Source organism: Kitasatospora sp. NPDC028961 (assembly GCF_055564815.1).
In genome coordinates, this window is record NZ_JBVHVO010000006.1 from 115,344 (window position 1) to 172,077 (window position 56,734).

At 71.1% G+C, this 56,734-nt stretch carries 49 protein-coding genes and 3 pseudogenes (1 of these 52 running past the window's edge); 37 read left to right on the plus strand and 15 right to left on the minus strand.

The window, feature by feature from the left end:
• Window positions 1-294 precede the first annotated feature (294 nt).
• Complete coding sequence (locus tag ACZ4UX_RS14325) at window positions 295-1,269, plus strand: NAD(P)H-dependent flavin oxidoreductase (protein WP_465706817.1); 975 nt, start codon at window positions 295-297, stop codon at window positions 1,267-1,269.
• 60 nt (window positions 1,270-1,329) lie between these two features.
• Window positions 1,330-2,211: a crotonase/enoyl-CoA hydratase family protein gene (locus ACZ4UX_RS14330; RefSeq protein ID WP_465706818.1), complete on the plus strand. Its 882-nt coding sequence runs from the start codon at window positions 1,330-1,332 to the stop codon at window positions 2,209-2,211.
• Between the two features lie 350 nt (window positions 2,212-2,561).
• On the opposite strand, the gene ACZ4UX_RS14335 is transcribed toward ACZ4UX_RS14330, so the two are convergent.
• Window positions 2,562-3,914: an NAD(P)/FAD-dependent oxidoreductase gene (locus ACZ4UX_RS14335; protein WP_465706819.1), complete on the minus strand. Its 1,353-nt coding sequence runs from the start codon at window positions 3,912-3,914 to the stop codon at window positions 2,562-2,564.
• Window positions 3,915-3,982: 68 nt separating this feature from the next.
• Between ACZ4UX_RS14335 and ACZ4UX_RS14340 the strand changes: the two genes are divergently transcribed.
• Window positions 3,983-5,218, plus strand: a complete 1,236-nt coding sequence (locus ACZ4UX_RS14340) for a PucR family transcriptional regulator (RefSeq protein ID WP_465706820.1) — start codon at window positions 3,983-3,985, stop codon at window positions 5,216-5,218.
• On the opposite strand, the gene ACZ4UX_RS14345 is transcribed toward ACZ4UX_RS14340, so the two are convergent.
• The 4 genes from ACZ4UX_RS14345 to ACZ4UX_RS14360 form a co-directional block, all read right to left on the minus strand.
• On the minus strand, window positions 5,190-5,882 hold the full coding sequence (locus ACZ4UX_RS14345; protein WP_465706821.1) for a transporter: 693 nt from the start codon (window positions 5,880-5,882) through the stop codon (window positions 5,190-5,192). The genes ACZ4UX_RS14340 and ACZ4UX_RS14345 overlap by 29 nt on opposite strands.
• A 421-nt stretch (window positions 5,883-6,303) precedes the next feature.
• Window positions 6,304-7,212 (minus strand): alpha/beta fold hydrolase, encoded by a 909-nt coding sequence (locus ACZ4UX_RS14350; RefSeq protein WP_465706822.1) that lies wholly within the window; start codon window positions 7,210-7,212, stop codon window positions 6,304-6,306.
• 4 nt (window positions 7,213-7,216) lie between these two features.
• The gene (locus ACZ4UX_RS14355) at window positions 7,217-8,761 is read right to left on the minus strand and encodes a flavin-containing monooxygenase (protein WP_465706823.1); all 1,545 of its coding nucleotides are present in this window, start codon (window positions 8,759-8,761) and stop codon (window positions 7,217-7,219) included.
• Window positions 8,758-8,958 (minus strand): hypothetical protein, encoded by a 201-nt coding sequence (locus tag ACZ4UX_RS14360; protein ID WP_465706824.1) that lies wholly within the window; start codon window positions 8,956-8,958, stop codon window positions 8,758-8,760. The genes ACZ4UX_RS14355 and ACZ4UX_RS14360 overlap by 4 nt, the downstream gene beginning before the upstream one ends.
• Window positions 8,959-9,503: 545 nt before the next feature.
• Between ACZ4UX_RS14360 and ACZ4UX_RS14365 the strand changes: the two genes are divergently transcribed.
• The 15 genes from ACZ4UX_RS14365 (at window position 9,504) to ACZ4UX_RS14435 (ending at window position 30,440) form a co-directional block, all read left to right on the plus strand.
• On the plus strand, window positions 9,504-10,931 hold the full coding sequence (locus ACZ4UX_RS14365) for an APC family permease (RefSeq protein ID WP_465706825.1): 1,428 nt from the start codon (window positions 9,504-9,506) through the stop codon (window positions 10,929-10,931).
• Between the two features lie 58 nt (window positions 10,932-10,989).
• Window positions 10,990-11,595 carry a hypothetical protein gene (locus tag ACZ4UX_RS14370; protein WP_465706826.1) on the plus strand — a complete coding sequence of 202 codons (606 nt, stop codon included), beginning with the start codon at window positions 10,990-10,992 and terminating at the stop codon, window positions 11,593-11,595.
• Window positions 11,588-12,922 (plus strand): glutamine synthetase family protein, encoded by a 1,335-nt coding sequence (locus ACZ4UX_RS14375; RefSeq protein ID WP_465706827.1) that lies wholly within the window; start codon window positions 11,588-11,590, stop codon window positions 12,920-12,922. The genes ACZ4UX_RS14370 and ACZ4UX_RS14375 overlap by 8 nt, the downstream gene beginning before the upstream one ends.
• A complete protein-coding gene (locus ACZ4UX_RS14380) occupies window positions 12,919-13,689 on the plus strand; it encodes a gamma-glutamyl-gamma-aminobutyrate hydrolase family protein (RefSeq protein WP_465706828.1) in 771 nt (256 codons plus the stop codon). Before ACZ4UX_RS14375 ends, ACZ4UX_RS14380 begins: the two co-directional genes overlap by 4 nt.
• 38 nt (window positions 13,690-13,727) lie before the next feature.
• Window positions 13,728-16,112 carry an AMP-binding protein gene (locus ACZ4UX_RS14385; protein WP_465706829.1) on the plus strand — a complete coding sequence of 795 codons (2,385 nt, stop codon included), beginning with the start codon at window positions 13,728-13,730 and terminating at the stop codon, window positions 16,110-16,112.
• 30 nt (window positions 16,113-16,142) lie between these two features.
• A complete protein-coding gene (locus tag ACZ4UX_RS14390) occupies window positions 16,143-17,240 on the plus strand; it encodes a Zn-dependent alcohol dehydrogenase (RefSeq protein WP_465706830.1) in 1,098 nt (365 codons plus the stop codon).
• Window positions 17,241-17,268: 28 nt separating this feature from the next.
• Window positions 17,269-18,732 carry an aldehyde dehydrogenase family protein gene (locus tag ACZ4UX_RS14395; RefSeq protein WP_465706831.1) on the plus strand — a complete coding sequence of 488 codons (1,464 nt, stop codon included), beginning with the start codon at window positions 17,269-17,271 and terminating at the stop codon, window positions 18,730-18,732.
• A gap of 92 nt (window positions 18,733-18,824) precedes the next feature.
• Entirely contained in the window at window positions 18,825-19,178 is a 354-nt protein-coding gene (locus tag ACZ4UX_RS14400) for a transposase family protein (RefSeq protein WP_465706832.1), read from the plus strand.
• 1,236 nt (window positions 19,179-20,414) lie between these two features.
• Complete coding sequence (locus ACZ4UX_RS14405) at window positions 20,415-21,371, plus strand: TauD/TfdA dioxygenase family protein (protein ID WP_465706833.1); 957 nt, start codon at window positions 20,415-20,417, stop codon at window positions 21,369-21,371.
• A gap of 82 nt (window positions 21,372-21,453) precedes the next feature.
• Window positions 21,454-22,746: an ROK family protein gene (locus ACZ4UX_RS14410; protein ID WP_465706834.1), complete on the plus strand. Its 1,293-nt coding sequence runs from the start codon at window positions 21,454-21,456 to the stop codon at window positions 22,744-22,746.
• A 150-nt stretch (window positions 22,747-22,896) separates the two neighbouring features.
• Window positions 22,897-24,483, plus strand: coding sequence for an ABC transporter substrate-binding protein (locus tag ACZ4UX_RS14415; RefSeq protein ID WP_352291312.1), 1,587 nt, complete (start codon window positions 22,897-22,899; stop codon window positions 24,481-24,483).
• A gap of 3 nt (window positions 24,484-24,486) precedes the next feature.
• The gene (locus ACZ4UX_RS14420) at window positions 24,487-25,431 is read left to right on the plus strand and encodes an ABC transporter permease (protein ID WP_329491832.1); all 945 of its coding nucleotides are present in this window, start codon (window positions 24,487-24,489) and stop codon (window positions 25,429-25,431) included.
• Window positions 25,432-25,435: 4 nt separating this feature from the next.
• Window positions 25,436-26,293, plus strand: coding sequence for an ABC transporter permease (locus tag ACZ4UX_RS14425; RefSeq protein WP_352291310.1), 858 nt, complete (start codon window positions 25,436-25,438; stop codon window positions 26,291-26,293).
• Window positions 26,290-28,038, plus strand: coding sequence for a dipeptide ABC transporter ATP-binding protein (locus ACZ4UX_RS14430; protein ID WP_465706835.1), 1,749 nt, complete (start codon window positions 26,290-26,292; stop codon window positions 28,036-28,038). The genes ACZ4UX_RS14425 and ACZ4UX_RS14430 overlap by 4 nt, the downstream gene beginning before the upstream one ends.
• Window positions 28,035-30,440: an arylsulfatase gene (locus ACZ4UX_RS14435; RefSeq protein WP_465706836.1), complete on the plus strand. Its 2,406-nt coding sequence runs from the start codon at window positions 28,035-28,037 to the stop codon at window positions 30,438-30,440. Before ACZ4UX_RS14430 ends, ACZ4UX_RS14435 begins: the two co-directional genes overlap by 4 nt.
• A 161-nt stretch (window positions 30,441-30,601) precedes the next feature.
• Here the strand turns inward: ACZ4UX_RS14435 and ACZ4UX_RS14440 are convergent, their stop codons facing one another.
• Genes ACZ4UX_RS14440 through ACZ4UX_RS14450 form a run of 3 tightly spaced genes read right to left on the minus strand, consistent with a single transcriptional unit; the run spans window position 30,602 to window position 33,815 of the window.
• The gene (locus tag ACZ4UX_RS14440; RefSeq protein ID WP_465706837.1) at window positions 30,602-31,213 is read right to left on the minus strand and encodes a hypothetical protein; all 612 of its coding nucleotides are present in this window, start codon (window positions 31,211-31,213) and stop codon (window positions 30,602-30,604) included.
• A gap of 35 nt (window positions 31,214-31,248) precedes the next feature.
• Window positions 31,249-33,150: a DNA/RNA non-specific endonuclease gene (locus tag ACZ4UX_RS14445; protein ID WP_465706838.1), complete on the minus strand. Its 1,902-nt coding sequence runs from the start codon at window positions 33,148-33,150 to the stop codon at window positions 31,249-31,251.
• Complete coding sequence (locus ACZ4UX_RS14450) at window positions 33,147-33,815, minus strand: sensor domain-containing protein (protein ID WP_465706839.1); 669 nt, start codon at window positions 33,813-33,815, stop codon at window positions 33,147-33,149. The genes ACZ4UX_RS14445 and ACZ4UX_RS14450 overlap by 4 nt, the downstream gene beginning before the upstream one ends.
• A 1,037-nt stretch (window positions 33,816-34,852) precedes the next feature.
• On the opposite strand from ACZ4UX_RS14450, the gene ACZ4UX_RS14455 reads away from it, so the two are divergent.
• The 5 genes and pseudogenes from ACZ4UX_RS14455 (at window position 34,853) to ACZ4UX_RS14475 (ending at window position 37,210) form a co-directional block, all read left to right on the plus strand.
• Window positions 34,853-35,182 (plus strand): hypothetical protein, encoded by a 330-nt coding sequence (locus ACZ4UX_RS14455; protein ID WP_465706840.1) that lies wholly within the window; start codon window positions 34,853-34,855, stop codon window positions 35,180-35,182.
• 348 nt (window positions 35,183-35,530) lie between these two features.
• Entirely contained in the window at window positions 35,531-35,902 is a 372-nt protein-coding gene (locus ACZ4UX_RS14460; protein ID WP_465706841.1) for a hypothetical protein, read from the plus strand.
• On the plus strand, window positions 35,899-36,030 hold the full coding sequence (locus ACZ4UX_RS14465; protein WP_465706842.1) for a hypothetical protein: 132 nt from the start codon (window positions 35,899-35,901) through the stop codon (window positions 36,028-36,030). The genes ACZ4UX_RS14460 and ACZ4UX_RS14465 overlap by 4 nt, the downstream gene beginning before the upstream one ends.
• A pseudogene (locus ACZ4UX_RS14470) lies at window positions 36,000-36,431 on the plus strand (transposase family protein); the annotation flags it as partial. The gene ACZ4UX_RS14465 and the pseudogene ACZ4UX_RS14470, both read left to right, overlap by 31 nt.
• Window positions 36,353-37,210, plus strand: a complete 858-nt coding sequence (locus ACZ4UX_RS14475) for an NUDIX domain-containing protein (RefSeq protein WP_465706843.1) — start codon at window positions 36,353-36,355, stop codon at window positions 37,208-37,210. The pseudogene ACZ4UX_RS14470 and the gene ACZ4UX_RS14475, both read left to right, overlap by 79 nt.
• On the opposite strand, the gene ACZ4UX_RS14480 is transcribed toward ACZ4UX_RS14475, so the two are convergent.
• Window positions 37,197-37,718, minus strand: a complete 522-nt coding sequence (locus tag ACZ4UX_RS14480; protein ID WP_465706844.1) for a TerD family protein — start codon at window positions 37,716-37,718, stop codon at window positions 37,197-37,199. The genes ACZ4UX_RS14475 and ACZ4UX_RS14480 overlap by 14 nt on opposite strands.
• Before the next feature lie 186 nt (window positions 37,719-37,904).
• On the opposite strand from ACZ4UX_RS14480, the gene ACZ4UX_RS14485 reads away from it, so the two are divergent.
• Window positions 37,905-38,645, plus strand: coding sequence for an ISL3 family transposase (locus ACZ4UX_RS14485; protein WP_465706845.1), 741 nt, complete (start codon window positions 37,905-37,907; stop codon window positions 38,643-38,645).
• Between the two features lie 10 nt (window positions 38,646-38,655).
• Here the strand turns inward: ACZ4UX_RS14485 and ACZ4UX_RS14490 are convergent, their stop codons facing one another.
• The gene (locus ACZ4UX_RS14490; RefSeq protein WP_465706846.1) at window positions 38,656-39,207 is read right to left on the minus strand and encodes an SMI1/KNR4 family protein; all 552 of its coding nucleotides are present in this window, start codon (window positions 39,205-39,207) and stop codon (window positions 38,656-38,658) included.
• Between the two features lie 647 nt (window positions 39,208-39,854).
• On the opposite strand from ACZ4UX_RS14490, the gene ACZ4UX_RS14495 reads away from it, so the two are divergent.
• The 3 genes from ACZ4UX_RS14495 (at window position 39,855) to ACZ4UX_RS14505 (ending at window position 41,881) form a co-directional block, all read left to right on the plus strand.
• Window positions 39,855-40,427 (plus strand): SMI1/KNR4 family protein, encoded by a 573-nt coding sequence (locus ACZ4UX_RS14495; protein WP_465706847.1) that lies wholly within the window; start codon window positions 39,855-39,857, stop codon window positions 40,425-40,427.
• Window positions 40,428-40,970: 543 nt separating this feature from the next.
• Window positions 40,971-41,300 carry a hypothetical protein gene (locus ACZ4UX_RS14500; protein WP_465706848.1) on the plus strand — a complete coding sequence of 110 codons (330 nt, stop codon included), beginning with the start codon at window positions 40,971-40,973 and terminating at the stop codon, window positions 41,298-41,300.
• Window positions 41,297-41,881, plus strand: a complete 585-nt coding sequence (locus ACZ4UX_RS14505) for an SMI1/KNR4 family protein (protein WP_465706849.1) — start codon at window positions 41,297-41,299, stop codon at window positions 41,879-41,881. Before ACZ4UX_RS14500 ends, ACZ4UX_RS14505 begins: the two co-directional genes overlap by 4 nt.
• 220 nt (window positions 41,882-42,101) lie before the next feature.
• Here ACZ4UX_RS14505 and ACZ4UX_RS14510 read toward each other — a convergent pair whose 3' ends face one another.
• Entirely contained in the window at window positions 42,102-42,767 is a 666-nt protein-coding gene (locus ACZ4UX_RS14510; RefSeq protein WP_465706850.1) for a hypothetical protein, read from the minus strand.
• Between the two features lie 1,201 nt (window positions 42,768-43,968).
• Between ACZ4UX_RS14510 and ACZ4UX_RS14515 the strand changes: the two genes are divergently transcribed.
• From ACZ4UX_RS14515 to ACZ4UX_RS14545, 7 genes are all read left to right on the plus strand, one after another.
• On the plus strand, window positions 43,969-44,184 hold the full coding sequence (locus ACZ4UX_RS14515) for a hypothetical protein (RefSeq protein WP_465706851.1): 216 nt from the start codon (window positions 43,969-43,971) through the stop codon (window positions 44,182-44,184).
• Between the two features lie 65 nt (window positions 44,185-44,249).
• A complete protein-coding gene (locus ACZ4UX_RS14520) occupies window positions 44,250-44,768 on the plus strand; it encodes a hypothetical protein (RefSeq protein ID WP_465706852.1) in 519 nt (172 codons plus the stop codon).
• A 166-nt stretch (window positions 44,769-44,934) separates the two neighbouring features.
• Window positions 44,935-45,882: an aminoglycoside phosphotransferase family protein gene (locus ACZ4UX_RS14525; protein ID WP_465706853.1), complete on the plus strand. Its 948-nt coding sequence runs from the start codon at window positions 44,935-44,937 to the stop codon at window positions 45,880-45,882.
• Between the two features lie 659 nt (window positions 45,883-46,541).
• Window positions 46,542-46,856, plus strand: coding sequence for a hypothetical protein (locus ACZ4UX_RS14530; RefSeq protein ID WP_465706854.1), 315 nt, complete (start codon window positions 46,542-46,544; stop codon window positions 46,854-46,856).
• A 402-nt stretch (window positions 46,857-47,258) separates the two neighbouring features.
• Window positions 47,259-48,017: a hypothetical protein gene (locus ACZ4UX_RS14535; protein ID WP_465706855.1), complete on the plus strand. Its 759-nt coding sequence runs from the start codon at window positions 47,259-47,261 to the stop codon at window positions 48,015-48,017.
• Between the two features lie 1,192 nt (window positions 48,018-49,209).
• A complete protein-coding gene (locus ACZ4UX_RS14540; RefSeq protein ID WP_465706856.1) occupies window positions 49,210-49,980 on the plus strand; it encodes a hypothetical protein in 771 nt (256 codons plus the stop codon).
• On the plus strand, window positions 49,944-50,153 hold the full coding sequence (locus ACZ4UX_RS14545) for a hypothetical protein (RefSeq protein WP_465706857.1): 210 nt from the start codon (window positions 49,944-49,946) through the stop codon (window positions 50,151-50,153). Before ACZ4UX_RS14540 ends, ACZ4UX_RS14545 begins: the two co-directional genes overlap by 37 nt.
• A gap of 29 nt (window positions 50,154-50,182) precedes the next feature.
• Here ACZ4UX_RS14545 and ACZ4UX_RS14550 read toward each other — a convergent pair whose 3' ends face one another.
• On the minus strand, window positions 50,183-50,704 hold the full coding sequence (locus ACZ4UX_RS14550; protein ID WP_465706858.1) for a hypothetical protein: 522 nt from the start codon (window positions 50,702-50,704) through the stop codon (window positions 50,183-50,185).
• Window positions 50,705-51,731: 1,027 nt separating this feature from the next.
• Here ACZ4UX_RS14550 and ACZ4UX_RS14555 point away from each other — a divergent pair.
• Both ACZ4UX_RS14555 and ACZ4UX_RS14560 read left to right on the plus strand, forming a co-directional pair.
• Window positions 51,732-51,977: pseudogene (locus ACZ4UX_RS14555) on the plus strand (Tn3 family transposase); the annotation flags it as partial.
• 159 nt (window positions 51,978-52,136) lie between these two features.
• Window positions 52,137-52,707 (plus strand): annotated as a pseudogene (locus ACZ4UX_RS14560) (PP2C family protein-serine/threonine phosphatase); the annotation flags it as partial.
• A gap of 420 nt (window positions 52,708-53,127) precedes the next feature.
• Here ACZ4UX_RS14560 and ACZ4UX_RS14565 read toward each other — a convergent pair.
• The 3 genes from ACZ4UX_RS14565 to ACZ4UX_RS14575 form a co-directional block, all read right to left on the minus strand.
• Window positions 53,128-53,580, minus strand: a complete 453-nt coding sequence (locus ACZ4UX_RS14565; RefSeq protein WP_465706859.1) for an ATP-binding protein — start codon at window positions 53,578-53,580, stop codon at window positions 53,128-53,130.
• Window positions 53,581-53,687: 107 nt separating this feature from the next.
• Window positions 53,688-54,077 carry an STAS domain-containing protein gene (locus tag ACZ4UX_RS14570; protein ID WP_465706860.1) on the minus strand — a complete coding sequence of 130 codons (390 nt, stop codon included), beginning with the start codon at window positions 54,075-54,077 and terminating at the stop codon, window positions 53,688-53,690.
• Between the two features lie 92 nt (window positions 54,078-54,169).
• Window positions 54,170-55,054 carry a SigB/SigF/SigG family RNA polymerase sigma factor gene (locus ACZ4UX_RS14575; protein ID WP_465706861.1) on the minus strand — a complete coding sequence of 295 codons (885 nt, stop codon included), beginning with the start codon at window positions 55,052-55,054 and terminating at the stop codon, window positions 54,170-54,172.
• 1,101 nt (window positions 55,055-56,155) lie between these two features.
• On the opposite strand from ACZ4UX_RS14575, the gene ACZ4UX_RS14580 reads away from it, so the two are divergent.
• On the plus strand, window positions 56,156-56,734 hold the 5' portion of the coding sequence (locus tag ACZ4UX_RS14580; protein ID WP_465707012.1) for an NAD-dependent epimerase/dehydratase family protein. Its footprint extends 171 nt past the window's final position; the window shows 579 of its 750 coding nt (coding positions 1-579); the start codon lies at window positions 56,156-56,158; its stop codon lies off the right edge, out of view.

Below are 56,734 nucleotides of genomic sequence, written 5' to 3' on the forward strand. Positions count from 1 at the left end.
CGCGCGAAAGCATGCAGACCCGCGGACCAGGTCAAGGACCGCGTCACGCGGGCATGGGCCGACCGGCAGCCGGGGGTTGACGAGGTAGGCGGATCTGGCCGGCGCCGCCGCGCTCCTGACGCGGATCGCGTGCGAGTCCCGGGACAGGATTGACAGCCCTGCGTCGACACCCACTAAACTCAAAGACGATTCGAGTTTGACTAAGGCCCTCGGCCCGCCAAGCCGTCCGCGCCTCGGAAGTCGCCGCGTGCGCGGCACCGGTAAGAACGGAGAGGGCCTTGGCCGGCCCCGCTCATGATTTCGACCCCTTTCACCGATCTCTTCGGCGTGGACCACCCGATCGTCTGTGGCGGCATGACCGGCGTCGGAACCGCGGAACTCATCTCCGCCGTGGCCGAGGCAGGCGCGCTCGGATTCCTGACTGCGCTGACCCAGCCCACCCCTGAGGCCCTGGCGCGGGAGATCGCGCGGTGCCGTGACATGACCGACCGGCCCTTCGGCGTCAACCTGACCGTGCTGCCGACCCTCAAGCCCGTGCCCTACGCGGAATACCGGGCGGCGATCATCGAGAGCGGCATACGGGTCGTCGAGACTGCCGGCAGCAACCCCGCGGAGCACGTGGCCGACTTCAAGGCCTCCGGGGTCAAGGTGATCCACAAGGCGGTGGCCGTGCGGCACGCCCTCAAGGCACAGAGCCTCGGCGTCGACGCGGTCAGCATCGACGGCTTCGAGTGCGCCGGACACCCCGGAGAGGAGGACATCCCCGGCCTCGTCCTCATCCCCGCCGCCGTACGAAGCCTCGACATCCCGGTCATCGCCAGCGGCGGCATCGCCACCGGCAGCGGCCTCGCCGCCGCCCTCGCGCTCGGCGCCTGTGCCGTGAACATGGGCACCCGCTTCGTCGCCAGTGCCGAGGCCCCGGTGCACCAGAACGTCAAGGACCAGATCGTGGCCAACGACGAACGGGCCACCCAGCTGGTCTTCCGCGAGTTCGGGAACACCGGCCGCGTCGCGCGCAACGCGATCTCCGAGGAGATCGTCGCCCGCTCGAAGCGTCCCGGCGCGGCCTTCGAGGACATCGCCGAGCTGGCCTCCGGCGTCCGGGGCCGCACCCGTGTGCTCGAACAGGGGCAGATGGACGACGGCCTGTGGTGGGCCGGCCAGGCCCAGGGGCTCATCGCCTCGGTGGCCACCTGCCAGGAGATCGTCACCGGCATCGTGGCCGACGCCGAGAAGACCATCGGCCGGCTCGCCGAGCTCCGCGGCTGACGCGACCCAGGACCCAGGACCCAGGAACAACAGGATGATGGAAAACAGGAGTACGCGCCCATGACCTGGACCACTCTCAGCCACAGCGTCGACGACGGCGTCCTCACCGTCACCCTCGACCGGCCGGAGCACCTCAATGCCTTCACCCCGACGATGGCCGGAGAACTGGAACGGACCTTCACCGAGGTCAACGACGACGACGACATACGAGCGATCGTCGTCACCGGCTCGGGCGACAAGGCCTTCTGCGCCGGCATGGACCTGAGCGCGGACGGCAACGTGTTCGGACTCGACGAGTCGCGCACGCCCACGCTCGCCGACATGGCCGACCTGAGCAGCCCCGACATCGCCGGGGTCCGGGACACCGGAGGCAGGGTCACCCTGGCGATCCGCGCCTGCCGCAAGCCCGTGATCGCCGCGATCAACGGCGCCGCGATCGGGATCGGCGCGACCATGACCCTGGCCATGGACGCCCGGCTGATGTCCACGAACGCGCGGTTCGGCCTCGTCTTCGGCCGCCTGGGCATCACGCCCGAAGCCGTCTCGACCTGGTTCCTGCCCCGCCTCGTCGGCATGCCCAGGGCACTGGACCTGCTGTACTCCGCCGAGATCCTCGACGCGGAAGCCGCCAGGGAGGCGGGCCTGGCGACCGCGCTTCACGCCCCGGACGAGCTCCTGAAGCGGGCGCGCGAACTGGCGGACCGCTGGACGCTCGGCCGTTCTCCCGTGTCGACCGCGCTCATCCGGCAGATGACGTACCGTCACGCGTCCTTGGACGATCCCGAGGACGCACACCGAGTGGAATCCCTCTCCATGTTCTACACGAGCACCGGCGACGGCTACGAGGGAGTGCGGGCCTTCCGCGAGAAGCGGTCGCCCGCCTTCACCCGCCGAGCCTCGGCCATGCCGCCGTTCTACGACGAATGGACCGGCTCGCACTGACCGGACGACGACGAGCGGGGCCGTCCGGATCCCGGATGGCCCCGCTCGTCGTCCACCCAGGCTCAAGCGCACCACGACGCCGATGACGCGGGCAACCGTCAGGGTGGTGCCTCCGGTGTGCTCCGCTGCCTGGACGGCGGCGAGGCGGTCGCGGCGTGAGAGGACGACGCCCTGGTCCACCTGCCAGGGCCGGGGGACGGGCCAGTTCGACGGTGGTGCGCGGGCCGAGCCGTACACCTACGGTCGGGCTGGTGACAGACAGGCCGCCGAGCGAGCAGCTGTGACACGTTGCGCGGCTTGGCGGTCGGGGTCAGGCCGATGAGCAGGCCTGACCCCATGAGGAGAACTGCTCAGGCCACCGGCCATGAGCCCCTGCGGGCGTTCCGTCGGCTTCCGTTGATCAGGTCGTTGAAGCGGTCGACGTACCAGACGGTGCGCAGTCCGATCCGGTTCATCATGAACGGGCGGGGGAACCTGGGGCTCTCCGCCCAGAGGACATCGAGGTCCGCGGGCCGCTCACCGTCGACGATCAGGTCCGCGATGAGAGTCCCGACGTACGGCGCCTGTGCCAGGCCGTGGCCGTTGCAGGCGATGGAGTACACGACGTCATCGCCGATCTGACCTGCGACCGGAAGCCACGACGGGGTGATCGCGATCCACCCGCCCCACGATCGAGCAACACGGACATCGGCCAAACTGGGGAAGCGCCTGGCGAACGCGCCGGCGAGTTCGTTGACGAGCGCCGGGTCCGGGCTCTTCTCCGAACGGGGGAGTGGGTACCGCCGACCGCGCTCGATCCGGCGGACGCCGAACACGATCGTGTTGCGCGCGGTCAGCCGGTAGTTCTCCATGATGGTGTGCTGGGTGATCAGACCGGACCTGCTGGTCCAGCCGAGGGCGGCCAGTCGGTCAGGGGCGATCGGCTCCGTCTCGACCTCGATCACCCAGAGCGGTACGGAGAGGTGCCGGGGCGTGATGTCCCACTCGCCGCCGAAGGCGTTGGTCGCGAGCACGACGCGGTTCGCCTCCACCTGGCCGCCGGGGGTCGACAGGACGACCCGGCCGCCGTCGCGGACGACATCGGTCACTTCCGTTCGCTCGAAGACGCGCGCGGGGGTCGCCAGCAGCGCGCGCCGCACGCCCCGGGTGAACTTGCCCGGGTTCATGGTCCCGCCCTCGGACTCGCGCATCCCACCGACGAAGCCGCGCGGAATGCCGAGGTCCTCGCTCGTGCCGAGCTCGACCTTCGTACCCGCCCGTCGCAGGATCTTCGCCACGCGTCGCACTCGCCCCATCTGTCCCCGTGAGACCGCGGCGAAGGTGTTGCCGGTGGGTTCGTAGTCACAGTCGATGGCGAGCCGCTCCATCAGGTCCTCCACGTGATGCGCGGCGTTCGCGGTCAGACGCGCCATCGCGGGCATCTTCCTGCGGAAGAGAAGGTTGAGCAGCTGGATGTCCCCGCCGGGCGCGCTCGCCAGCTGGCCGGCATTGCGAGAGCTGGAACCGTGACCGCAGAACTCGGCCTCGAGCAGGACGACGTCATGGCCGCGCTCGGCAAGACGCAAGGCCGTGGACATCCCTGCCAAGCCGCCACCGATCACCGCTACCTCGCATGTGACGTCCTCCTGCAGTGCCGGCAGGATGTCCACGGGCGGATCGATCCAGCCGGTGAACGTGCTGTATTCCACGTCTTCCGTCGTCACGACTCTTTCCCTTCTCTTGTTGCGGCTGTGGTGGGACGTGGGACGGCGTGGTGGGGCATGATGCACGCATGGACAAGGAGCCCGAGCAGCTGTGGCCTGAGCCGCGCGGCAAGGTAGCCGTGTTGATGCGCGTCGTGGCCGAACGGGTGCTGCAGTCGACCCCCGCCCTTGTCGAAGGGCTGGTATCCGCCTCGGGACGGGGCACCCGCTACCCCGCTCTGGCCGAGGATCCGGTGTTGTCCGAGAGCGATCGCCGGATGAGCCGGACCCACCTCGTGCACTGGCTGACCGCCAACATGCACAACCCCGGACGGCGGGTGCCGCCCTGTGTCGACGACGAGACGCTCATGTTCGCCCGCGATCTCGTACGGCGCGGTATGGGCATCGACGATCTCGGATCGTGGCGCAGCGCGCAGCGGGCGGCGTGGCGGGCCTGGCTCGACACCTGCTTCGAGGCGACCGACGACCCGGCCGACCTGCGCGATCTCCTGGACCTCTCGGCGGCCTCGATCACCACCTTCGTCGACGACTCCATCGCCGCCCTGTCGGACCACATCGACGCGGAACGGCAGGAGCTCGTCCGAGGCGCCCAGGCCGAGCGGCAGGCCACGGTCCAGCTGCTTCTCGAAGGCGCGCCGATCAGCCGTGCGCGGGCGGAGGCCAAGCTCGGATACGCCCTGACCGGAGACCACCTCGCAGCCGTTGTGTGGGTGGACTCGCTCGACGCGACGCCCAGCCTGGAGCCTGCGGCGGAGCAGGTGATGCACGCCTGCGGCGCCGCACGCCGGCTCACCCTCGTGGCGAGCACCGCGGCGCAGTGGCTGTGGCTGCCGTCCGGTCGCCTGCCGTCGGTCGCCGACCTGGAGCGGGCCGTGGCCGAGCTGCCCGGGGCCCGGGTGGCGCTGGGCAGGCCGGCGCCGGACCTGGAGGGGTTTCGGCGCAGCCACCTCGACGCCGTGGCCGCGCAGCGCGTGCTGGCCCGCCTCGGTTCCGCGCGCGCCGCCGTCCGTTACCAGGACGTGCAACTCGTCGCCGTGCTCACCGCCGACCTGGCCCAGGCCGAGCACTTCGTCGCCGACACGCTGGGCGAGTTGGCGAGCGCCGACCCGCGGGTCCGTGCCACGGTGCTCGCGTACGTCGAGGAGCGGTTCAACGCGTCGGCTGCCGCGGAGCGGCTGTTCACCCACCGCAGCACGGTCGAGCGACGCCTGGCCCGTGCCGATGCCCTGCTCCCACGACCGCTGGCCGACAACGCGACCAACATCGCGGCCGCCCTCACGCTCGTGCATCTGCGCGACGGTTGACGGAAGGCTCGACGCCCGAGGCCACGTTGTGCTCGTGCAGGGCGCGGTAGGCGCGGAAGATGACGAACATCTGGGTGCCCCACGTGGCCAACGCTGCGGTGTAGAAGATCGTGCGGTGCTCGTCATCGCCCGGGATCGGGAAGAAGTCGTACACGATGGCGATGGCCAGGCCGGCAGCGGTGACCAGTGCCGTGGCGATCGCATGGCCACGCGCACCGGCCCACCACAGCCGTATCGCGAACCAGAACACGAAGGCCGCCGTCAGCGCACTCGTCATGACGTAGAACGTCGCCGGTCCGGCGTGGAACCCATGGTGGTACTGCTGGAGGTAGAGCCCCGCCACAGCGGCCAGTGCGAAGGCGCTGATGTCGACAGTCCGGGACGGGTGATAGCGGTTCGTCACGTGGAGGAGTCCCAGCACGACGATCATGGTGACGCCGAACGAGCGGGAGAAGGCGTCGAAGAAGTAGGCCAGCCGGTAGAACGGGCTGTCCTCGTCCCCTCCGAGCAGTGCCCACAGCAGGAAGTTCGAGCCGGACGTGCCGACCACCGTCCATTCCAGCCCGAGCAGGTAGTTGCCGTAACGGCGGATGAACTTCCAGCCACAGGTGAAGCCGGCGTAGATCATCCAGGCGTCGGCAAGGAGGAAGAGCAGCTCTTTCATCGTGTGCTCCGTGGAGGTTCGGGCCCGCGTGGCGTGGCGCGGGCGATCGGTGGGACGGGGGAACGGGCGGGCCGAGGACGTAGTGCTACGGCCGGTCGTGGGCCGGGGCCAACCGGGCGAGACCTGCGGCGCGGGCCAGTGCCCGGGCCGTGAGCACCGGGGCGCTGTCGACGCGGCCGGGCGGATGGGCCGGCTGCGTGCGCGCGAACGCGCGCGAACGCCGTCGCGCCGAAGGCCGCGGGTGAGGTCGACGAAGAAGGCCGGCAGTGACAGGTGCTCCACGACAGGGCTGCCGCCGATCAGCCCGGCCACGATGCCGGGCCCCGGTGGCGATGACGAGCACGGCGACGCCCACCGTGATGCCGCGCTCACCCACGGTCCGGCGCAGGAAGCCGAGCGGTAGCAGGTGTGCGGCGCCAGCTCAGCCCACGCTCGCGATGTGGTCGACGACCTCGCGGATGATTCGGTCGGCCAGCGAGTCGGGCAGGTGGTGTCCCATGCCGGGGACGACGACCAGTCGGGCTCCGGGGATGGCGGCCGCGGTGGCGTCGCCGCCCGTCGGCGCGACGAGTAGGTCGCGGTCGCCGTGGATCACCAGGGTGGGCGTCGTGATGGTTCGCAGCTGTTCGGTCCGGTCGCCCGAGGCCTGGATGGCCTGGATCTGACGAGCACTGCCGGCCGCCTGGTCGCCGGTGCTGCGGTCCCAGGTGCGCTCGGCGTGGGCCGTCTCGGCGACATCGTCGGGGAGGTGGCCGGTGCCGGCCAGGTGGCGGGTGATCCGCAGGTGCGCGCGGACCGCCCGGCCCCGCGACCGGGGCGGCGGACTCGCCAGAAGCAGCAGCGTGGAGAGCGCCGGCTGGCCGACGTCCTTGCCGCCGGTCGTGGAGTAGAGCGAGGTCAGCGTGCGCACGCGGTTCGGCCACGACGCGGCGAGCGCCTGCGCGATCATCCCGCCCATCGATCGGCCGACCACATGGGCGGCTCCGATGCCCAAGTGGTCGAGCAACCCGGCGCAGTCGGTCGCCATGTCGCCCAGGGTGTAGGCGTCGGAGCGGGGGCGGCCGGTGAGCTGGCGCAGCAGGCTCGGTGGCGGCGTCGTGCCGTACGACGACCGCCCGCAGTCCCGGTTGTCCATCCGGATCACGCGCATACCGCGCTCGACCAGGCCCGCCACGAAGGCCGGTGACCAGCTGGTGATGTCCTCAGCCAGACCGCCGATGAGGAGGATCGCCGTGGCGTCGGGGTCGCCGTCGAGGCGGTAGCAGATGCGCGTGCCGTGGGGAAGCTCGACGAACCGGTCCTGGTCACCGCTCGGCAGGTCCCTCGACACCGGGCTACGCACCGGTGTGCGCCGTCGTCGGCGCGTCGACGGCCCGGGCGGCGCGCGAGGTGAAGTGGACGCTCTCGTCGACGAGTGGTCCACGGAGCAGCTTGGCGTCCTCGGGGTAGGCCAGCGCCATCCGCCACGGTGTCTCGGTGCCCTGACGCGGGATGATCCCGGCCGCGCGCTGGGCGTAGCCGGCGCTGAGGTCCATGACCGGCCGGGTCCGCATTCCGGGCTCGGCCACGGCGACGGCCGCGTCGTACCCGAGGGCGTCCATGTGCTGGACGAGGCGCGTGAAGTAACGACAGATCAGGCCGATCTTCAGCGTCCACGACGAGGTGGTGTAGCCGACGGCCATCGCCCAGTTGGGGACGCCGGACAGCAGCATCCCGCGGTAGCAGACGGTGTCCGCCAGGTCGACCGGCCGGCCGTCGACGCTGAGCTGGATGCCGCCGAACAGGCGCATGTTGAGTCCGGTCGCGGTGACGATCACGTCCGCCTCCAGCTCCCGCCCGGACTCGAGCAGGATCCCGCCCTCGGTGAAGCGCTCGATCCTGTCGGTGACCACGGAGGCGCGACCGTCGCGGATCGCCTGGAAGAAGTCGCCGTCCGGTGACAGGCACAGCCGCTGGTCCCACGGGTTGTAGGGCGGGTTGAAGTGCGTGTCGACGTCGAAGCCCTTGGGCAGCAGTCGCTTGTTGACCCAGCGAATGAGCGCGCGTGCGAGACGAGGGAACTTCCGCAGGCCCACGACGACCCCGCGGTCGAGCCAGATGTTCTTGAACCGGGTCAGCGCGTAACCCCGTCGCTCGCCGAACAGCCGCGTGAAGAGAAGCGCCAGGGAGTCAACCCGTGGGAACGACAGGACGTACGTCGGCGTGCGCTGCAGCATCGTCACGTGGGCGGCTGCGCCGGGGCCCGTCGCCATGGACGGAAGGAGGGTGACCGCAGTGGCACCGCTGCCGATCACGACCACCTTCTTGCCGGAGTAGTCGTAGCCCTCGGGCCAGTGCTGCGGGTGGATGATGTCGCCGGTGAAGTCCTCGCGGCCCGTGAAGCGGGGGGTGTAGCCCTCGTCGTACCGGTAGTAGCCGGTGCCGGCGAAGACCCAGTTCGCCTTCAGCTGACGTCGCTCGACGACTGCGCCGTCAGGTCCGTCCACCTCGATGTCCAGCGTCCACGCGGCCTCGGCGCTGGACCAGGAAGCGGCGACGACCCGGTGGCGCAGGCGGATCAACCGGTCGAAGTTGTGCTCCGCGACGGTCTCGCGGAGATAGTCGCGGATCAGCGGCCCATCGGCGATCGCGGACCGGTCCTTCCACGGCTTGAACTCGTAGCCGAACGTGTGCAGGTCCGAGTCCGAGCGGATGCCGGGGTAGCGGAACAGATCCCAGGTGCCGCCGATGTCGGACCGGCCTTCGAGGATCGTCACCCTCCGCTCCGGGAAGGCCTGCGTGATGTAGTGCGCGGCTCCGATGCCGGTGACGCCCGCGCCGATGATCACGATGTCGAGCTCCTCGACGACCGGGTGGGGGTGGGCTTGCGTCTTCGTCATGACGTTCTCCTGGCGCTGATGAGGGGGGTGGGCGCGAGGACGCGGCCGACCTCGTCGGCGGCGCGCTCGCCGGCGCTCACAGCGCCGTCGATGTAGCCCTGGTTGACGATGGCCGTCCTGGGTCGGCGCCGCGCTGCGGTCAGGCCGGACACGTCGGCACCGACCACGACGCCGTCGGCCTGTTCCTGCTGGTTCATCACGTTCCCTCGACGGCTCGCGGAGATGGTGTGCTGAGCAGTGTGGGGACGGGGCGATGCTGTGATCTACGTCATTCTGCGGCGTCTTCCGGCCCTTCGTGACGCAGGTTGCGGCGTTGGTAGGTGGTGGGATCCCGTGCCGTGCCGGCCGGCTCCCGGGCGACGCGCAGGACGGACTCAAGCCTGATCGGCGTGACCTGGGAAGGAGTGGGCGTCCCTGGGCCCCGTCGGGATTCGGCACTGACCGTCCTTTCCAGTCGCGCGCGCCGGGCGTATCGGGAGGCTCGCCGTGATCGCCCGAGGAATCGGTCCTGCAGCAACGTGCGTCAGTCGCGAGCGGAAAGCGCCGCAGAATGACGTGGATCGCAGCACCCCCTCGTCCGCACACTGCTCGGCACACCCTCTCCGAAGGGCCGTCGAGGGACCGTCATGAGCGAGCGGTGGCGAGCAGACGTCGCTCGGCCGAATTCCGTCGCAAGCCTTGACCCTTACCGGACGTTCGGTAGCCGTCGTGTCCGATCCAGCAGAGACGTGAGTAGATCGCCATGGCCCAGGAGCAGGAACCGTCGGAGCAGGAGGACCAGCTGGTCCGAATGCTCGGCGTCCCCCAGATCGTCTTCATGGTGGTGGCGATGGCCGCGCCGCTCACCGTGGTTTCCGGTCTGATTTCGCTGATGATCGCGCGGGGCAACGGCGTCGGCGCACCGCTCGACTTCGTGGTGATGGGCGCGGTGCTCATGCTCTTCACGGTGGGCTTCTCGGCCGTGACCCCCGAGGTCAAGGACGCGGGTGCCTTCTACTCCTACGTGGAGAAGGGGCTGGGCAGGATCGCGGGCCTGGGCGCGGCCGCGTTGGCGATCGCGACGTACGCCGTGCTCCTGGTGTCCGTGGCCGCCTACCTCGGGGCCGCCGCACACGCGGTGCTGGTCACGCTCGCCGGCGTCTCGATCCCGTGGTGGGCGCTGTCCGCGGTCTGCCTGCTGGCCGTCGGCTTCCTGGGCTACCACAGCATCGAGATGAGTGCTCGCGCCCTCGGGGTCCTGCTGGTCGCCGAGATCCTCATCGTCGTCGTCCTCGATTCCGCGGTCATCCTGCGCGGGGGCGACCACGGGCTCACCACGCAGTCGTTCACCTGGGATGCGTTCAGTCACGGGGCCGTGGGCACCGGCGTCATGTTCGCGATCTTCGGATTCGTCGGCTTCGAGGCCACCGCGGTCTTCCGCTCCGAGGCCAAGGACCCCGACAGGACCATCCCCAGGGCGACCTATTCCGCGGTTCTCATCATCGCTGTCGTCTACGCGGTGTCGGCCTGGGCCGTGGTCGTCGGCGCGGGCGCCGACAAGGTCGTGGCGATGGCTTCGAGCGATCCCGTGGCACTGACTCCCGACCTCGCGGCCACCTACGTGTCCGTCGTCGCGCACGACCTGGTGCAGGTCCTGCTCACCACGAGCTTCTTCGCCTGCGTGCTGACCGTGCACAACGTCGTGTCGCGTTACACGTTCGCCCTGGGGCGCAAGAGCGTGCTCCCGCGGCGGTTCGCGGCCGTGCACCCCCGCCACCACTCGCCGTACTTCGCCTCGGTCGTCACCTCGATCCTCGTCTTCGTCGCGCTGGCCGTGCTGGCTCTGCTGGGGCTCGACCCGGTCGTGCAGATCTACGCCTGGTTCGGCGGTGCGGGCACGCTCGGGCTGATCCTGCTGCTCTGCCTCACCTCGGTGGCCGTGGTCGCGCACTTCCGGCGCACGCCGAGTCGGGTGTCCCTCTGGAAGGCGTCCGTGGCGCCCGCCATCGCGGCAGCATGCCTGCTGGCCACGCTCTTCCTGGTGCTGAGCAACTTCGAGCTGCTGATCGGATCGCGCGAGGTCGCCTACGCGTTCGTCGCGTTCCTGGTCGTCGCCTTCGTCGCCGGGGCGGTGGCGTGGGCGCCCCGGCCCCCAGGCCGACCGGCCGACGACGAGCTTCGCCAACTCTGAGAAAGGGAACCTCGCCATGAGTGACCACACGAGGCCGCGGACGGCACACGCTGCGGCCTTGATCACCATCGAGTACGACGCGCCGCCGCTCGTGCGCATGATCGGTCGAGCGCTGCGTGAGTCGACGCGGCTCGGCCACGCGGGGGACTTCTTCTCCCGAGCCGCCGGAACAGCGGTCGTCCGATCGCACGACACTCCGCAGCGCGCCGGCGTCACCCTCAGAGCCGGGGAGGTGTCGGTCAGCAGTGGAGCCGTTGCGGAACCCGACGCGACCGTGGTCGTGGACCTCGGGGCCCGCTACCGGCCCACCCAGCAGCCGACCGGTGACGCCGAGTTGGCCGAAGCGCTGCTCAACGCGCTGACGCCGCCGTTCCCCGACTGGCGGGAGGCTGCCCAGCGGTTCTGGGAGGCCGCGCGCAGCGTCCCCGGCATTCCCGACGTCCTCGTCGTCGTGCACGAGGACGAGGCCGGTTCGACGCAGGCCCGGTTCGGCTCCGGTGACACCGAGTTCGTCGTGGCCGGCACGTCCGACGTCCTCGTCGGCCTCTTCACCGGGGCGGACGAGCTCATCCCCGCCCTCTCCTCCGGTCTGCGGATCCAGGGCACGTGGGCCCAGCTGTCCGTCATGTCCTCCGCTTCCTGGAAGGTCCGGTTCGATGTCTGAACTGCCCAACAACGTCCGTCTCGAGGCCACCAACCACGACGGCACCCTGATCGGCAAGATCGTCGCGCCGGCGAAGTTCGCCTCGGGCAGAACCACCGGCTTCGCCTTCGCGGACGTGCTGTTCGCGATCGACCTGGGCACCCAGCTCGTGCTCGGCGACGCCTACGAGGACTGGCGCGGGAATCTCTACGACATCGCGATGCTCCCCGACCTGAGCACACTCATCGAGTGGAAGCCGGGTCTGGATTCGGTCATCGGGGACTTCTACAAGAAGGACGGCACCCCGGTGCCGCTCTGCCCCCGCAACCTGGTCCGCGGCCTCGTCGCCCGCCTCGCCGACAAGGGACTCGCCGCGACGATCGCCGTCGAGATCGAAGCGACTCTGTTCGAGGAGTCGATCCAGGAGGCCCGGGCCAAGGGCTACCGCGAGCTGACCCCGCTCGGAGGCAGCACGGGATCCACCTACCAGATCGCCCGGTCCGGCGACTGGGTCGCCTACATGGAGACGGTCACGGCCCGGCTGGACACCCTCGGCATCGTGTGGGAGGCGTGGACCGACGAGGCCGCGCCCGGGCAGACCGAGCTGAACCTGGCCCCGACCGACCCGATGACCATCACCGACAACTGGGTGCGTACCAAGCAGGTCATGCGGGAGGTCGCGAACGCCCTGGGCCACACGGTCACCTTCATGGCCAAGCCCACAACCGGGTTCGGGCAGGGCGCTCACCTCAACCTGTCCCTGCAGCGGGACGGGGCGAACCAGTTCTACGCCGGCGGCGACATCTCCCGGCTGCTGCGGCACTCCGTGGGCGGCCTGATGGCGACGATGGCCGGCAACACGTCGATCGCCCTGCCGCAGATCACCTCCTACCGGCGCCTGGAGGACTTCAGCGGTCCGCCGACCACCATCAGCTGGGGCGTCAACAACAAGACCGCGGCGGTCCGGGCGATCACCCATCACCCGAAGTACTCCCGGCTCGAGTACCGTCTCCCCGGCGCCGACGTGAATCCGTACTACGCCGCGGCAGGGCTGCTCGCCGGGGTTCTGGCGGGCATCGACGGCAAGATCGAGCCCCCCGCCGAAGTGACCGACATGGCCTGGGGCCTGCCTGACCGGGCCGGGGTGGCCCGCATCCCCGACACCATGTCGAAGGCCTGGCGGGCACTGGACGCCGACCCGTTGCTGCGCGAGTACCTCGGCGACGAGTTCGTCGACTTCTGGGTGGCCTCGCGACGTTGGGAGTGGATGGAGTTCCACACGAAGGGCGGTGACCCGTTCTCGCCGCTGTCGGAGTGGGAGTCCCTGCGCTACTTCGAGTTCGCATGAGCAAGCCACTGATCGGCATCACCGGACGTCGCTACCAGCTCGGCCTGGTCACGGGCACGGACCATCGCAGCGGCGCGATGTGGACGGACAGCTTCATGTCCGCCTTCGCGACCAGGATCGCCCGGGCGGGCGGAGTACCGGTGCACCTGCCCTACGACGCGGCCGCGGAGGACGTCGTCGCCTGGCTGTCAGGCGTGGTGATCAGCGGTGGACAGGACGTCCACCCCGGCCGGTGGGGCGGTGACCTCGCGGTCGTTCGGGAGGTGGACCCCCGGACCGACCCGGCCGTGCACGACGTCGAGCGCGACGCCTACGAGATCGGCCTCGTCCATCACGCACTCGAGCACCACGTGCCCGTGCTGGGCGTGTGTCGCGGGCTGCAAGTCATCAACGTCGCACTCGGTGGGACGCTCGTCCCCGACCTGCCCGGCGGCCCGGTGCGGCACCGGTCGCCGGAGAGCGCGCCGACCGACGGCACCCCGGATCACACGGTGACCTTCGAGCCCGGGTCGACCGTGGCCCGCCTGTTCGGAGACCGGGCGGTCACGAACTCGTGGCACCACCAGGCGGTCGACCGTACGGGCGAGGGCCTCGTGGTCACCGGCCGCACGAGCGACGGGGTGGTCGAGGCGGTGGAGCTGAGCGGGGAGTCGTTGCTGGCCGTCCAGTGGCATCCCGAATGGATGGCCGGCCCGGACCCGACCCTGGAGTGGCTCGTCGCCGAAGCGGCCGAGCGCCTCCGCCCACGCGCCGCGGACATCAGGTGAGCCGCGTGCGCACCAACCAACCCGAGAAAGGCGCGGACATGACCGTGACGGCTGACCAGATGGGTCACGACCCCTTCCCCGCGACGCTGACCGCGCTGCTGGCCGACCGTGCTGCCGACTCCGGCGACGCCGAGTTCCTCCGGTTCGAGGACCGGTCCTGGACCTTCGCCGATATCGACGCCTGGACGTCCCGGCTGGCGCACCGGCTGATCCGGGTCGACGGTGTCGAGCCCGGCGACAGGGTCGCGGTGATGCTGCCCAACGTCGTGCAGTGGCCGGTGTTCTGGCTGGCCGCTCTCAAGGCCGGGGCGGTCACCGTGCCGATCAATTCCGCCTACCAGCGGGCCGATCTCGAGTTCGTGCTGACCGACTCCGGCGCTCGCGTCGTGGTCACCGACGGCGACCACCTGCCCTTGGTGCGCGCCGTCCTGGACGGCAACGCGGCCCTGGCCGGCGTGCGAGTCATCGACGTGGCGGAGGACGGTGCCGCCTCGTTCCCCCTCGTCGCCCCGGACACCGAGATCGGCGCCGGGACCCTCGCCAACCTGCAGTACACCTCCGGCACCACCGGCTTCCCCAAGGCCTGCATGCTGACCCACGACTACTGGGTGCGCAACGGATGGCTGTGCGCCGCAGCCGCCGGCCTGCACGCCGAGGACGTGCTCCTCACGGCCCAGCCGTTCTCCTACATGGACCCGCTGTGGAACGTGGCAGCCGCGCTGACTGCCGGAGCACCCCTGGTGGTGCTGCCACGGTTCTCGGCCTCCGGCTTCTTCGCCGACGTACGACGTCACCGCGCCACGTTCCTCTACGTCCTCGGTTCCATGCCGACCCTGCTTCTCAAGCAGCCGCCGGATCCGCGCGACCGCGACAACGCCCTCCGACTGGTGTGGTGCTCCGCCGTCCCCCCGGCCCTGCACGCGGAACTGGAGGAGCGGTGGGGCGCGCCCTGGCGCGAGGTCTACGGCATGACCGAGTCCGGTGTCGACATGGTCTCCCCGCGCGATGACGCCGCCACCGTCGGCACCGGCTCGGTCGGCACACCGGTTCCCACCAAGCAGGTGCGCGTGGTCGACGGGGACGGCGGCGAGGTGCCCGACGGTGAGCCGGGCGAGCTGACGGTCCGCGGCAGGCCGATGATGCGGGGCTACTGGAATCGCGCGGAGGAGACGGCACGGGTCCTGCGCGACGGCTGGTTCCACACGGGCGACGTCGTGGTGCGCGGACCCGACGGGAGCATCAGGATCGTCGGCCGGATGAAGGACATGGTCCGGCGCGGTGGGGAGAACGTCGCCAGCGTCGAGGTCGAGGCAGCGCTGGAGCGTGACCCTGACGTCGTCGGTGCCGCGGTCGTGCCCGAGCCCGATGAGGTGCTCGGCGAGGAGGTGAAGGTCTTCGTCCAGCTGGCCGACGGCGTGTCCGCGGACCGGACCACGGCCGAGGCCATCGTCGAGCGGGCCCGGACCCAGCTGGCCCGGTTCAAGGTGCCCCGCTATGTCGAGTTCGTGGACGACTTCCCGCGCACCCCGTCCGAACGGGTGTCCAAGCCGGCCCTGAGGGAGCGGGCGGCAGCCACCCCGGGCACCGTCCACGACCTGCGGCCCGGTGCCCGGTCCCGGCCCGCGCCGCACCCGGCCCCGCCGGGCTTCGTCAACGTCTCCGTCGAGCGCGAGGTCGCGGTCCTCACGCTGTGCCGGCCCGAGAAGCTCAACGCCCTCGACGTGGCCACCCGCAGGCGTCTCGCGAGCGCCATCCGCGAGAACGGGACCGGCGCGACGGTGCGCGGAATCGTGCTGACCGGCGCCGGCCGTGCGTTCTCGGCAGGTGAGGATCTCACCGCGATCCCGAGCTCGTACGACGACCTCCGGGTCGCCTTCGAGACCTTCCACGACATCACCCGGGCGATCCTGGAGACCCGGGTCCCGGTGATCGCCGCGGTCAACGGGCTGGCCGTCGGTGGCGCCTCCGAGATCACCCTGTGCTGCGACGCACGGATCGGGACGCCGGCGACGGAGTTCTACCAGCCGGAGAACGCCCGCGGAATCACGATCTCGAACGCTTCGAGCGTGCTGCTACCGCGACTGGTCCGCAGCCACGCGCTGCGCATGGTGCTCGGGGCCGGCCGGCTCGATGCTCAGGAGGCCCTGGAGATCGGGCTCCTCAGCGAGATCGTGGATCCGGATCAGCTCGTGGAACGAGCGATCGACACCATCGTGCGGTGGACCCCGCCGAACAACACCACGGCGCAGCACCTCGAACTGTTGCGGCCCCAGATGGCAGAGGTCGAGGCGGCTTTCGCGCGAGAGGACGTCGCGGCCAAGCAGGCGTGGGACGGCGGTGTCTTCCGCGCCGGGATCGAGGGCTTCTGGGAGACGAGGGACGCGCGCGGCCCGCGGCGCCGCGTGGGGGCCGAGCAGGCATGAGGCAGACACGGAGCACAGAGGAGAACTGACATGATACGAACCCGAGCCGCGGTCATGGTCGCGGTGAACGAGCCCCTGGTCATGACGGAAATCCAGGTGGACGACCCCGAGCCGCACGAGGTGCGGATCACGGTCCTCCACGTGGGGTTGTGCCACAGCGACCTGCACTACCTGGCCGGAAGCGTGCCGATCGAGACCCCCGTGGTCCTGGGGCACGAGGTGGCCGGCGTCGTCGAGTCGGTCGGTTCTGCCGTCACCGGCCTCGTACCGGGAGACAGGGTCGTCGGAGTGCTGACGCCCTCCTGCGGCAGGTGCGCACCTTGCGAAGCGGGCCGCTCCACCCAGTGCCGACGGGTCGACGAGATCCGCCGCCGCCCACGGCCTGCCTTCCAGTACGCCGACGGTTGGCCGATCGGGCGGCTCGGGGACGTCGGCGCCTTCTCGCAGCACATCCTCCTGCGCGAGAACGCGGTGTCCAAGCTGCCCGACGACGTCGACACGCACGTCGGCTGCCTGCTCTCCTGCTGCGTGATCACCGGAGTCGGAGCGGTGTTCCGGGGCGCCGAGGTCCGCCCGGGCAGTACGGTCGCCGTGATCGGCTGTGGTGGTGTCGGCTCGGCGATCATCCAGGGCGCACGGCTCGCGGGAGCATCCGCGATCGTCGCCGTCGACCTCGACGAACAGCGCCTGGAAGCGGCCCGCGTGTACGGGGCGACCCACGTCGTCAACGGTGGAGCGGGTGATGTCGCCGCGGCCGTACGGGAGCGGCTGGGGCAGGGCGTCGACTACTCCTTCGAGGCGGTCGGCTCGGCTCGCACGGCCGAGACGGCGCTGGCGGTGCTGCGACCGACGGGCACGGCGTGCCTGGTCGGCATCGCCCCTGAGGGCGCCCGACTGAGCCTGCCGGCCGAGGACTTCTTCTTCCAGGAGAAGCGGATCATCGGCTCCTACATGGGCTCGGGGCAGGCCCGCGAGGACATCCGCCAGCTCGCCCAGCTCTACCGACAGGGTCGACTCCTGCTCGACGAGATGGTCACGCGGGTGATCGGGTTCCACGACCTGAATGCGGGCTTCGACGCCATGACGTCGGGCGACGTGACGCGCATCGTCGTCGACCTCCAGTCCTGACGGACGACCGAGCCAGAAGGTGATCCCCATGCCCATGTCCGACATCCCGCTGCCCCGACCCCTCAACTACATCGCCGACGAGTGGTGCGAGCCCGAGACGATCCCCGCCGCCTGGAACTTGGATCCCAACACCCGGCAACCGGTGCACCCGATGGTGACAACCGCGGCCGCTGACATCGAGCGGGCCCTGCTCCACGCCGAGAAGGCCTATGACGTCGGGACCTGGGGCGACGACGCGCGCCGGGAACGCGCCGGAATGCTGGAGCGGGTGGCCGCGAACATCGAGGCCCGCATCGAGGAGATCGCCCGCGCGGACTCGATGACCAGCGGCGTGCCGATCAGCATCACCCGCCGGGTCGCGGCGTTCCTTCCCGCCCGCGTACGGTCGACGGCTGCCGACGTCGTCGCCCTTCCCCGGATGAGGCAGCTGGCGGCGGGCGGTCGCGACGTGCGGCTCTACCGCCTGCCGTGGGGGCCGGCGGCCATCCTGACGCCCTGGAACGGGCCCAGTTTCATTCCGGCTGCGAAGGTCGTCAGCGCGGTGGCCGCCGGCTGTCCGGTCCTCCTGAAGCCGTCGGAGCACGCGCCCGGCAGCGCTCAGCTCATCGTCGAGTGCTTCGTTGCGGCCGGCCTGCCGACCGGCGCCCTCCAACTGGTGCACGGGACCGGCGAGGTGGGTGCTTCCTTGACCTCGGACCGGCGGGTCAAGGTGGTGTCGTTCACCGGTGGGCCCGGGGCCGGCCGGGCGATCGCGAGGGCCGCGGCCGAGGACCTCAAGGTCCTGCAGCTGGAGCTCGGCGGCAACAACCCGGTGCTCGTCCTGGAGGATGCCGACATCGACGTCGCGGCCGACGGAATCATCGAGGGACTGACCAAGCTGAACGGGCAGTGGTGTGAAGGACCCGGGAAGGTGCTCGCCCACCGACAGCTGACCCAGCCGCTGCTGGCCGCCCTGGAGCACCGCGTCGCCGCACTGCGGATCGGCCACTCGCTCGATGAGAACGCCGACCTCGGACCCATCTCCAACGAGCCCCACTACGCGACCCTGCTGAGCCGGATCGAGGATCTGCGCGGCTCGGGCGCGCGGATCTCCCAGCCGGCCCGGCTCCCAGACCTGCCCGGCTTCTTCCTCTCGCCGATGGTGGCTTCGGGGATCGATGCCGCCGTCGCCACCGCCGAGTTGTTCGGTCCCGTCGTCTCGCTGCATTCGGTTGACTCGGACGAAGAAGCCCTGCGGATCGCCAACCAGAACCCGTCGGGACTGGATGCGTACGTCTTCGGCACCGACACCGACCACGCGATCGACATCGGTTCTCGAATCCAGTCCGGTGAGGTGCGGGTCAACGGGGCGAAGCTCGCCGATCTCGGCGACGACTCGGCCCAGAGCTTCTGGGGCGCAGCGGGCATCGGTGGCCACGGACCGGCCGAGTCGGTGCGCGTCTTCTGCGGTGACCGGGTCGTGGGCGTGGACTCGCCGGCCTTGCCGATCTAGGCCATGTCCCGAGCGCCGACGGCCGGTGCCGCCCGCTGTCCCTGGTGGTCACACCCGGGCAGCGGGCGGACTGCGCCCGCTTCGGGCCGGTCGTGGAGAAGATCCGTGTCCCCCGGGTCGGCGCCGGGCGGCCCCGCACACGGCCTGACGGCCTGAGCGCCGACAAGGCCTCCAGCAATCGACGCACGCGGGCCCACCCGCGTGGACGAGGTGTCCGTCAGGTCGATCCGGAGAAGGCGGACCGGGCGGCCAACCGCGTCCAACGCGGCTCCGGTGGTCGACCTCCCGGCTTCGACAAGGGGCAGTACAAGGAGCGCAAGGTTGTCGAGCGGGCGGTCAACAAGCTCAAGGGCTTCCGGGCCGTGTCCACGCGCTACGACAGGCGCGGCCACGTCTTCCTCGGCACCGTTGCCCTCGCAGCCGTCGTCATGTGGCTCCGCTGGTGATCGGAGAGACATCACCTCGACGCCACGGGTGAGGCCTTCCCGGGGAAGCTCCTGGGGATCCTCGCGATCTTCTCCACCTGATGAGTGCCGGATGGACTCTCAGCCCCCTCCTTGCCGCCGACATCGCCGCCGTCCCAGGATCCCGCGCCGACATCGCCGCCATCCCAGGATCCCGCCTCGCCGTCCGCGCCGAGAACCTTGAGGCCTGCGTCTACCCGCTGCGCGCCGGCGACTGGTCCTGGGCCGTCCGGTCCCTGCCCCGGTGGCCTGCGGCGATCTACGTCGCCCTCGACTGCCGCCGACGCTGCCTCTGGCGCGCCAGGGTCAGGAGAGCCGCGCCACCCCTCACGTGCCAGGTCGAGCACCGGGCTTCTCCCCTCGGGAACGGGACCAGGGACAGGGACAGGGACAGGGACAGGGACGGAATCACGAGCACCACGACGAAGACGAAGGCGCATGCGGACACCAACCCGATCGGGCCGACGCCGCCGCGCCCGCAGGCCTGCGCGGCGGCACCGAACAGCGCCCGCGAGCGGCCGCAGCGGGCCTGCGGAGGCCGTCGGAGTTTCTTCCGCTCCGAGAGCTAATAACTCCGCCAGGCCCCCCGACAAGGCCGAATGCCCCCGTGACGCACACCCGCCATCGCTCGGACACCGGCCGCAACGGGACGCAACACCGCCGCAACTCCGCTGACCAGCAGGCAGAACGGCGATTGACAGCAGGCCTCGGCGTTCAGCACGATGAGCGCCGAGCCCACTCGCAGCACGCCGGAAAGGAGGGCCGATGACCGACGTACTCGGGGTCCCGTGCCCTGCCTGTCCCCGCCCCTGCCGTGGCCACGGCCGCAGCCGCTGTTGTCGCTGAACGCCCGCTCCCGCCCGGGGCCGTGCTGAGCCCGTACCGCTGATCCGGTAGAGCCCGGCGCCCGCCCCCGGGCAAGGCGCCCACCGACCCTGCGCCCGTCGGACACCCGTCCGCCACGGCCGCACACCCGGCGCCGCCCGCACTCCCTGCACGGCACCGCACGGCACCGCACGGCACCGGGCTGCACCTGCGTGCGCCGCGCCGCCCTGTGCCGCCCTCCCTGCGCCGCGTTCCGTATCCGGTCCGCGCCACGCCGGCCGGTCCTGCCGCACGCCCGCCCTGCCCCACACCGGCGCGGCCGGCCGGCATCTCCTTGCCGGTTCGTTCCTTCGCCGTCCCGTCCCCCCTCCCCGCGAAAGCCGAGGTTCCGCCATGACCACCGCCCGCACCGAGCTCCGCATCACCCCGGCCGCCGGCCGGATCGGCGCGATCGTGCACGACGTACGGCTCGGCGGCGACCTGGCCGCCGAGACCGTCGCTGCCGTCGAGGCCGCGCTGTACGAACACAAGGTGCTGTTCTTCCGCGGCCAGAACCACCTGGACGACGCCGAACACGAGGCGTTCGCCCGCCTGTTGGGCCAGCCGGTCGGCCACCCGACGGTGCCCAGCGCGGACGGCCGGTACATCTTCGAGCTGGACGCCACCAAGGGGGTGCGCGCCAACAACTGGCACACCGACGTCACCTTCGTCCCGTCCTACCCGAAGGCCTCGATCCTGCGCTCGCTGGAACTCCCGCCGGCCGGCGGCTCCACCGTCTGGGCCAACACCGTCGCCGCCTACCAGGACCTGCCGGAGCCGCTGAAGGTGCTGGCGGAGAGCCTGCGGGCGGTTCACACCAACGACTACGACTACGCGGCGAGCCTGGCCCTGCGGCCCGAGCTGGCCGACAACGCGGAGATCGCCAAGCTGTTCCGCCAGGTGTTCGTCTCGACCGCGTTCAAGACCGAGCACCCGCTGGTCCGCGTGCACCCGGCGACCGGCGAGAAGACGCTGCTGCTCGGCGCGTTCGCGCAGCGCATCGTGGGCGTGTCGGGGGCCGACAGCCGCGCCCTGATCGACCTCTTCCAGCGGTACGTCGAGCGGCTGGAGAACACCGTGCGCTGGGAGTGGCAGGTCGGCGACGTGGCGGTCTGGGACAACCGCGCCACCCAGCACTACGCCGTCAACGACTACGGCGACGAGCCGCGCCTGGTCCGCCGGATCACCCTGGACGGCGACCTGCCGGTGGGCGTGGACGGCACCCCGAGCCGTCTGCTGGAGCCGACCGAGCCGCCCAAGGTGGCCGGTCTCGTCCCCGCCGAGGAGCTGGAGGCCTCCCTCCCGGCGTGAGCCGAACGGCCCGGGCCCGGGCCACCACCCGCAGGCCGGCGCCCCGCAACCCCGTAGCCCCGCAGCCCGAAAGGCACCCGCGATGTCCGACACGCTCCCGCACCCCGCCCTCCGCCCCGCGGACGACCGGCGGACCGGCGACGACCGCCGTATCGGGGACGACCGCCGTATCGGGGACGATCGGCGGGATGTCAACGCCGCCACCGTGCTGCGGACCGTGCTCGACCGCGGGCCGATCGCCCGCAGCCGGGTCGCCGCACTCACCGGGCTGAGCGCCTCCGCGGTGTCCCGGCAGGTGGTGGACCTCACCCGGATCGGACTGCTCTGCGAGCGGCCCGAGTTGACCGGGGGCGGGGCGGGTACGGTCGGGCGGCCGCAGCTGCCGGTGGACGTCGACACCGGCCGACTGGCGGTGGCGGGGCTGCACATCGGGGTGCCGTACACCACCTTCTCCCTGCTGGACCTACGCGGAAACGTGCTCCACCGGCAGGAGTTGAGCAACCGCGGCCGTACCGGGCACGCCGTGCTGGGGCCACTGCTGGAGCGGCTGCCCCGGCTGCTCGCCCAGGTGCCGGGCGGCCGGACGGTGGTCGGGCTGGGCGCCGTCACCGGTGGCACGGTCGATCCGGACCGCGGCATGACTGTCCGTCATGATCCGCTCCAATGGAAGGACATGCCGCTCGGCGAGCTGCTCTCCCGGGCCTCCGGACTGCCGGTGCGGGTGGACAACCACGCCCGGGCGCTCACCCAGGCGGAGATCCTCTTCGGCCACCCGGCCGCCCGCCGCTCCATGGTGCACCTCTTCGTCGGGCACGTGGTGGACGCGGCGCTCGCGGTGGCCGGCGTGGTGCACCTGGGCCCCGCCTCGGCCACCGGCGACGTCGCCCACCTGCCGGTGCCGGGCGACGACACGCTCTGCCACTGCGGCCGGACCGGCTGTCTGGCGGCCGCCGCCTCGGACACCACGCTCTTCGAGGCGGCGGCCGCGGACGGGATCACCTCCCGGCCCGACCGGGCCGAGCTGATCGCCGCCGTGCAGGCCGGGGACCGGCGGGCCGACCTCCTGGTCCGCCGCCGGGCCGCGATCGTCGGCCGGGCCCTCGCCCTGCTGGCGGACGTGGTCAACCCCGACCTGCTGGTGCTCACCGAGACCTTCGCGGTACTCGATCCGGTCTACCTGGACGTGGTCCGGGCCGAGTTCGCGCTCCGCTCGCACCTGCACCGGGACGCGGACCTGCTGATCGCCCAGCGGCGCGGGGCCGACGTGCTCGCCGTGGCGGCCGGCGCCGCCGTCCTGGGCGTGCTGTACGCCCGGCCGCTCCAGGCGACGGCGTCCGCCCCGGCGCCGCCCGCCGGCCCCGGCCGGCTGCTCTGACCGGCCGACCCCGCCACCCCCCGACCCGGACCCCCGCCGCCCAGCACCCCAACCCCACCCCCTCCCACTCGCCCGCCGCCCAGCACCCCAGCATCCCAGCGCCCACCCCCTCCTACTCGCCCGCCCGACCACCCCGTCGAAGGACCCGTTATGACCGCGTTCACCACTTCCTCCGCCCCCGGCGTCTCCCGCCGGGCCCTGCTCCGCGGAGGCCTCGCCGGCGCCGGCCTGCTGACGCTGGCGGCCTGCCGTTCGGCCGCGGACACCGCCACCTCCGCCGCGAGCGGATCGGCGGCCCCGCGCCGGGGCGGCGTCCTCACGGTGGGCGCCGGTGTCGACTTCACCCCGAGCCTGCTCTTCGCCCAGAGCGCCAACACCCTCGTCCAGCGCCTGGTCTTCAACACCCTGACCAGGTACGACGACCGGCTCCAGCCGCAGCCCGAGCTGGCCACCTCCTGGCAGGTGGCGGCGGACGGCACCGGGGTCACGCTGAAGCTGCGCGAGGACGTGCTCTTCCACAGCGGCCGCAAGTTCACCGCGGACGACGTGGTGTTCGCCGTCAAGAACCTCCAGAACCCGGCCCGGTCCGCCCAGTTGCGGTCCACCGCCGCGGCCGTCACGGACTTCCGGAAGAACGGCGACTTCGAGCTGACCCTCGTCCTCGCCCACCCGGTGAGCAACCTCTTCGACCTCTTCGAGTTCATGATCATCCCGGATTCGGCCAGCGTCGAGGAGGCCGTCGCCGGCACCAAACTGATCGGCACCGGTCCGTTCACGCTCACCGACCGCAAGCCCGGCAGCTCCATCACCTTCGCCCGCAACGAGAAGTACTGGAACCCCGGCCGCCCCTACCTGGACGGCGTCGAGATCCGGATCGTCCCGCAGGCGGAGTCCCTGCTGTCCTCGCTCAGGACCGGCCAGACCCAGCTGTCCTACTCCGTGCGCGGCAAGGACGTGGCCACCCTCAAGGACGACCCGCAGTTCCACATCAAGCAGTACGACACCGGCGCCGGCGCCTACTACATCGGCGCCAACCTCACCGGCGAGCACGTGGGGGACAAGCGCGTCCGGCAGGCCATCGCCTGGGCGGTGGACCGCGAACGGCTCGTCCAGCAGGCCCTCGGCGGGTACGGCACCGTCTCCTCCGCCCCCTGGCCCAAGTCCTCGCCCGCTTACAGCGAGGCCAACGCCACCCGCTACAGCCACAACCCGGACAAGGCGCGGGCGCTGCTCAAGGAGGCGGGCCTCGACAGCATCACCCTGCCGTTCGCGCACTCCAACGAGCCCGGCTCCACCGCCGTCGCCCAGATCCTGCAGTACGACCTCAAGCAGGTCGGCATCGAGACGGTGCTCCAGCCCACCGATTCCCCCACCATGCAGAAGCAGCTCATCTCCCAGACCATGCCCGCCCTCTGGACGCTCAGCCACGGCTTCGCCCAGCTGCACCCGGCCACCCTGGCGGTCAGCGCCTACCCGTTCAACGAGGCGAAGAACAGCTCGCGCTTCAGCTCGCCCGCCTACACGGACGTCGTCCAGAAGGCCTGGAACCGGCCGGACAGCGACGGCGCCGAGGCCAAGGCGCTCTACCAGCAGATCACCGACGTGCTGCTGGACGAGGAGTTCGTCATCGACCTCGCCATCGCCGGCCTGGTCGAGGTGGCCGGCGGCAAGGCCCGCGGCGCCGACCTCAACAAGTTCGGCTACCTCAACCTCGACGACGCCTACCTGACGGCCTGACCGATGCGCACCTTCCTCGTCAAACGGCTGCCCTCGGGGCTGCTCGTCCTCGTCCTCGCCTCCTTCCTGGTCTTCCTCATCCTCCGGCTGATCCCCGGCGACCCGGCCACCTCGCTGGCCGGGCCCGACGCCGGCCCGGAGGCCGTCGCCGCCGTCCGCGGCCGGCTCGGCCTCGACCGACCGCTGCTCACCCAGTACGTCAGCTGGCTCGGCCACCTCGTCACCGGGGATCTCGGGCCCAGCTACGCGATCGGCGGGCAGGTCGCCGACCTGATCGGCAACGGCCTCGGCGCCACCGTCCAACTCACCCTCGGCGCCCTGCTGCTGGTGATCCTGATCGCCCTCCCGCTGGGGGTGCTCGGCGCGACCACCCGGCGCCGGCCGGTCGCCGCCGCCGTCCGTGCCTTCACCACCGCCGTCCTCGCCGTGCCCCCGTTCGTCACCGGCGTCCTGCTGGTGCTGCTCTTCGCGGTCACCCTCGGGCTGCTGCCGGCCGGCGGCCACGAGTCGCTGCTCGACCAGCCCGACCTCGCCGTCCAGTACCTGCTGATGCCGGCCGTCTGCCTTGCCCTGCCGAGCGCCGCCGTGCTCGCCCGCTACCTCAAGGACGGCATGGAGCGCGCGCTCGCCGAGGACTACGTCCGCACCGCCACCGCGCTCGGCGTCTCCCGCCGGCGGATCGTCTGGCAGCACGCCCTGCCCAACGCGCTGCCGCCCGCGATCACCGTGCTCGGCCTGCAGATCGGCCAACTCATCGCCGGCGCCGTCCTGGTGGAGCGGATCTTCGCCTGGCCCGGCCTCGGCCAGCTGATCGAACAGGGCGTGATCCGCCGCGACTACCCCGTCGTGCAGGACCTCCTGCTGCTGATCGTCGCCGTCTACGTCACCGTCCAGCTGCTCACCGACCTGGTGTACGCGTGGCTGGACCCCCGGATCCGGTGGGAGTGAACCGATGACCGTCCTCACGGCCGACCGGCCGAAGTCCCCCGGCGCCCGCCGCCACAACCGCTACCTGGCCGGGCTGCTGACCGGCCGCGGCCTCACCGGCCTGGCCCTGGTCGGCGTGATCGCCCTGGCCGCCCTCGCCGCGCCGCTGCTCACCGACCTCGACCCGAACGCCCAGAGCGCGCTGGCCCTGGCCGGGCCGAGCGCCGCACACCCCTTCGGCACCGACGACCTGGGCCGCGACCTCTTCAGCCGGGTGCTGCACGGCACCGGCACCGACCTCGCGATCACCTTCGCCGCGGTGCCGGTCGGCGCCCTGCTGGGCTGCTCCTTCGCCCTGCTCGCGGCCTCGTCCCGGGTGGCCGACCTCGCCGTCCAGCGCGTCTTCGACCTGCTGCTCGCCTTCCCCGGGATCATCCTGGCCCTGGCCGTCACGGCCGTCCTCGGCCCCGGCCGCTGGCCGGTCCTGATCGTCATCGCGCTCGCCGAGATCCCGGGCTTCGGCCGCCAGCTGCGGGCCGGCATCCTCGTCCAGCGGGAGCGCGAGTACGCCCTGGCCGCCCGGGTCGGCGGAGCCTCCCGGCTCCGGGTGCTGCTGCGCCACGTCGTCCCCAACGCGGCCGACCCGCTGATCGTGCAGACCGCCGTCGCGCTCTCCATCGGCGTCTTCATCGAGGGCGCGATGAGCTTCCTCGGCCTCGGCGTCCGGCCGCCGGAGCCCACCCTCGGCTCGATCCTCAGCCAGTCCGTCGCCTACCTCTCCACCCAGCCCACGTTCGCGGCCGCCCCACTGGCCGCCACCACCGCCCTGGTCCTCGGCTTCACCTTGATCGCCGAGGCGCTGAACAAGGGAGTGCGCCGATGAGCCGCCCGGCGAGCCACCCGGAGCACGGCCCCGACAGCCACCCGGGGAGCAGTCCCGAGAGGGGCCCGGTGCTCCGGGTCCGCGACCTCATCGTCGAGTTCGGCGGCGCGGGGGAGGGAGCCGGAGCCGCCACCGGCCGGGGGGTCGGCGCCGTCCCCGAGGTCGGCGCCGTCCACGAGGTCCGCGCGGTCGACGGGGTCGGCTTCGAGCTGGCGGCCGGCGACACGCTCGGGCTGGTCGGCGAGTCCGGCTCCGGCAAGTCGACCACCGCGCTGGCCCTGCTGCGGATGCTGCCGCCGGGCGGCCGGATCACCGGTGGTTCGGTCGAGCTCGACGGCCAGGACCTCGCCGCGCTGCCCGAGCCGGCCCTGCGCCAGCTGCGCGGACGGCGGATCGCGATGATCTTCCAGGATCCGATGTCCTCGCTGAACCCGGTGCTCACCGTGGGCAAGCAGCTGGACGAGGCCCTGCGGGCGCACGGCACGGCGGACCGCACCGCGCGGGCCGCCCGGGCGGTCGAGCTGCTCGGCCTGGTCGGCATCCCCGACGCCGCCGGCCGGCTGCGCGACCACCCGCACCAGTTCTCCGGCGGCCAGCGCCAGCGGATCATGATCGCGCTCGCCCTCGCCCACGACGCCGAGGTGCTCGTCGCCGACGAACCGACCACCGCACTCGACCCGACCGTCCAGCAGCAGATCCTCCGGCTGCTGGCCCGGATCAACCGGGAGACCGGCACCGCCCTCGTGGTGATCAGCCACGACCTCGGCGTGATCGCCCGGACGTGCCGCCGGATCCTGGTGATGCGGGAAGGCCGGGTGGTCGAGCAGGGCCGGACGGCCGAGGTGCTCGCGGCGCCCCGGCACCCGTACACCAAGGAGCTGCTGGCCGCCGTGCCACGGCTGGACGCCCCCTCCGAGGCCGCCGCCAACAGCACCCCGGGCCCCGAACCGCTGCTCACCGTCAGCGGGGTGGGCAAGACGTACGGGCCGCGCCGACGGGCCGTCACCGCGCTGGACGGCGTCGACCTCGTCCTGCACTCCGGCGAGACGCTCGGGCTGGTCGGCGAGTCCGGCTCCGGCAAGTCGACGCTGGCCCGCGCGCTGGTCCAGGTGCACGCCCCCTCGGCCGGCACCATCCGGTTCCGCGGCCAGGAGTTCGGCCGCGGCGGCGGTGCCGCCGCCCGCCGCGAGGTGCAGATGGTCTTCCAGGACCCGTACGCCTCGCTCAACCCCCGGATGACGGTCGGGCAGATCATCGTCGAACCGCTGATCGCCCACGGGCTCGGCGACCGGGCGACCCGGGAGAGGCGGGTCGCCGAACTGCTCCGGCAGGTCGGGCTGGATCCGGCCACGGCCGACCGGCACCCGCGCGCCTTCTCCGGCGGCCAGCGCCAGCGGATCGGCATCGCCCGGGCGCTGGCGCCCGAGCCGAGCGTGCTGATCTGCGACGAGCCGGTCTCCGCGCTGGACGTCTCGGTGCAGGCGCAGGTGATCGAGCTGCTCGCCCGGCTCCAGCGCGACCTCGGTCTCGCCATCCTCTTCATCGCCCACGACCTCGCGGTGGTCCGGCAGGTCAGCCACCGGATCGCGGTGATGCACCGCGGCCGGATCGTCGAGACCGGCCCGGCCGACCGCGTCGTCACCGCCCCCGAACACCCGTACACCGCCGAACTCCTGGCCGCCGTCCCCCGGCTGGAGTCCGCCCCGCAGCTCGCCCCGCACCTCACCACCCGGAGCCCCGTATGACCAGCACCCCGGACCCGCACCGCCCCGCCGCGGACGCTCGCCCCGCCGAGGACGGCACCGGCACCGCCCCCGGCACCGCCGCCGACCCGCACCGCCGCGACCCCTACGCCGGGTTCCGCGGCACCGTCGGCCGCACCTTCGGCGCCTCCACCCCCGCCTGGCCGGAGCCGGTCCGCCCGCGCGAGGGCGCGCCCAACATCGTCGTCGTCCTGATCGACGACATGGGGTACAGCGACATCGGCCCGTTCGGCTCCGAGATCCCCACGCCCACCCTGGACGGGCTCGCGGCGACCGGCGTCAAGCTGGCCAACTACCACACCATGCCGCTCTGCTCTCCCGCCCGCGCCGCCCTCCTCACCGGCCTCAACCCGCACCGGGTCGGCTACTCCTTCGTCGCCAACGCCGACCCCGGGTTCCCCGGCTACGGCATGGAGGTCGCCGGGGACATCCCCACCCTCGCCGAGCTGCTGCACGACCGGGGCTACGCCACCTACGCCGTCGGCAAGTGGCACCTCACCCGGGACTCCGCCTCCAACGCGGCCGACAACCGTGCCAACTGGCCGCTGCAGAAAGGCTTCGACCAGTACTACGGCGTGCTGGAGGGCCTCACCAGCCTGTTCCACCCGCACCAACTCGTCCGCGACAACAGCCCGCTGGACATCGACGAGTTCCCCGAGGGCTACTACTACACCGACGACATCACCGACCAGGCGATCGCCATGGTGAAGTCGCTGCGGGCGCACGACGCCGAGAAGCCGTTCCTGCTCTACCTGGCGCACAACGCGGTGCACGGCCCGCTCCAGGCCAAGCCGGCCGACCTCGCCCGGCACAAGGGCCGGTACGACGGCGGCTGGGACGAGCTGCGCGCCGCCCGGTTCGCCCGCCAGCTCGCCGCCGGTCACTTCCCGCCCGGCACCGAGCTGCCCGAGCGCAACGGCGAAGCCGGTCACGACGTCGGCCCGTGGGACGAACTCACCGACGTCCAGAAGAAGGTGTACGCCCGCTACATGGAGGTGTACGCCGCCATGGTCGACAACGTCGACCAGAACCTCGGCCGGCTCACCGACACCCTCGCCGCGCTCGGCGAACTCGACAACACCATCATCGTGTTCACCTCCGACAACGGCGGCACCGGCGAGGGCGGCGCGGAGGGCACCCGCAGCTACTTCAGCCGCTTCGTCCACCACCCGAACCTGCCCGAGGACTGGAACCCCGACGTGGAGCGGGAGATCGAGCTGATCGGCGGCCCGCAGTCCCTCGTCCACTACCCGCGCGGCTGGGGCATGGCCTCCAACACGCCGTTCCGCCTCTACAAGGGCCAGACCTACGCGGGCGGCGTCCGGGTGCCGTTCGTGCTCTCCTGGCCGGCCGGGCTGCCCCGCGCCGAAGCCGACGGCGGGGTCCGCGCGCAGTACCAGTACGTCACCGACATCCTGCCCACCCTGCTCGAACTCGCCGGTGTCGAACGTCCGTCGGAGCGCGGCGGGCAACCGGTGCAGTCGCTCGACGGCATCAGCTTCGCCCCCGTGCTGCGCAGGCCCGGCGCGCCGTCCACCCACCCCGAGCAGTACTGCGAGATGACCGGCAACCGCAGCTACTACCGCGACGGCTGGAAGCTGGTCACCCTGCACCGGTTCGGCGCGCCGTACGACGACAGCGAGTGGGCCCTGTACGACCTGCGCACCGACCCGACCGAGATCCACGACGTCGCCGCCGACCACCCGGAACTGGTCGAGGAGTTGGCCGCCGCCTGGGAGGCCGCCGCCTGGCGCAACGGCGTGTTCCCGCTGGCCGACGGCAGCGGCGCCCTCGCCCTGCGCGGCCCCGAGGCCGACCGTCTCCGCCGGCCGGTCACCCTACTGGCCGGCACCCCCGAGCTGGAGCGCTACCGCTCCTCCCGCCTGATCTCCTTCCGCTCCTTCGCCGTCGAGGTCGAGCTGACCGCCCACGGCGCGGACGACCGGGGCGTCCTGGTCTCGCACGGCGACCAGGGCGGCGGCTACAGCCTCTACGTCGAGGACGGCCGGCTGCACTTCGCCTACAACCAGTACGGCGAGCTCTTCGAGGCCGACGGCGGCCCGCTCGCGCCGGGCGCCCGCCGGATCGCCCTGGAGGCCACGGCCGTGGCCGACCTCAAGTGGGAGTTCCGCATCCTGGTGGACGGCGCGGAGGGCGGCCGGCTCGGCCCGGTGCACCAACTGATCGGCATGGCGCCGTTCCAGGGCATCAGCGTCGGGATCGACCGCAAGTCCCCGGTCTCCTGGCCGGTGCACGAACGGCACCGCTCCTTCCGCTACACCGGCGGGCTGCACGCCGTCACCTACCTGCCCGGTGAGCCGGCGCCGTACGACCCCGAGACGGTCGTCCGGGCGCTGCGGGAGGCGGCGGCCGCGTTCGAGTAGACCGCCCGGGCCGGGTGGTAGGGGCGGCCCCTACCGCCCGGCCCGGCCGGCCTCAGCGACTGAAGAACGGGCAACGCCTCCATCCCCGGGGCGGGCGCGCAGGGCCCTGAGGTCCCTGTGCGGACGCCGCCCCGAGTCGGTGGTCCATCACCTGCGCGGGTTCACGCTCGAAGGTTCTTCGACCAGTCTCCCCGGGAGCGGTAGGCACGGCCGTCACCGATCTGCTTCATCCCACCGGGGAGGACGTCCCCGTGGTACGGGTACTGTTCCGTCACCGCCGCCAGCAGGAACTCGAGGAATCCGCCCTCGAAGAGATCCCACTCCCGCATCGAGTCGAACCTGGCGGCGACCGGCCATCGGTCCGGGTCGGGGCCCCGCATCAGCCAGAAGAAGTGGTCGGAGTTCCAGTTGTTCCCCCACTTCAAGAGGCCGCCCTCGGCCGGGAACAACGGATACGGGCACTCGTCGTAGTCCCCGTCCCGGTAGGCCTGGGCCAGCCAGGCACAGTATCCGTAGGGGTTCGTCGTGCCGTACAGGAATCCGGCGAAGCCGGGCGGCTCCCCGATCTTGGGACTGGGCGCTGCCGATGGTGTGTAGAGGTGGAGTTCGTCGCTGATGCTGACCATCCCGTACCGGTCGGCGAACGCCCGGTAGTCCGCCGGCAGTTGGAAACCGAGCACCTCCGGCCCCAACTCCCACGGGACGGGGACCACCCCGTCCAGAGGCGGCCCGATCACCGAGCCGAGCCGCTCCAGCATCTTCTCGATGCTCACGTCCACTCCCATCAGTCGTCCGTTCTCGCCCGGGGCTAGTTGCCCAGGGATACCAGGCCGTTCGGGCCGTACGTGCGGTTGTCCACGAATGTCCGGGCGGAGTCCGTGGTCGCCCCGGTGGTGGCGTCCCAGGCGTGGAGCGACATCGCCCACCCGTTCGGAACGGTGCTGCTGAGGCTGTTGTACTGCGGAAACACGTTGTACAGCACAGGGCCCCGGCCCATGACGTTCCCGGCTCTGATCTCGAAGGTCCGCATGCTGTTGGTGATCGTGCCGCCGGTTCGCTGGTTGGTGTTGGCCCCCCGCTGGAAGCACGGCGTCAGGTTCCGCTCGTCCGCTGTTCCGCCGGCCATGCGCGGTACGGAGTGACAGCGAGCGATGTCGGAATCCGAAGTGAACCCCAGGGTGGCCGCCCGCGCCTTGGCATCGGTCCAGCCCCGGATGTCGCCGTCCGCGGCCTGCCCCCTGCTGGAGCCGGGCGTGCCTTCGAGACAGGCATTGACGCCCTGGTTGCGGTTCTGACCGTCCGGCGGCAGGTAGCTGACCCACCCGCCGCCGTTCAGGGGTACCGCCCCCGTCGGCTCCAGATCCTTGCAGGTGGGGACGCGCCGGTCGGCGTTCTCCTCGGAGCCGGGGTTGCTGGGTGCCGGAGCGGGCTCCGGGGAGGCGGGTACTTCCTGAACCGTCGTGATCCCGTCGAGGGGGAGCGGTTCACCGTCGCGGTACGCGACGACCCCGCCGGATTCGAAGACCTCCGGGGCCAGCACGGGAGCCGGGGCCGGGGCGGGGGCGGGAGCCGGGGCGGGAGCTGGAGCCGGGGGTGCGGTAGCGGTGGGGGCCGGGCCCGGGGATGCGGTGGTGGCCGGTGCCGGTGCCGGTGCTGGAGCCGGGGATGCGGTAGTGGTGGGCGCCTGGACCCGTAGTGCCGTGTAGTGCCCGTTGGGCTTGCGGGCCAACCCGTCATACGGGAAGGCAGGGCTCGTGAGCACGGCCGCTTGCGCGGCCGGCAGCCGCCGGACGGCTTCGGGCGTCAGGTACGCCGTCCCCGGCCGCGTGTCGACGGTCGTACCGCTCTGCTGCCCGTACTGCTTCATGGCGGAGGTCTGCGGCTGCCGGTAGGGGCTGTCCGCCGTGTCGGCTTCCCGGCCCCCGGCCTCGTGGTCGCGCTCCGGCGGCGCGGGAGCGTCGCCGCCCTGATCCATCGTCACCGCCGGATCGGGCGGGGTCCGGGCCAGGCTCTGGAGGACCTCGGCCATCTCCTGGAGCAGCTGCTGGGTCTGGACCTGGAGCTGCTGGGACCTGGCCCTTGCCGTGGAGGACTTCTCCGCATTGGTCCTGGAAGCGGCGTTGAGCTGGGATTTCCGCGAGTTGAGCTGCGCCTCCTGCTGCCTGACCGCGCCCTCCTCGCCCTGGAGCTTGGCCTCCTCGGCCTTGACCTGGCTCTGTTCGGTCTGCAGCTGGGCCGCTTCGGCGTTGTAGCGGCCGACCGCGGCGGCCTGATCCGCGGGAGGCTTGGCCGCGTTGTGGGCGTCGATCTTGCCGCTCAGCGCCCTCGCGCGCGTGTTGTGGGCGTCGATCTCGCTGTTCACCGCGGCGGCCCTGGCGGACAGCGCGGTGTCGGCGCTCTCCACCTCCGCGGCTTCCTTGGTGATCCGCTCGGCCTCGGCGATCACCTCCCTGACCATCTGCTCGATTTCGGCCTCCGTCCGCTTCTGCGCCTCGACCTTCTGGGCGAGCGCCGGGGCGACGGCCGCGACGTCCCTGGGTTGGGCCAGGGCGGCCACGGTGTCGGGCGGGGCCATGACCGGCGTGTCGGCGGCAGCCCTCGTCACTGCCGTCGTGCCGACGAGCGGCAGCAGGAGCGCCAGCACCAGGGCGACGGCCCGCCCCACAGCCCGCCGGGGGCGGCCGGCCGGCCCGAGCGGGTTCGGGGTCATCCGGTCACCTTCTTGGTGAGCTCGTCGGCCACCTTCCAACTGGTCGCCTCGCCGTCACCCGCCTGGCACACGGAGACCTGCACCAGGCTCGTGCCCTTCACCCACGCCTGGTGATAGCAGGCCCAGCCCGCGCTACCCTCCTGCGCCGCCGTCCACGCCACCGCGACCTCAGTGCTGGGGCGCACCGTGTAGACCCACTTCGAGCTGCGGCCGGCCTGACCGGCGACCGTGGCCGACGGGCACTTGGCCAGGCCCTCGGTGAGCGTCCGGAAAGCGGCGCCGGCCTTCTCGGCCTCCGGGAAGACGCCGAACACCTGGTTCACGGTGTAGCCGCCGGTGCCCGCGGAGTCCTGGTAGGTCGCCGACAGGAACGCCTTCCACGCCTGCCCGTAGACCGCCTCTGTCGTCGGCCCCGCCGCGACGGCGCACTCCGACGGCGCCACGTCGAGCGGCGCGTGGGGCCGATCCGACTGCGGGCCGGCGACCACCGTCGTCCCGGCCAGCCGGCTGACGCTGTCAGCGCCGAGGAGCTGCGCCTGGACCGTCCCCGCGGCCACGTGCGGCGCACGTCCCGTGGGCTGCTGAGGCCACACCCACCACCCGATACCGGCCAGCACCAGGCAGGGGAGGAGAGCGGCCACGAGCAGCGGCCAGTGGCGCAGCACCCTGGCTCCCCGCCGCGTCGCCCGCACCCCGGGCGGTACCGCCGCCTCCGACGAAGGCTCCGCCCCCGGCCCCGCGACCGGTTGCGCGGCAGCCGACGCGGGTTGCGGTGTGCCTCGGCCCGGCGGTTGCGCCGGCGGCGCGAGGGCGGACGGTGCCGCGGCAGACGACGCGGCGGACGCCGACCCGACCGGGGCTGATGGCGGGAAGCCGCTGTCGCCGGGCCGGGGCGCCACCGCGTGCGGCGTCTGCTGCCAGGCGGGCGGTGTGGGCGTGGCTGGGTCCTGGTTCCCGTAGTGGTCCGTCATGGCGTCCTTTTCGTCACGGGGTTCGGGTCGGTGCTGTTCATCGGTGGCACGGGACGGGGAGGAGGAACACCGCGACCATCACGGCGGTGGAGGTCGGGCCGGATGCCCGGCACGGCCGGCCGGAGCTCGGCCGCGGCCATCGGCTCCCCCCGCGGTTCCTGGCCCAGCGACGCCACCTTGTCCGCCCAGCTGTCGCCGGTACGGCGTGAGCCCGACTCGTCGGCCACCACGCCGGCCGCCAGCCGGAGACCCCTTCGCCTCCGCCGTCGGCCCCCCTCCCGCACGTACGCGCACGGGCGTCACGAACGGGGCAGCCCGGCTCGGCCGCGCACGGGGAGGCGGGGGTCGCGGAACCTGCCATCCGCTGTCGATGCTGACGCGTCGCCGGACAACCGCACAGGTCAAAGCACCGGCCACGTATGGCCGGTGGTCAGGGCGAGGTCGCTACGGCCGCTTCCTCGCGGATGCGCGGGCCGCCTGAACGGCGGACACGCCCGGAGATTCGGTGCCGTGCCACCACCGGCACCCTTCTCGCGGGGCGGGGGAGCGCGACGGCCTGCTCGCCATCGCGATCATCGTCCTCGCGTAGCGCGTCGTCCCGCTCGCGCCGACGTACCCCGGCCTGGGCGGGGCGACGCGTTCGCTCGCCGTGTTCGAGTGCGCCGCCGACACTGATATGTCATGCTTTCGTCAAGGCATTTCGTCCCGACGAACAGGAGCACCCTGTGCGCATGCGGCAACGCCTCATCACGGCGGTCACCGCCTCGACCATCGTCGTCGGAGGCGCGATCACCCTCGCGCCTCCCGCCTCCGCCACCATCACCGGCTGCACCCAGAAGTACGTCACGGGCAGCGGCGGACACCGCGGTGCCGCCATCACCTGCAAGGGTGACGGCAGGTCGCGGTTCCAGGCCGCGATCACCTGCAAGCGTCTCGACAACGGCTACGAGTACCGCCACGACGGCCCGCCCGAGTGGGCCTGGCCGGGCGGTGGCACCTCCACTGTCTGGTGCGACCTCGGCGCCAACGTGATCCACGCCGCGTACGTCGCCCTTCCCTGACCTCGCGTCGCCGCCGTCGCCCGGAACTCCGGGCGACGGCGGCGGCCGTCCCGGACCCGCCCCAACAGGTTGCCCCGGTCCTTGCCGCAGCTTGACCGCAACCGGCCGGTTCCCATCGCTTCGTGCTGGTCCCGGGTCGGTGTTGTGCGCGCGCCGTGAGACGGTCGGATGCCTCCGAGCTGTGGCTATGCTGTGCGGTGGCCTTTGACGGGCCGTGCGGAACGGGGGGCAGCAGACCATGGGTGACACAGCGGGGCCGGGCTTCACCGCCCACCCGGAGGAGATGGACTCGGCGGCGGACGAGCTGACCGCCGCGGGCAACGACGTGGGGACGGTCCGCGAAGCTCCATGAGCGACAGCCTGTTGGCCGCGCTCGACGTCGAAGTCCTGCTGTGCTTCGGCCTGCCGGCGGACGGCGCGCACCGCTCGGCCCTGTTCGGGGACGGCGCGGTGGCCGCAGCCATCGCCTGCGACCGGCTCGGCGTCCTGCCGCGCGCCCTGGTCTTCCTCGGCGAGGTGGTCACGGCCGGCGGCACCCGGTTCGCGGCGGCCCTGCCCGAACCGCTGCCCGGCCCGGCGGCGCCGGTCTCCCGGGGGTGGCTGGAGGCGGCCGCCCTCGTCGTCCGGGACCCTTCGGGGGATCTGCTGGTCGCCCGCTGGCTGGAGGCCGTCGCCGCCGTGCTCGCCCTGCGGCTCATCACGCGGGAGGCCCGGTCATGACGCGGCGACGGGTCCTGCTCACGCTGGCCGGCATGCTGGTCCTCGTGGTCGCGGCGGGAGCGGCGGGCGTCCACCTTCTGACCCGGGGCCGGCTGACCTGGACTCCCTCGCGACCGCACTCTGCGTGAAGACCGACGACCTGCTGAAGGAATCGCCGCATCTGGCGCCGTGGTGTCCCGAAGTCGGGATCGCGCCCCGGCTCAGCGACGCCGAGCTGGTCGGCTGGCCGTGATGCAGGCCCTGCTCGGCTTCACCTCGGAACGCCGCTGGATCCGCCACGCGCAGGCGCACCTGCGTCACCTGTTCCCGTACCTGCCCGGGCAGTCGGGCTACAACTGGCGCCTGCGCAAGGCCGCCGACCTGATCGCTCGGATCAACCGCCTCCTCGCGGCCGACACCTCGCTGTGGACCGACACCGTGTGGGTCGTCGACTCCACACCCGTGGAGCGCTTGGCGCTCCCGCGAGACCGCCAAGCGCTCCGACCTGGCCGGCTGGGCCGAGTACGGCTACCGCGCCAGCCACCCCCGCACGCCGCCGCCTGCCCCGGCGTCCCGTTCCGCCCCCCCGCTCGGCAGCGGGGAGCAGCAGCACACCCGGCCGGCCGCATCCGCCGCAGGGAGACTCCCGGGGCCGCCGCGCTGCGGGAGGCCCAGGAGGAGACGGGACTGCACGGTTTCAAGATCGTGCGCAAGTTCGGCGAGACCGAATACGACGTCAGCCCGTACCGGTTCGGGATTCAGCACCGGCACGTCTTCCACCTGGAGCTCACCGAGCCCCCCGGAGCGGTGGCTGAGCCAGGAGGACCACGACGGCCAGGGCGAGCCCACCCACTTCGAGTGCTTCTGGATTCCGCTGGAGGCCGTGCACATCCTCCAGTCCTGGCAGGGCGCCCTGTTGGGACGCCTGACCGACTGATCCCGTCTGATCCCGACTGGTCACGGCGGCAACTGGAGGCAGCCGATGCACCGCGCCACCGAACGGGACCACGCGATCAGCCGGCTCTACCGGAGTCCGGAGCCCGGGGCGCCAGCACGGCGCTGTCGGTGATCGTCAGGCTGCGCGGGGAGACCTGTGCCACGGACCGAGAGTTCGGGGAACCCGGACAGTTCCAGCATCGGTCGGCATCCGTCACGTCAGAACGCTCCACAGCCCCGGGGCCGACCAGAGAGACCAGCTCACCGTCGCACCGTGACAAGATCCGAACCACGGGGGAGACGGCCCGCACCGCATGGTGTCGGCAGGAGTTGCTCAAGGCATCCCGGCCTACTCGTACCCGACCTCCTGTAACAGGTTTCAGGTGCCCATGATCCTCGCGAAAGTCGCCGGATCGGCATCGAAGCCGTAGACGCCGGGCTGGAATCCCCAGGCCCCCGAGCTGTCCCGGACGAACTCCGCGACCCTCGCCGCTGTTGCCTCGCCGGCGCCGGCGAAGTCCACAGCCGCGAACTCATCGCGCCCGTTCCGGATCTTCACCACGGGGTTCGCTATGTCCCCGAACGTCAGTCGGCCGGCGTTCTGTTGGATGGCGACGCCCACGACCACCCGGACGTAGCGGTCGGCCAGACGGTCGAGCTCCAGGACGAGGCGTTCGTCGACGCCGAGGCCCTTGCCGTCAAGGCTGTCCCGGGTGAGGGTGATCGTGCCGTCGGGAGCGCGGCTGTCGAAATGAACCAGGTAGGCGGGGGCGCCGGACGGGGCGGCGGTGGTGTACGTCGCGGCGACGAGGTCCAGATCGTGACGGGCCGAGCCTGCGGGACTCGGATCCCACAACAGGCCTACTTCGATCCGTTCCAGACCCTTGTTGAGACTGCTCACCGGACTGTCCCTTCGTCGTCGTACCGACCGGATTCGCGCTGTTGCGTACCAGCCCTTGGTGGTTAACAGCATTGCACGACTATGTAATTGACATACTATCAATACCAAGCGGGGCCTTGGGTCGAGGCGGGGGGTCCGCCGAAGCCCGTCCTGGTCGAGCCGCCGCCCGCGTTTCCGAAGACGGCGATGGTCGAACGCACCCGCCACCGGTACGCCGATGTGCACCGGCTGCTGGACCAGGGCTGGACGATCAGCGCGATCGCTCGCCCTCTGGGTCTGGACCGCAAGTCCGTGCGCAAGTTCAAGACCACCGACCTGGACCTCCTGCTCGTCTCGGCCCGCGACCGCCGCCCGAACGGTGTCCTGGAGCCCTTCAAGCCGTACCTCGACTCCCGCTTCGCAGCCGGGTGCACGAGCGGAACCCGACTGTTCCGCGAGATCGCCGAACGCGGCTACCGCGGCAGTGTCCAGGTCGTCCGCAAGCACCTCGCCGTGCTGCGAGCCGGCACCGCCGAGCCTGACCGCACGGCGGCCCCGAGCCCGCGCAAGATCGCCTCTTGGATCATGCGCAATCGAGACCGCCTCACCGCCGACGAGGTCGAGCAACTCGACCAGGTCCGGCTCGCCTGCCCAGACATCGCGCGGGCCTGCGACCTCGCCCGCGTCTTCCGTGACCTGGTCCGCAACCGCCGCGGCCAGCTCCTGCTCGACTGGATCCGCCAGGCCGAGCAGGATGCCCCCACTCCGATCCGCAGCTTCGCCGGCTTCCTCCGCCAGGGCCTCGACGCGGTAACCGCCGGCCTCACCCTCGAATGGAGCTCCGGCGTCGTCGAAGGCCACGTCAACCGCGTCAAGACGCTCAAGCGAGCCATGTATGGCCGGGCTTCGTTCCGGCTATTGAGGATCCGGATCCTCACCCGACCCTGAGTCGAGCCGACTACAGTCGCGAGGCCGCGTCTGCCCAGCGGACCCGGGGGAAGCCTCCATTGACGGCGTCTTCTTCGTACCAGCCTCGGCCGTCCAGCCACCTCCCAAGCCACTCAGCGAGGCTGCCTGCGTCGACGAACCACGCCCTGGATACGTCCTGGCCGCTGATCGCGTTGGGCTCGAAGAGCAAAACGGTTCCGTCATCGCTGCGGCAGTCCACGCACGCGAACATCGCGCAGCCCCAGTCCAGCACTGGCACAACCCCTTCGGGCCATGACCACCACGTGTCCGATCCTTCCGGAGGGATCCTGTCCAAGTACCCCTGCACCACCGAAGTCTCCCAGTCCGCGTTCGGCCCATCAGAGAGCGGCAGAACGGAGTCCGAGGGTCCGAAACCGCCGTTGCCCACCCTCCGGTAGAGCGCGGCGAGCAGGGGATGCAGGCGAAAGCCCAGCTTCCGCTCGGCCTCGGCCAGCTCTGCGGTGGAAACCGGAGATTGGAGCAGGTCACTCGCGGCCGACGCAGCCACAACTCGGCTGATCAACTCTTCGAAGTCGTTCACGGCCGCATCTTCTCCGATGCATCCGACAGATCAAGGACCGGGGCACCACCATCAGCGGTACTCACGCAAGCGCGGTCAGAGCCAAATTCGCCGATCCTCATCACGGGAGGCGGAACCGTCCCAGGCGGATACGCTGATGCGGCGCGGCGTCGAGGAACCTCCTGGTGCGCCACCACCAGAGCGCCTACGCCGTACCCATCGACGGCCCGCCGATCGCCCGCCCGCTACGGGCCAAGGGCGACTTCGGCGGAACCGGCAGCCTGCGCCAACTCTTCTCTCCCGCGCCTACGTCCCGCGCACCGGCCGGGTCCCCTCCCAGTCCGCCCTGGCGGACGCGATCGCCGCAATCGACGCCCTAGCCACTGACCGTCGCCTGGCCCCTCGCCGCGCTGCGCCCGGACATGCCGCGCCCCATTGGCAGTTCACCGGTGAACGCGGCACCGCCAAGACCACCGCCGCGCGCCTGCTGCCGCGCGCCCTCGACGGGATCCGCGCCGAGGTGCGCGGCACGCTGCGGCCGCCGGGTGGGGCATGGCGCTGCCCGGGCACGGCCGCACTCCTCTGACAGGCGACCTTGACCGATTGCCAAGCGATCTTGACCACTGGGGCGGTGCGCATGCTGGTTGCTGTCCTGACATCCTGCTCGCATGGACGACTTCCTTGGTACGCAGGCCCCGATTCGCCGACTGACCGATTCTGCGGAGGCAGTCGCCGCATTGGAGAGTGCAGTTCCGGGCCTGGTGGCTCTGCGTCTACCGGAGCCCAGGAACGTTGACTGGCGGCTCGTCGAGGTCGGGCTGGGTACTGCTCTGCCGGAGGACTTCAAGCTCCTTCGCGAGCTCTATCCGACCTTCGGCCTGGGAGACTTCCTCGGCTTCGGCGGGCCGGAGCGCGGCCACGAGCAGCTCTGGGTGGATGGTGCGCGCGAATCGCTCGAGGATCTGGAGGAGTTGTGCTCAGAGGCGAACCTCGCCGCGCCGTTCCACCCCTTCCCCGCGCCGGGCGGGCTGCTTCCCTGGGCCGGTTCGAACCAGGGCGATCTCCTCCTGTGGGCCACCAGTCCTGTCGGACCGCAGGAGTGGACGGTCACGGTCGCCTCGCGAAGCTCCGCCTGGTGGCACTACACCGGCGGAGCCGTCCAGTTCCTTGCCGACCTGGTCACGGGCACGGTGGAGCCCTGGGCCCTGCCCAGGGTCAGCCCCGACATCGCGAGATGGTGATCGGAGCCAGTGCGCCCGCATGCCGAGCAGCCACTCGGCGGCTTCCACGCTCACACGACGGCACCGGCGTAGCGCACCTTCAACCGGTCAAGATCACTTCATCCGCGTGCGGTACCGAGGATCGGCGGGGTGAGAACCGGACCGTCGACCTGGCGTTGTTGTCCACGGGAGCAGGCCGCTCCGTGCCAGCGGCGGCCGCAGGACTGTTGGACCGGCCGTAACTGTCGCCAGCACCGCTGTCCGGTGGGGTCGCGCACGTGACCGGCTCACCGTGCGGCGTGGCGGCCACGTCGACGCATCGCCCGGCCCGGGGGAACAGTTGCCGGGCTTCGGCGCCCACCGGCTGGCCGGAGACGCGGTGCGCATCAAGGGGCGAGGCGGGGCCGGGGTGGCAGCTCCAGTTCCGGGTTCAGCTTGTCGCTTAACGTCCGGCCTCGAACAAGCGGGCCCGGTGATCACTCGTTCGGGTGTCTCCGGGACGTGGGCACGGCCTTCGCGTGATCCTGAACTCGACTAAGGGTTGCAGGACTTGACGCGAAGGCCGTGCTGGGGATGGTGGTGGAACAGGGTGTTCAGGGCGAGCCGTTCGCGGAACTGTCACGCTTCCGGGGGGTCTTCTACGACTGCCTGACCGGGCGGCGCGACGCGCTGTTCGAGCTGACCGGCGCGGTGCTGTGCAGCGACGGGCCGGTCAGGATGCTGGTGGACCTGGCGTTGGCGCCAGAGGACCGGTGCGGGCACGGCGCCCTCTACGCGCAATGCCGTTGCTCTAACGGGTGCTGGCGCCTCCCCTTCAGCTGGACAGGGGAGGCGCCAGCGGAAGTCATCCTCGACCCACTCTCGTCACAGCGGCGTGGAAGGATCCGGCTGTGATCGATCCGCCGAAGAACGTCATCGAGCCAGTGATTCCGTCGGTAACCGCCTCATGGAAGCGCATCGACGCCTGGCTCGCCCAGCACGCTCCGACCAGCTTCGCTGCGCTCCAGCCGCCGGCGACGCCCGAGGCCATCGCCCGAGCGGAATCGCTCATCGGCATGTCGCTGCCGTCCGACTTGCGTGAGTCGTTGCTCTGCCACAACGGAGACAGCTTCCCTGGAGCGCTGCCGTGCGGAGCCCTGTATCCGGTCGAGGAGGTCGTCGCGATCCGCCTCATGCGGATGGCGATCTGGGAGCCCGATGATCCCGACCAGCTTGAGACACCTTGGTGGGCAATGTCGTGGATCCCGTTTGCCGGAGGTGATGGCGATGACCACTTCATCGACGCTCAGCCCGGGATGTGGCACAACCACCTGGGGTACGCGGCTCATGACGACCAGGGCTACTTCCTCGGTTGGCCGACCCTCGGCACCTGGCTCCACCACGTCGCCGACGCGATGGAGCACTTCGAGCGGCGGGAACACGCTGGCGCAGTCTCGCGTCCAATGCTGACCGACGAGGGCGAAGTCGACTGGTAGGACACGACGAAGTCCGCGAGCCCGTTGCCTCGGGTCGGCTCGGCCTGTTGGCGAGGTGTGGTACTTCGAGGTGGCCCGGGTGGCCCGGGTGGCCGGCTGAGTTTGGGGGCATTTGCCCCCGGAGTCCTGGCCACCGGCGAGGCATACAACCCCGGCCCACCCATCACAAGAAGGGCGCCAAACCGAGAGAAGGACCGCTACGGAGAGCTGAATGCACTGCTCAGTGCACCGGAACAGGTGTCTCCGCGAGGACGCCGACGCCGCGTACTCGCATCGCCGCGGTCAGAGCGAGCGGACTGATGCCCAGAGCTGAGGCGATCTCGGGGGCCATGTCGAATGCCCGCCACTTCCACTCCTCCTCGGCCTCCCCGTTGCCGCGGGCGGGGGGCAGGCCGATCCGTTCCCGCTCGGCCTGTTCCTGTACAAGGGGTTGTCCCAGCGTGAGGAGTCCGTCCTCGGCCTCGCCGGTCTCGCAGTACCGCCGCATCACGACCCCGTGCTCCGCGATCAGCCAGGCCGAGCCGTCGTTTTGTGTACCGAAGTAATACGCCTGCGCGGCTCCGTAGCGGGAGCTGAGGTCAATACACAGGTGCAGGACTTCGTCACTTCTGTCGCTGTTGCACGGATCGCACCACGGGCCGATCACCAAAGTCCATCCCTCAATCTCAGGACTCACGTACACCCGGGCCATTCCATCCGGATTGTCCTCGGCCTCTCCGTGTCCGTCCTCGTCGATGACAGCCTCGGCCTCGGCGAACGTCACGGGTACGGGTCGGGTGAGGCCCAGGGAGGCGAGGACTCCCGCTTGGTCCCCGGTCGGTACGGCGATCCAGTAGAGCCAGCACGTCGACAGCGGCCTTGGCTGGTCGTCCCTCGCGATTTCCACGACCACAGCCTGCCGCTCCGGGGCCCACCTGTTCGACGCCGGGTGTTGAACGACAAGCTCAGCGCGTGTTCCCCGTCGATCCGCCCGCGGGGGCGGACGGCCAAGTGGGCCTGTCCCGGGACTGGACAGGCCCACGGACTGTTCGGCCGTCTACCGCACATCCAGGCCCGGTCCCGGCTCCGCATCGCTGGACTGGTGTTCAGCTCAGCCGGCGCGTCGTTGCGCTGGGGGCGCGGCCGGCCGCAAAGCGCCCTCGCGGCCCGGTCCCAGGCGGGCATGCCCGCCACTACTCCAGCCGGCGCGAGCACGACCTGATGACGGATCCCCCGAACGCGTCGGCCTCGCCGATGGGAACGGCCTGGAAGAACTCCTGAACGAGCTCTTCGACTCCGGCATCGTCAGCCGCCTCACCCACCTCGGCGCCGCACAGCCCTGGGTGCGCGTGCACGGCAGGCCCCTGTCCCTGGCAGACCTCCGCCGCTCCTGCCGCCCCTGCCCCGCGTGCGAAGGCTGCGCGTGCGCGGAGTACTTCCGGCTCCCATTCCCCACCGAAGCGCCGTGCGACGGCTGTACGAACCAGAAGGCAACGCCCTGACAACCGCGTACGCGGGGCCTTCGCCCACCGTGAGGAGCATCGGCAGCACCGACGCCGCTCGACCACACGGCGCGTCCGAGCGTTGCGGACCACGGCCACGGCAGCCGGCCGGTGGCCAGCCCAAGCGGCCCCCGGCCGGTCGCCGCGGCCCGCGAAGCCCGACGCGGCGGGACGGGACGAGACCGCGCACCGACACCGTCAGGGCAGCGCCTTCCTCTCCCCGGGGCGGCGGGAGAATCCTGGCCTCGGGGGCTTCGCACCCTCCACTCTCCGAGCCTGCGCCGCCCGCAAGGGCGCAGGCGCAGAAGACAAGGCTCTGCGGGCCATGCGCACCTCGATCTTGATCGGCCCCTGGCGCAGCTGCCTCTCCTGCCGGCCGGCGGATGCGGGCCGACGGCCGCTGACAGGACCGTCATGCCTTCCATTCCGAACGCCGCGAAGCCGAGGCCAAGGCCCGCATGGCCGCCGCCGGCGAGAACTACACCACCGCGTTGCGGCACGTACGCCACCCTGCGGCCGCCGCGAGCACCGTTCCCACCGGAGCCGTCGACTACCTGAACGCCGTCCCTCGACCAGCTCACCGCCCTCGGCCGGGGCCACGGCCCCGTGGAAGGGCCCGAGTTCGGCCAGTACGAGGCCTACGCCGGACCGGTCGCCGGTCTGAACCTCGCCGTGACCCGGGATGGCACCGACGATGACGACGACGCCGACCCCGACGACGCCGCGACCGCTGACCCCGCGGCGCGGCTCTACCTCTCCTCCCTGTGCCCGGCGAGCGAGGCGACCGTCGAGGACTTCCGACTCGACGGCGAAGCGTCCTGACCTCCTCCGATGCAGCGGATCAACTCGATGGACGTCCGACCAGGTCAGGTGGCACGCTCCACTGCGTGACCGCGATTCGAATCCTGGCCGAGTTCGGCTCCTCCGCAGCCATCGGCCCGCTGCACTGCGGCGCGATTCTCAACGACATCGCGGCGACCCTGGGCCCGCCGTGGGACATCGGTCGGGTGAGCAAGCGGCGGCGCTGGCCTCATCTGTTCTCCTACGGGGACGCTGAGCTCTGCGTCTGTCGCTGCCGCCTCGTCACGATGATCAGCGTCCAGACCTGGCGAGAGGCCGTCGAGCTTCCCGTCCCCGGACCGGAGAGACTCGCGGCGTTCGCCGGGCCCCTCACACACGCGCACATCACGGCGGAGCTCAACACGATGGGCTGCCGCGTCGATCCGGTGACACTCCGCCAGCCGCCTGGACAGATGGCTCTGCAGGTCGCGGCGACGGGTGTCACTTTCACCTTCCGGACCGCGGCTGGCTCCGAGCCCCTCCTGGACCGTGCCAGCCACTGGATCAACACCCACGAGTGCACACTCCAGCCAACCCATGCTCCAGATGACGGCTTCGGCGCGTGATGAACCCCGGTCGGCCCTGGTCAGGCACCGGCCCCCTAAAGTGCACTCCCGGAGGTTGACCCCGCGGAACTGACCGTGGTTCGACCGAGCGGCCCGGCCTGACGCCCGCCCGTGCTCTCGCACCAGGCATTCTGGGACATCATCAGGTGCCGAAAGCAGGAGTGCCATGACCGTCGGCTCACCACACCATCGAATCCGCGTCCCCGAGGCGCTGGCCGCCTCCCACCGCGGTGACCTCGGGCGGGCATGGGTCACCGCCCTGCCCGCCCTGGCGGGGAGCTTCCTGGGCCGCTGGGACCTGCGACTGGACGGTCCGCCGGCCCACGGGGTCGTCGCGCTGGTCCTTCCGGTCATCCGGGCCGACGGCACCTTGGCGGTGCTCAAGCTTCAGCCGGTGGACGAGGAGACCCGAGGCGAACCGCTCGCCCTGCGCGTGTGGTCCGGCCGCGACGCGGTCCGCCTCCTGGACAGCGACCCCGACACCGGGACGATGCTCCTCGAACGCCTGGACGCCAGCCGCTCACTCGCCGGCGTGGCGGATGACACCGCCGCACTGCAGATCCTCAGCGAGCTCCTGTCCCGCCTGGTGGCCTCCCCGGCACCCCAGGGCCTGCCGCTCCTGGCGGACACCGCCACCGCGATGCTCGACCGCCTACCCCACTCGCTTCCGCTGCTGGACGCCCCGGCCGACCGCCGCCTCCTCGCCTCCTGCGCGGCCGCGACGCGGGAAGTGCTCCCCGAACCCGGCGACCGGCTCCTGCACTGGGACCTCCACTACGACAACGTCCTCGCCAAGCACCCCTCGTCCCAGCCCGTGGGACGGACACGGTGGCTCGCCATCGACCCGAAGCCGCTCGCCGGACACCCCGGCTTCGAACTACTACCCGCCCTGCGCAACCGATGGGACGACGTCGTGGCCACCGGCAACGTCCCCCGCGCCGTCAGCTACCGGTTCCATCTCATGACCGAGGTCATCGGGCTGGACCGCCAGCAAGCCACCGCGTGGACGCTCGGGCGCGTCCTGCAGAACGCTCTGTGGGACATCGAGGGCGGCGCCAGCACGCTCCAGCCGGAGCAGGCGGCCATCGCCCACACCTTGCTCGACTTCCGCTGACGAACGAGCCCATCAACACGCCTCACGAGGCAGTACCGTGACACACCGGCACCGCACAAAGGTGCGGGCCCCGGCCGCTTCGTGTCAGGGAGGCAACCGAGGGCCCGCCCTACAAAGCTACCGGCGCCTCAATGGCCGTCGTCCCGGAGACTCCGGGTCCTACCCTGCAATGCTCCCGGGACGGACTTCCACGACCTCGCCGACCCCGACGACCCCGGTCGTCCGACCGCTGCGGACGGATCGTACGCCCGAACCATGGGGACCGGCGCGCACAGCTTCGACCGTCTCTGCACCAAGTCCTGTGGGGCTTATCGCTCACGCAGCTGGTTGCGGTGCGCGGTCGTCGTAAGAGGCGACTCGGAGTCAAACTCGAAGCTCTCAATGGCGGCGCCGGCGGGGAACTCCGGGTGGTCGTGCCAGATCTGGTCGAACGCGACCAGAAGGTTCCATGAGGCGGTTGCGTGCAACTCGGTCTCTGCCGTCTACTCAGGCGGGGAGGCTCGATGGAAGCGCACCGCCGCGACCTGCTTGGTTGCAGCCGGTTGCAGGGCTGTGGCCGCTCGGCGGCCTTCGCCCTGGAGCGACCCCGCGTCGGGGATTCTGCTTCGGGCCGTCGGAAGGCGAGTCACCCCAGTGGCTGCCGTCGCTGACCTGCGGAGGTGCAGGATCTCTTCATGCTGGGCGGCGAGCCGGGCGAGGGCCTGGGCGCGGAAGTCGCTCAGCTCTTCATTCACGTTTTCGGCGCGGGCCAGTCGTTCTTTGAGAGTGGTGATCTCGGCTTTGAGCCGCTCGATCTGGGCTTCGCGCGGGTCGGGGATCTGGCCCGCTTCCTGCAGAGTCTGGAGGCGGTGCTCGAACTCGGTGCGGAGGTGAGCATAGGGCCGGGTGCCGTAGAAGGCGGTGCGGTCGACAGCGGCCTCGTGGGCGAGGGTCTTGATGTCGCACTTGCTTCCGGGCGGGATTCCTCCGCGTAGGAGCCTGTCCATGGCGGCTCGGATGCGGTTCTCGTTCTCGGTGCGCTGGGCTGCGGTGAGGGTTGCCGCATCGATTTCGGCGACGACTCGAAGGGCCCGGTCGTAGTCGTTCTGCGGCGTCAGCGTCCGGACGGTCGGTGGACGCGGACGAGGTCGAAACCCTCGCTCTGGAGCAGGTGGTGGGCTTCACGCGTCAGTGGTCGCCAGCAACGTCGGCGGGACGGTGTGGACGGTCACGCAATTTGGCGCTGTCGCTGATCCCGTGACGCGGTCTGCCGCAACCGCCGCTGGTGAGCCAGCTGCAGATGAGGGCGGCCCTGCTGGATCACACCGGCCCTGCGGCCGGTAGCGTAGGGATCTTCGCTGGGCGCGCTCCCGCGGAGTCCTTGAAGGCAGACGCCGATGACCGACGTGCACGTTCAACGTGCGAAGGTTCGCCTCGACGCGGCCCTGGAGGACCTCGCAGTCTTCCGCGGGGCGACGGCTCACCCGGAGGAGGCCAACTGTGAGTGCCATTGGGGCAGTGCGGAGGAGCTCGCGCTCCTCAAGGTGCCGGATGTGAGGCTCGACCCCGACCTCCTGCGTCGGACTTGGCAGCCTTCGGACTGGCGTGACCACGGCTCGGTGCTTCGCCGTATCCTGCCGCAGCTCGCGGGCGCCCTCGTCGACAGCCGATCGGAGTCGTTCGGGTACCGGGACGACATCGGCCTCTCCCTCGCCCGCGGGAACTGGCAGGAATGGCCTCGGGAGCAGGCCGCGGCCGTGCGGGAGTTCCTGCACGCGTTCTGGGCCCATAGCCTCGTCACCGCCGGCCCCGTCGGGCACGTCTCCCCGACGCTCGCCCTGTGCGTCGAGGCGGGCGGTGAACTGGGCCCATGGCTCGACGTCTGGGAGGCGCTGGAGCACCCGATGGCCGACCGGAACCTCGCGGAGGCAATCGACACGTGGGACTACGACCTGCTCGCCGACGAACTCCCCTGGAGCACCTGGTACGACAAGGACGAGAAGTTGGCGGTCCTCACCGCGTGGCTCACCCGTCATGCCCCCGCTCGGCTCAGAGCGCACAACGCCCCGGACGACCTGCTCCAACGCCTGAGGCTGATCGGCCTCACCGGGCCCGCCCGCCGGCACGATCCACACTGGCCCGGCTACACCTACTGACCACAGGGCGGACCAGAGCGAAGCTCTCCGGGCGGGGGCCATCACAGGATCAGCGACAGAGTCCGCGATTTCCCAGGGCCACGGTCACGTCATTCCCCAAGCTGTCGTCCCGTCCCTACTCAGGGGCCAGCGCGCCTGGAGATGGCCCGAACTACTCCCCTGTGCGGAGACCATGCGAATTCACATGACAGGTATGAGCCGGCTCCGCGATCATTGGTCGATGACCATGGGACCGGACCTACTGAGTCTGAGCATCGTGTGCCCACCGCCCGACGAGGGCGGTGTGGAGGTCCGCCCGATCGTCAATGGTCGGGACCTTCTGGCCGAGGTGGTCCCCGGTGGGGTGGGAGGCTCCCGGTATCTGGGAGTAGGCCCTCGGTATCTGTTGGGCCAGGACGGGCCGTTGCATGCCACGGCGAGGGCTCATGAGGTCCGTCTCGCGTGGTCCGGGTGCGGCGTGGAGGAGTGCCGTTGTGCCCTGTACGTGACCGTCAGGCGTGACGGGGAGCTTGTTGTCTGGGCGGGGTGGCGCGACCTGGCCCATCAGGACTTCGACCTGCCGGAGCTTCGGTTCACCGCAGGTCAGTACGAGGCCGAGGTCCTGCGAGCCGGAGAGGACCGTAGTTGGGAGTGGCCGGCGGGAGCGGTTGCGCGGCTGCTTGAGGCGGGGCTGACGGGACGCGGGGACAGGCTGGCCAGGTGGGAGTGCGAGTTGGAAGGTGTCTGGGCTTCCCGCAAGAAACCCGATCGAATCCACGTCATCCTGAGGCATCTCCCTGACCGCGCCGATACAGATCTGCCTTGGCTGCAGTTCGGGATGATTCTCCCGATCTCCGCGGACGCCCCATCGGACCAGGCCGAGTGCCTTGAAGCACGGCTGACTGCAGACGATCCCCGTGCCACCGCCGAGGGGGGAGGTTCGCATGATGCCGAGCAGCTGGGCTACCCATGGCCGCCGGTCGACCCGTTGTTCGTGTGAATCGCAGGGAGAGGCGGGGATGGGCCTTCGCCTGCCGAGGGGCATCCACTCGTGACCGCCACTCTTCTTGGGGAAGCATGACGGTGAGGGTGGGGAGTTACGCTGATCATGCACATCGTGGGAAGAGCGTGGCCGCTGACAGAGGGGTCCTGGCGACGGCAGCCGGTCGGGAATTCGCGTGTCCTGTGGGTGAGGCCGTGCGAGCATCGGCGGGTGATCGACGATGAGGAGTTGTCTGCCGCCGACCTGATCGGGCGGCGGCTGCTGAAGGTGACCACGGCTTGGCATCACTACGCTGACGACGATCCGTCGCTGGTGCACCTGTGGATTCACCTGGAGGGCCTGGGCCCGGTGCTGTTCCACACGCCCTCGACCGGCGTGGCTCTGCGAGCCGATCAGCCGCACGGACCGTACTCGATGGATGAGTACGGAAGCGTCTCCGTGATCGACGATTCGCCAGATGTGCCGGTGACCCGGTTCGTCGGACAGGCGATCCGGTCGGTTCGGCAGATCGACTACAACGACGGCCGTGTCGGCTTCACGGCCGGCCTCATGCTCCAGTTCCCCAGCGGAACCGTCCGTCTGCTCGGTCTCGTGGACGACCTCCTCATCGCCCACGACCAGCATCTGGGCGCTGTCGAGGCCCACCTGCACGAGGACGTGACCCTCGCGCGGGTGGTGCAGACCTCCGGGGGCTGTCCGTCGCAGTGGGACGCCTGGACGACTACGGGTCAGTACCTGTACCTGCGGTACCGGCACGGCGAGGGGACGGTCGAGCAGCATCCGAGCGAGGACGTCGACACCTGGGACGGCGAGGAGTCGAGGCTCTGGACCAGCTGGGACGACGGAACCAACGGCGGCTGGATCGACCTCACCGACTTCCTCGCCACGGCCGGCTTGAAGCTGGTCCCGGACGCCGAAGTCCACACCACACCGCCTATCGACTGGTGGAGGTCATCCACCGCTTGCGCCAGGAGTATCTAAGCTTTATCGAGGACGTCGACTTTCCCGCCGTCCTCGCGGAGCTGCGCGTCGCTGTCCCCGAGTCCGATCTCCCTGCCGTCCTTGCGGCCGCATTCGGGCTGCATCCCGATGGCACCCCCATGGATGGCATGCAGGTGCTCCAGATCGTCGCCGCGGGGGCGGTGGCGAAGTGATCACTGTCCCGCCGCCCCCGCGTCCGAGGTCAGTGGCTCGTGTGGAGCCGACTGATCAGCTGGCGGTTGGCAGCTCGGGCGGCCTGGAGCTCGTCGGTGCGCTCTTCCAGTTGACCGGTGAGATCGACCTGCTTGCTGTTCGAGGGCGGTGATGGGGCGCTTGAGCTGGTCGATGTCATCGGGTCCGCCGAGTCCGGAGTCTCTCCACATCTGCTCGCCGAGGAGCTCGGAGAGCTTGCCCTCCAGGGTCCGGATCCTCGCGGTGAGACGGCCGGCGCGTTCTTGGGCGTTGGCCAGGTCGGCTTGGAGTGAGGCGCGGGTGACGGGGGGCCGGTGCTGTCGGCCCTCGGCTCGGTATCGGCGGCGTGGACCTGGGCGAGCAGGTCCTTGTGGCGGTAGAGGAAGACGCGGTCGACACCGGCCTGGCAGGCGATGCCGGAGACGGTGATGGGTGTGCCGGCTTTGACGGCGGTGGTGACGGCCTTGATGACGCGCTGGCGGCGCCGGGCCGAGTCGGCGCGGCGGCCGGCGGCCATGGAGGTGGTGGTCACGGGGTCCTGTCCGGTCGGAAGTCGACGAGTGGTCGGCGGACGGCTGGCAGGCCAAGGTGGACAACGTTGTGCCTCGCGGCGCCGCTGCTCGTGTCCGCAGAGGCCGTGTGCGGACGAGCGCGTGTCGCCATTGAACGGTGGGAATCCCGTCGGCAGCTTCGCCCTGTTCGTCGCCGCGTGCGTTTCATTGCCGGGCTTCTAGTATGACGCGAGTCACTCGGGCATCAGATCTCGATCCGCCGTTTCCACCACGGGAGGTTGTGCGGTGCGAACGGGTCGTTGACCGTCCGGGCGATGACGCGATCGTCGAGAGGCCGGATCTCCCTCCGCAGCTCTCGCCGGGCCCGGGGCCGGAGGGAATGGATGGCCCGCTCCAGCAGCGTCCTCACGTGGTAGTAGCCGCTGCGCAGGTTCGAGTCGTCGTGTCCGTAGTCGGGCGCCAGGTCTTGATGCGGACGCCGCCCTGTGTATGCCCATCGCCGGAATGCGTGGGCGATGGAACCGGGGTGCAGACCATGGGCGCGTTCGAAGTCAGCGATCTGGCGATTCGCGGCAGGCGAGAGTCGTCGTATGACGGGAGGTCGCCGATGGATAGCTGCAGGTCGGGCGCGTGTGGCGCGTGGAGGTAGTTGCGACCTGATCTCGCCCGGTGATCGGCGAGGCATGGAGACTTCCAGAGGACTGGTCCTTTAAGGGTTCCGGCCAACCCTAGTGGCATATAGCTAGTGGCTTCAATGTCATGGGCGGACGCTGGTGTCAGCGGGTAATTCGCTGGCGTCGCCCGAGTCACGGCCTGCATCGTTCGTCCCTGGGTATGACGAGGCAGGGTGGACAGCGTGAAGACGAGACTGCGTGTATTGCGTGCCGGTGACCGCAGATGCGCATGGACGACCCAAATCTGCCATGTGCAGGGCGGGAGCGACTGTCACCGGGGCATCCGCTTGCGGGTGTGGGGGTCCGAGAAGAACGGCCGGGCGCTGCAGGTGGACCTGTTGTCGAAGGCCCTGTCGGGGCCGTGGAGCGCCTGCGCGACGGACGGCACCCATCCGACCTCCCGGATCGCGCGGGCCGTCGTTGCGCGCACTACGCCCGGATCGCCAAGACCCTGCACATCCTGCGCCTGGCCGACGAGCCGTCCTGCCGCCGCCAGATCAAGGCGCAGGCCAACCTGCAGGAGGGCCGTCACGCGCTCGCCCGGAAGATCTTCCACGGCCGGTCCGGGCAGCTCTCCCAGCACTACCAGGAAGGTATGGAGGACCTGTTGACCGAACTACCGGATCGCGGCAGATCGCCTCCCGACACTGGCGCACGGTGGACGCCGACACCGTTAACCGGGAGCTGTCCATCGCACGTAAGGCGATCAGCTGGTGGCAGCGCCAGGGTTGGATCGAAGGCGATCCCACGATCGGCATCGAGCGGCGGCCGGCGCCGCGACGTCAGCGGCCACGGCCGCGACGCCGCCGCCCTCGGCGTCCTCCTGCGCGCGGCCTGGCGCGCACTCATCCTGGGCGGCCACCGCGGCGAGGACCTGCTCCACCTGATGGAACGGGTCCTGGTCGCCGAACGCGGCAGCGACTCGCACTTCGCCACCTGCACCCTGCTCACCCTCGACCAGCAGCGAGGAACCGCCACCATCCACCTGGCCGGCCACCACGAACCCCTGCTCACCGATCCGGCCGGCACCGGGGAGGTGGTCGCTGCCCACGGCATCGCGCTCGGCATCCTGCCCGGCCTGCGGACCTGGCCCAGCACGGCCGTGTCCCTTCCGGAGGCCGGCGCTGACCCTCTACACCGACGGACTCACCGAAGGACACAACGGCGCCACCGGCGACCGCCTGAGCGTCGAAGGGCTGCTCGACCTCATCAACACCGCGGCGCCCGCCGACCCGGCCACCCACGTCGACCTGCTCATCAAACGCACCCACGAGCTCAGCGCCGGCCGCCACACCGACGACCTCGCCGTCCTCCACCTCCAGTGGACTCGGCGGCCGGATAGCCGCTGAGTCGGCACGTGGTGCGACAACTGCGGTGACCTGCAACGCCCCGTTCCGGACCTGCCGCTCGCTCTCGTCGGCCGGCCGAGCCATGGCTGTCGGCATGCTCATGGCCAACGCACCGAGGGTGTCGAGCCGGGTGCAGGCGAGAGGTTTGGGCTTGCCGCCCTGGCAGCCGGAGTCGCCCTGAGAGTGGCGCTCGCCCCGGCGGTGTGGCGCGCCGTGCTCGCCCACAGCCCGGACGAGTACTCCGCCCAACTCGCCCTGGCGGACGCGTTCGCCCGGATCCGGCGCCTGGCCCGCGCGCCGCCACCCGAGCCGGTTGCCCCCCTCGCCCACCTCCTTGCCGCCGCACTGCGACAATCGGCCCCGGCCGGGCGGGGTGGGCTGCGTGGTGGGCTCCCTGGCAGGGCCCGTGGTGGGGGACCGTCAGGGACGAGGCGTTGCCGGGGCGTCGATCTCGGCCCAGACCGTCTTGCCCCAGGACTGGAGTGCGACGCCCCAGCGGTCGCTGGTGCAGGCGATGATGTGGAGGCCGTGGCCGCCCGGCCGGGCGGGAAGGTGCGGCTCGCGGGCGACGGGCAGGACCGGGGAGCCGTCACTGACCTCGATCCGCAGCCTTTGCCCGGTCGCGTCCAGGACCAGCTCCAGCGGGCCGTCGGCGTGCAGCAGCGTGTTGGCGACCAGCTCCGCCACCAGGAGCACGATGTCGCCCTGGCCGGGCCACGACCAGTCGTCCAGCGCGGTCTGGACGAAGACGCGCGCCGCAGCGACGGGCCTGTGCTGCCCGGCGAGCGGCAGGCGGCGGCGCTGCCCGCCAGGCGGCATCGTCAGTGCCGCGGTGGGCCGGTGGCCGTTGAGGGTCGGCCCGGGTGCGCTCATTCGGTCAGCCCTTCGTATCAGTGGTCTTGAGCTGCGACTGCCCGCTGCGCCGCGACCCAGACCACAAATCTGCTCATACCGCCCGCCTGGCGGTGCGAAGCCGGTGCTCACGAGGCCTCCGGGAGAGCAGCCCCCACCGTGGGGCGGACATCGAAGACCGCAGCGCAGCCGGTAATCTCCAGCAGCCGCCGCACCGGCTCCGACACCGCGGCCAGCCTCAGCTGCGCCCCGGCCGCGATCGCGTTCGCACGGACCTTCAGGAGGAGGTTGAGGGCGGAGGAGTCGCAGAAGGTGACCTGCTCAAGGTCGGCGATCACGACCTGGTTGTCCCAGAAGGCGCGCTCCAGAGCCTCCTGGGCCGGTAGCAGGGTCTCGATGTCCAGGTCGCCGGAGATGGCGACCACGGTGTGACCGGGCGCCAATTGGATCTCGACGTGCACACCCTCCTCGTCGAGATCCGCTGCTCCGAGCGCGGGCGGGTCATGGCGTGCCGACATCCTCGTCCTCTCCTGGAACTGCGTCGTGTCGTTCCGCACGCCCGGGGCGGGGCGGCCACCGCACTGGCCGCCCCGCCCAGAGAAGCTGCGGGTCAGGCTGCTTCCAGGCCCTTGCGGAGCTGGGTGAGGATGCGGGACAGCAGACGGGAGACGTGCATCTGGGACACCCCGAGCCGCTCGCCGATCTGGGACTGGGTCATCTCCTGGGTGAAGCGCATCGACAGGATCAACCGGTCGCGCTCGGGCAGCGCTGCGACCAGCGGCTGGAGGGAGACGAGGTCCTCGACCAGTGTGAAGCGGTCGTCGGTGCCACCGAGCCGGGCAGCGAGCGCGCCCGGGCCTTCGCCGTCGCCGGCCGGCACGTCGAGGGAGTCGACGCTGTGCGCGTTGGCCGCGGTGAGGCCCTCGACGACCTCCTCCTGCGACATCTCCAGGTAGGAGGCGAGTTCGGCGACCGTCGGCGACCGGTCCAGGTCGTGCGCGAGCGCGTCCTGGGCCTTGGCCAGCGTCAGGCGCAGCTCCTGCAGGCGGCGGGGGACGTGGACGGCCCAGGTGGTGTCCCGGAAGTGGCGGCGGATCTCGCCCAGGATCGTGGGGATCGCGAAAGTGGTGAACTCCGCCCCTCGGTCGGGGTCGAAGCGGTCGATGGCCTTGATCAGGCCGACCGAGCCGACCTGCATCAGGTCCTCCATGCTCTCGCGGTGCGCGCCGAAGCGGCGCAGTACGAAGCGCACCAGGGAGAGGTTGAGCTCGACCAGGGAGGAGCGGACGTAGGAGTACTCGCGGGTGCCCTCCTCCAGTGAGGCCAGCCGCACCAGCAGGACCCGGGACATGTCCCGCGCATCTGTGGGGGCGACCTCCGCCAGGTCCTCCACGTCGGCCAGCTCGGGGGCGATGTCGGCCGAGCGGGACGGGAGAGCGGCCTCCGTGCCGGTCAGGGGGCAGGTCTCCTGGAGGAGTTCACTGGTCACGGCCATGTCGTTCCCTTCCCTCGCGCTGTGAATAGTCGGCCCCCGGATACCCCCGGATCGCGGATCCATTCGCGCCATTCGGGTGGAGTTTTCGTGAAAGCCGGTGGTCCGGCGAACCTACAGCGGCTTCTCCCGGCCGCCCCGGGCCCTCGGTCCCGCTCCCGGCGGGCCAGCCAGTGCCCGAGGGGCGACTGTCCGTGCCGGGGCTGTTCCCGTTGGCGGGGGCCGGGATGGCACCCAGTTCCTTGAGCCGGGACAGGCGGCGGCCTCGTCGTCTGTTCGTCATCGCACCAGCATCCCGGCAGCCGCCCTCCCGAGAAGGAGGGTGGCCCGCTGAGTTCCGCCGCCGAGCGCGCTCCCGAACACCACCGGGCGCGCCGCCCCGGTGGCGCGGGCCGCCCGGTGCGCCTGCCCGCTGTGCGCGTTGTCGGTGTGCACGACGGGCGACGCACGTAGGGTCGGGCCGGGCGAGGAAGGCGGGGGCGGAGCTGCAGGACGAACCGGCGGCCCCGCGGGTCGCGGTGCGGCTGCCCGCCGACAGTCTGGGTCGGTGCTCCTGGGCGGTCTGAGACCGTGGGTGGCATCCGCCGGCGGGGAGGTCGCCCTGTACTTCGCCCGGTTCGGCGCGCAGGCGTGCATCCGCCGCCTTCGCTACCTCGGCGAAGGCGGCAGCCTCCCCACCTGACCCGCGCTGCCGCGCCGACTGCCCGTGCGCCGGCCCAGTCGTGATTGCCGTCCAGAACGCCCCCGGCTCCGCCCCGCCGAGCCGGGACGGAGTAGCGGCCGGGCAAGCCTCGAATCGCCGCCCGGGCGGGGCGCAGGAAAGTCAACCCGGCGGCTGACGCGCCATCAGCCCTCCCCGTGTCGGCGTACACCTGAACGTGCTCCGGTAGGTACGGCTCAACGTGCACAAAGCCCCGGAGCCTCTTCGGGCTGCTCCTCGTACCTGGCCATGGTGATCGCCGGGTGGCCGGTTGTTTTCGCGGGCCGTCGCTTGATCGGTGGAAGTTCAGCGACGAGGATGCAGAAGGCGAGATCATCTGGGGAGGCGTAGTGCGTCTGGGGACAGTGGCGGTAACGGGCGCGGCGGGGAACATCGGGTCCGTCGTGCGCCAGGCACTTCGAGGTGAAGCGGCGCGTGTGATCCTGCTCGACCGGGTGCCGCTGCGGCCGGAGGCCGACAACGAAGACGTGCGCACCGTCGACCTGCGCGACGCGGCCGCCGTGGAATCGGCACTCGCAGACGCTGATCAGGTGCTCCATCTGGGCGGTGTGCCGGACGAAGCGCAGCTCACGGATCTCCTCGACGCCAACGTGCTCGGCACCCACCACGTCCTGGAGGCGGCACGACGAACAGGCACCGAGCGGGTAGTGCTGGCTAGCAGCAACCGCGTGACCGGCTTCTACCCCGTCGGGCATCTCACGAGGCCCCAGGAGCCCGTACGGCCTGACGGCCTGTACGGGGTGAGTAAGGCGGCAATCGAGGCCCTCGGACAGCTCTACGCCGACAAGTTCGGCCTGTCCGTCATCTGCCTGCGCATCGGCAGCTTCGAGCCCGTCCCAACCGAGCCCCGGCATCTGGCGACCTGGCTCAGCCCGCGCGACGCCGTCGGATACATTCGGGCCGCGCTGACCGCCCCACCCTCCACCCGCTTCGCCACCGTGTACGCCGTCTCCGCCAACACC

Bases quoted from the DNA above. Each gene is read 5' to 3' on its own strand.
- ACZ4UX_RS14325 (WP_465706817.1), top strand. From the start codon at position 295: ATGATTTCGACCCCTTTCACCGATCTCTTCGGCGTGGACCACCCGATC.
- ACZ4UX_RS14330 (WP_465706818.1), top strand. From the start codon at position 1,330: ATGACCTGGACCACTCTCAGCCACAGCGTCGACGACGGCGTCCTCACC.
- ACZ4UX_RS14340 (WP_465706820.1), top strand. From the start codon at position 3,983: ATGGACAAGGAGCCCGAGCAGCTGTGGCCTGAGCCGCGCGGCAAGGTA.
- ACZ4UX_RS14345 (WP_465706821.1), bottom strand. From the start codon at position 5,882: ATGAAAGAGCTGCTCTTCCTCCTTGCCGACGCCTGGATGATCTACGCC.
- ACZ4UX_RS14355 (WP_465706823.1), bottom strand. From the start codon at position 8,761: ATGACGAAGACGCAAGCCCACCCCCACCCGGTCGTCGAGGAGCTCGAC.
- ACZ4UX_RS14360 (WP_465706824.1), bottom strand. From the start codon at position 8,958: ATGAACCAGCAGGAACAGGCCGACGGCGTCGTGGTCGGTGCCGACGTG.
- ACZ4UX_RS14365 (WP_465706825.1), top strand. From the start codon at position 9,504: ATGGCCCAGGAGCAGGAACCGTCGGAGCAGGAGGACCAGCTGGTCCGA.
- ACZ4UX_RS14375 (WP_465706827.1), top strand. From the start codon at position 11,588: ATGTCTGAACTGCCCAACAACGTCCGTCTCGAGGCCACCAACCACGAC.
- ACZ4UX_RS14380 (WP_465706828.1), top strand. From the start codon at position 12,919: ATGAGCAAGCCACTGATCGGCATCACCGGACGTCGCTACCAGCTCGGC.
- ACZ4UX_RS14385 (WP_465706829.1), top strand. From the start codon at position 13,728: ATGACCGTGACGGCTGACCAGATGGGTCACGACCCCTTCCCCGCGACG.
- ACZ4UX_RS14390 (WP_465706830.1), top strand. From the start codon at position 16,143: ATGATACGAACCCGAGCCGCGGTCATGGTCGCGGTGAACGAGCCCCTG.
- ACZ4UX_RS14395 (WP_465706831.1), top strand. From the start codon at position 17,269: ATGCCCATGTCCGACATCCCGCTGCCCCGACCCCTCAACTACATCGCC.
- ACZ4UX_RS14405 (WP_465706833.1), top strand. From the start codon at position 20,415: ATGACCACCGCCCGCACCGAGCTCCGCATCACCCCGGCCGCCGGCCGG.
- ACZ4UX_RS14410 (WP_465706834.1), top strand. From the start codon at position 21,454: ATGTCCGACACGCTCCCGCACCCCGCCCTCCGCCCCGCGGACGACCGG.
- ACZ4UX_RS14415 (WP_352291312.1), top strand. From the start codon at position 22,897: ATGACCGCGTTCACCACTTCCTCCGCCCCCGGCGTCTCCCGCCGGGCC.
- ACZ4UX_RS14420 (WP_329491832.1), top strand. From the start codon at position 24,487: ATGCGCACCTTCCTCGTCAAACGGCTGCCCTCGGGGCTGCTCGTCCTC.
- ACZ4UX_RS14425 (WP_352291310.1), top strand. From the start codon at position 25,436: ATGACCGTCCTCACGGCCGACCGGCCGAAGTCCCCCGGCGCCCGCCGC.
- ACZ4UX_RS14430 (WP_465706835.1), top strand. From the start codon at position 26,290: ATGAGCCGCCCGGCGAGCCACCCGGAGCACGGCCCCGACAGCCACCCG.
- ACZ4UX_RS14435 (WP_465706836.1), top strand. From the start codon at position 28,035: ATGACCAGCACCCCGGACCCGCACCGCCCCGCCGCGGACGCTCGCCCC.
- ACZ4UX_RS14445 (WP_465706838.1), bottom strand. From the start codon at position 33,150: ATGACCCCGAACCCGCTCGGGCCGGCCGGCCGCCCCCGGCGGGCTGTG.
- ACZ4UX_RS14455 (WP_465706840.1), top strand. From the start codon at position 34,853: ATGCGGCAACGCCTCATCACGGCGGTCACCGCCTCGACCATCGTCGTC.
- ACZ4UX_RS14460 (WP_465706841.1), top strand. From the start codon at position 35,531: ATGAGCGACAGCCTGTTGGCCGCGCTCGACGTCGAAGTCCTGCTGTGC.
- ACZ4UX_RS14465 (WP_465706842.1), top strand. From the start codon at position 35,899: ATGACGCGGCGACGGGTCCTGCTCACGCTGGCCGGCATGCTGGTCCTC.
- ACZ4UX_RS14485 (WP_465706845.1), top strand. From the start codon at position 37,905: ATGGTCGAACGCACCCGCCACCGGTACGCCGATGTGCACCGGCTGCTG.
- ACZ4UX_RS14495 (WP_465706847.1), top strand. From the start codon at position 39,855: ATGGACGACTTCCTTGGTACGCAGGCCCCGATTCGCCGACTGACCGAT.
- ACZ4UX_RS14525 (WP_465706853.1), top strand. From the start codon at position 44,935: ATGACCGTCGGCTCACCACACCATCGAATCCGCGTCCCCGAGGCGCTG.
- ACZ4UX_RS14535 (WP_465706855.1), top strand. From the start codon at position 47,259: ATGACCGACGTGCACGTTCAACGTGCGAAGGTTCGCCTCGACGCGGCC.
- ACZ4UX_RS14565 (WP_465706859.1), bottom strand. From the start codon at position 53,580: ATGAGCGCACCCGGGCCGACCCTCAACGGCCACCGGCCCACCGCGGCA.
- ACZ4UX_RS14570 (WP_465706860.1), bottom strand. From the start codon at position 54,077: ATGTCGGCACGCCATGACCCGCCCGCGCTCGGAGCAGCGGATCTCGAC.
- ACZ4UX_RS14575 (WP_465706861.1), bottom strand. From the start codon at position 55,054: ATGGCCGTGACCAGTGAACTCCTCCAGGAGACCTGCCCCCTGACCGGC.